56 protein-coding genes (2 of these 56 cut by a window edge) are annotated in these 54,845 nt (G+C 65.8%); 28 read left to right on the forward strand and 28 right to left on the reverse strand.

Translation table 11 applies throughout. The features are described from left to right. The 4 genes from rhlB to N7607_RS04570 form a co-directional block, all read right to left on the reverse strand. On the reverse strand, positions 1 to 372 hold the 5' portion of the coding sequence (gene rhlB / locus N7607_RS04555) for an ATP-dependent RNA helicase RhlB (RefSeq protein WP_279868380.1). 1,053 nt of this gene lie to the left of the window's left edge; only the first 372 of its 1,425 coding nucleotides appear in the window; the start codon lies at positions 370 to 372; its stop codon lies beyond the left edge, outside the window. Between the two features lie 87 nt (positions 373 to 459). Beyond that, positions 460 to 1,611: a membrane dipeptidase gene (locus N7607_RS04560; protein WP_279868379.1), complete on the reverse strand. Its 1,152-nt coding sequence runs from the start codon at positions 1,609 to 1,611 to the stop codon at positions 460 to 462. A gap of 103 nt (positions 1,612 to 1,714) precedes the next feature. Then, positions 1,715 to 2,653, reverse strand: coding sequence for a GGDEF domain-containing protein (locus N7607_RS04565; RefSeq protein WP_279868377.1), 939 nt, complete (start codon positions 2,651 to 2,653; stop codon positions 1,715 to 1,717). A gap of 239 nt (positions 2,654 to 2,892) precedes the next feature. Next, the gene (locus N7607_RS04570) at positions 2,893 to 3,555 is read right to left on the reverse strand and encodes an alpha/beta hydrolase (protein ID WP_279868375.1); all 663 of its coding nucleotides are present in this window, start codon (positions 3,553 to 3,555) and stop codon (positions 2,893 to 2,895) included. Positions 3,556 to 3,945: 390 nt separating this feature from the next. On the opposite strand from N7607_RS04570, the gene N7607_RS04575 reads away from it, so the two are divergent. The 4 genes from N7607_RS04575 (at position 3,946) to N7607_RS04590 (ending at position 8,138) form a co-directional block, all read left to right on the forward strand. Next, the gene (locus tag N7607_RS04575; RefSeq protein WP_137971158.1) at positions 3,946 to 4,974 is read left to right on the forward strand and encodes an amino acid ABC transporter substrate-binding protein; all 1,029 of its coding nucleotides are present in this window, start codon (positions 3,946 to 3,948) and stop codon (positions 4,972 to 4,974) included. Between the two features lie 97 nt (positions 4,975 to 5,071). Beyond that, the gene (locus N7607_RS04580) at positions 5,072 to 6,256 is read left to right on the forward strand and encodes an amino acid ABC transporter permease (protein ID WP_279868373.1); all 1,185 of its coding nucleotides are present in this window, start codon (positions 5,072 to 5,074) and stop codon (positions 6,254 to 6,256) included. 10 nt (positions 6,257 to 6,266) lie between these two features. After that, positions 6,267 to 7,364: an amino acid ABC transporter permease gene (locus N7607_RS04585; RefSeq protein WP_279868371.1), complete on the forward strand. Its 1,098-nt coding sequence runs from the start codon at positions 6,267 to 6,269 to the stop codon at positions 7,362 to 7,364. A gap of 12 nt (positions 7,365 to 7,376) precedes the next feature. Beyond that, the gene (locus N7607_RS04590; protein WP_137971161.1) at positions 7,377 to 8,138 is read left to right on the forward strand and encodes an amino acid ABC transporter ATP-binding protein; all 762 of its coding nucleotides are present in this window, start codon (positions 7,377 to 7,379) and stop codon (positions 8,136 to 8,138) included. 53 nt (positions 8,139 to 8,191) lie between these two features. On the opposite strand, the gene N7607_RS04595 is transcribed toward N7607_RS04590, so the two are convergent. Next, the gene (locus N7607_RS04595; RefSeq protein ID WP_279868370.1) at positions 8,192 to 9,151 is read right to left on the reverse strand and encodes a helix-turn-helix domain-containing protein; all 960 of its coding nucleotides are present in this window, start codon (positions 9,149 to 9,151) and stop codon (positions 8,192 to 8,194) included. Between the two features lie 95 nt (positions 9,152 to 9,246). On the opposite strand from N7607_RS04595, the gene N7607_RS04600 reads away from it, so the two are divergent. From N7607_RS04600 to N7607_RS04610, 3 genes are all read left to right on the forward strand, one after another. Further along, positions 9,247 to 9,717, forward strand: coding sequence for a nuclear transport factor 2 family protein (locus tag N7607_RS04600; protein WP_279868369.1), 471 nt, complete (start codon positions 9,247 to 9,249; stop codon positions 9,715 to 9,717). A 40-nt stretch (positions 9,718 to 9,757) separates the two neighbouring features. After that, the gene (locus N7607_RS04605) at positions 9,758 to 10,057 is read left to right on the forward strand and encodes a GIY-YIG nuclease family protein (protein ID WP_279868347.1); all 300 of its coding nucleotides are present in this window, start codon (positions 9,758 to 9,760) and stop codon (positions 10,055 to 10,057) included. 63 nt (positions 10,058 to 10,120) lie between these two features. Next, positions 10,121 to 11,056: a glutathione S-transferase family protein gene (locus tag N7607_RS04610; protein WP_279868345.1), complete on the forward strand. Its 936-nt coding sequence runs from the start codon at positions 10,121 to 10,123 to the stop codon at positions 11,054 to 11,056. Between the two features lie 17 nt (positions 11,057 to 11,073). Here the strand turns inward: N7607_RS04610 and N7607_RS04615 are convergent, their stop codons facing one another. After that, positions 11,074 to 11,415 (reverse strand): glutaredoxin family protein, encoded by a 342-nt coding sequence (locus N7607_RS04615; protein WP_279868343.1) that lies wholly within the window; start codon positions 11,413 to 11,415, stop codon positions 11,074 to 11,076. Between the two features lies 1 nt (position 11,416). Then, on the reverse strand, positions 11,417 to 12,424 hold the full coding sequence (gene yejK, locus N7607_RS04620) for a nucleoid-associated protein YejK (RefSeq protein WP_279868342.1): 1,008 nt from the start codon (positions 12,422 to 12,424) through the stop codon (positions 11,417 to 11,419). Positions 12,425 to 12,696: 272 nt separating this feature from the next. Here yejK and N7607_RS04625 point away from each other — a divergent pair, with 272 nt between their 5' ends. Then, the gene (locus N7607_RS04625; protein ID WP_279868341.1) at positions 12,697 to 14,298 is read left to right on the forward strand and encodes a M28 family peptidase; all 1,602 of its coding nucleotides are present in this window, start codon (positions 12,697 to 12,699) and stop codon (positions 14,296 to 14,298) included. 51 nt (positions 14,299 to 14,349) lie between these two features. Here N7607_RS04625 and N7607_RS04630 read toward each other — a convergent pair whose 3' ends face one another. Together N7607_RS04630 and yjeH are read right to left on the reverse strand one after the other, a co-directional pair. Next, the gene (locus N7607_RS04630) at positions 14,350 to 15,681 is read right to left on the reverse strand and encodes a TAXI family TRAP transporter solute-binding subunit (protein ID WP_279868338.1); all 1,332 of its coding nucleotides are present in this window, start codon (positions 15,679 to 15,681) and stop codon (positions 14,350 to 14,352) included. 60 nt (positions 15,682 to 15,741) lie between these two features. Continuing rightward, positions 15,742 to 17,007: an L-methionine/branched-chain amino acid transporter gene (gene yjeH / locus N7607_RS04635; RefSeq protein ID WP_279868337.1), complete on the reverse strand. Its 1,266-nt coding sequence runs from the start codon at positions 17,005 to 17,007 to the stop codon at positions 15,742 to 15,744. Between the two features lie 123 nt (positions 17,008 to 17,130). Between yjeH and N7607_RS04640 the strand changes: the two genes are divergently transcribed. Beyond that, a complete protein-coding gene (locus tag N7607_RS04640; protein ID WP_279868336.1) occupies positions 17,131 to 17,550 on the forward strand; it encodes an Lrp/AsnC family transcriptional regulator in 420 nt (139 codons plus the stop codon). A gap of 14 nt (positions 17,551 to 17,564) precedes the next feature. Here N7607_RS04640 and N7607_RS04645 read toward each other — a convergent pair whose 3' ends face one another. Genes N7607_RS04645 through N7607_RS04660 form a run of 4 tightly spaced genes read right to left on the reverse strand, consistent with a single transcriptional unit; the run spans position 17,565 to position 20,646 of the window. Then, positions 17,565 to 18,362: a transporter substrate-binding domain-containing protein gene (locus tag N7607_RS04645; protein ID WP_279868335.1), complete on the reverse strand. Its 798-nt coding sequence runs from the start codon at positions 18,360 to 18,362 to the stop codon at positions 17,565 to 17,567. A 43-nt stretch (positions 18,363 to 18,405) separates the two neighbouring features. Beyond that, positions 18,406 to 19,398 (reverse strand): 23S rRNA (adenine(1618)-N(6))-methyltransferase RlmF, encoded by a 993-nt coding sequence (gene rlmF, locus N7607_RS04650; protein WP_279868333.1) that lies wholly within the window; start codon positions 19,396 to 19,398, stop codon positions 18,406 to 18,408. A 43-nt stretch (positions 19,399 to 19,441) separates the two neighbouring features. After that, positions 19,442 to 19,663, reverse strand: a complete 222-nt coding sequence (locus tag N7607_RS04655) for a TIGR02450 family Trp-rich protein (protein ID WP_279868332.1) — start codon at positions 19,661 to 19,663, stop codon at positions 19,442 to 19,444. Further along, positions 19,660 to 20,646 carry an NAD(P)/FAD-dependent oxidoreductase gene (locus tag N7607_RS04660; protein ID WP_279868331.1) on the reverse strand — a complete coding sequence of 329 codons (987 nt, stop codon included), beginning with the start codon at positions 20,644 to 20,646 and terminating at the stop codon, positions 19,660 to 19,662. The genes N7607_RS04655 and N7607_RS04660 overlap by 4 nt, the downstream gene beginning before the upstream one ends. Before the next feature lie 219 nt (positions 20,647 to 20,865). On the opposite strand from N7607_RS04660, the gene N7607_RS04665 reads away from it, so the two are divergent. The 3 genes from N7607_RS04665 to N7607_RS04675 all read left to right on the forward strand — a co-directional run bounded on the left by N7607_RS04665 (position 20,866) and on the right by N7607_RS04675 (position 24,053). Beyond that, positions 20,866 to 21,771: a TIGR01777 family oxidoreductase gene (locus N7607_RS04665; protein WP_279868329.1), complete on the forward strand. Its 906-nt coding sequence runs from the start codon at positions 20,866 to 20,868 to the stop codon at positions 21,769 to 21,771. Beyond that, positions 21,768 to 22,790, forward strand: a complete 1,023-nt coding sequence (gene hemH / locus N7607_RS04670) for a ferrochelatase (RefSeq protein ID WP_279868327.1) — start codon at positions 21,768 to 21,770, stop codon at positions 22,788 to 22,790. Before N7607_RS04665 ends, hemH begins: the two co-directional genes overlap by 4 nt. A 255-nt stretch (positions 22,791 to 23,045) precedes the next feature. Then, a complete protein-coding gene (locus N7607_RS04675; RefSeq protein WP_279868326.1) occupies positions 23,046 to 24,053 on the forward strand; it encodes an acetoacetate decarboxylase (ADC) in 1,008 nt (335 codons plus the stop codon). 148 nt (positions 24,054 to 24,201) lie between these two features. On the opposite strand, the gene N7607_RS04680 is transcribed toward N7607_RS04675, so the two are convergent. From N7607_RS04680 to N7607_RS04705, 6 genes are all read right to left on the reverse strand, one after another. Further along, entirely contained in the window at positions 24,202 to 25,386 is a 1,185-nt protein-coding gene (locus N7607_RS04680) for an acetyl-CoA C-acyltransferase (RefSeq protein ID WP_279868325.1), read from the reverse strand. Positions 25,387 to 25,419: 33 nt separating this feature from the next. Next, positions 25,420 to 25,854: a thioesterase family protein gene (locus tag N7607_RS04685; protein ID WP_279868323.1), complete on the reverse strand. Its 435-nt coding sequence runs from the start codon at positions 25,852 to 25,854 to the stop codon at positions 25,420 to 25,422. A 212-nt stretch (positions 25,855 to 26,066) separates the two neighbouring features. After that, positions 26,067 to 27,230, reverse strand: a complete 1,164-nt coding sequence (locus N7607_RS04690) for an iron-containing alcohol dehydrogenase (RefSeq protein WP_279868322.1) — start codon at positions 27,228 to 27,230, stop codon at positions 26,067 to 26,069. 17 nt (positions 27,231 to 27,247) lie between these two features. Continuing rightward, positions 27,248 to 28,222, reverse strand: a complete 975-nt coding sequence (locus N7607_RS04695) for a PHB depolymerase family esterase (RefSeq protein WP_279868320.1) — start codon at positions 28,220 to 28,222, stop codon at positions 27,248 to 27,250. A 244-nt stretch (positions 28,223 to 28,466) separates the two neighbouring features. Next, positions 28,467 to 30,257, reverse strand: coding sequence for an acyl-CoA dehydrogenase C-terminal domain-containing protein (locus N7607_RS04700; protein WP_279868319.1), 1,791 nt, complete (start codon positions 30,255 to 30,257; stop codon positions 28,467 to 28,469). After that, a complete protein-coding gene (locus N7607_RS04705) occupies positions 30,254 to 31,492 on the reverse strand; it encodes a 3-hydroxyacyl-CoA dehydrogenase (protein ID WP_279868317.1) in 1,239 nt (412 codons plus the stop codon). The genes N7607_RS04700 and N7607_RS04705 overlap by 4 nt, the downstream gene beginning before the upstream one ends. Before the next feature lie 122 nt (positions 31,493 to 31,614). On the opposite strand from N7607_RS04705, the gene N7607_RS04710 reads away from it, so the two are divergent. The 6 genes from N7607_RS04710 (at position 31,615) to N7607_RS04735 (ending at position 39,830) form a co-directional block, all read left to right on the forward strand. Next, positions 31,615 to 32,514 (forward strand): LysR family transcriptional regulator, encoded by a 900-nt coding sequence (locus N7607_RS04710; RefSeq protein ID WP_279868316.1) that lies wholly within the window; start codon positions 31,615 to 31,617, stop codon positions 32,512 to 32,514. Between the two features lie 152 nt (positions 32,515 to 32,666). Further along, positions 32,667 to 34,289: a methyl-accepting chemotaxis protein gene (locus tag N7607_RS04715; RefSeq protein ID WP_279868315.1), complete on the forward strand. Its 1,623-nt coding sequence runs from the start codon at positions 32,667 to 32,669 to the stop codon at positions 34,287 to 34,289. Positions 34,290 to 34,613: 324 nt separating this feature from the next. After that, the gene (locus N7607_RS04720; RefSeq protein WP_279868314.1) at positions 34,614 to 35,120 is read left to right on the forward strand and encodes a hypothetical protein; all 507 of its coding nucleotides are present in this window, start codon (positions 34,614 to 34,616) and stop codon (positions 35,118 to 35,120) included. Between the two features lie 148 nt (positions 35,121 to 35,268). Further along, on the forward strand, positions 35,269 to 36,576 hold the full coding sequence (locus N7607_RS04725) for a sorbosone dehydrogenase family protein (RefSeq protein ID WP_279868312.1): 1,308 nt from the start codon (positions 35,269 to 35,271) through the stop codon (positions 36,574 to 36,576). A gap of 4 nt (positions 36,577 to 36,580) precedes the next feature. Beyond that, the gene (locus N7607_RS04730) at positions 36,581 to 38,650 is read left to right on the forward strand and encodes a TonB-dependent receptor (protein WP_279868311.1); all 2,070 of its coding nucleotides are present in this window, start codon (positions 36,581 to 36,583) and stop codon (positions 38,648 to 38,650) included. Between the two features lie 109 nt (positions 38,651 to 38,759). Further along, complete coding sequence (locus N7607_RS04735; RefSeq protein WP_279868310.1) at positions 38,760 to 39,830, forward strand: SMP-30/gluconolactonase/LRE family protein; 1,071 nt, start codon at positions 38,760 to 38,762, stop codon at positions 39,828 to 39,830. On the opposite strand, the gene N7607_RS04740 is transcribed toward N7607_RS04735, so the two are convergent. Continuing rightward, positions 39,827 to 41,755 carry a RecQ family ATP-dependent DNA helicase gene (locus tag N7607_RS04740; protein WP_279868308.1) on the reverse strand — a complete coding sequence of 643 codons (1,929 nt, stop codon included), beginning with the start codon at positions 41,753 to 41,755 and terminating at the stop codon, positions 39,827 to 39,829. The two genes, N7607_RS04735 and N7607_RS04740, sit on opposite strands and share 4 nt — an antisense overlap. Before the next feature lie 151 nt (positions 41,756 to 41,906). Between N7607_RS04740 and ppk2 the strand changes: the two genes are divergently transcribed. Next, on the forward strand, positions 41,907 to 42,737 hold the full coding sequence (gene ppk2 / locus N7607_RS04745; protein ID WP_279868306.1) for a polyphosphate kinase 2: 831 nt from the start codon (positions 41,907 to 41,909) through the stop codon (positions 42,735 to 42,737). Positions 42,738 to 42,857: 120 nt separating this feature from the next. On the opposite strand, the gene N7607_RS04750 is transcribed toward ppk2, so the two are convergent. Both N7607_RS04750 and upp read right to left on the reverse strand, forming a co-directional pair. Then, positions 42,858 to 44,120: a uracil-xanthine permease family protein gene (locus tag N7607_RS04750; protein WP_279868304.1), complete on the reverse strand. Its 1,263-nt coding sequence runs from the start codon at positions 44,118 to 44,120 to the stop codon at positions 42,858 to 42,860. A 2-nt stretch (positions 44,121 to 44,122) separates the two neighbouring features. Then, positions 44,123 to 44,761: a uracil phosphoribosyltransferase gene (gene upp / locus N7607_RS04755; RefSeq protein WP_279868302.1), complete on the reverse strand. Its 639-nt coding sequence runs from the start codon at positions 44,759 to 44,761 to the stop codon at positions 44,123 to 44,125. Between the two features lie 187 nt (positions 44,762 to 44,948). Here upp and N7607_RS04760 point away from each other — a divergent pair, with 187 nt between their 5' ends. From N7607_RS04760 to mqo, 4 genes are all read left to right on the forward strand, one after another. After that, positions 44,949 to 45,506, forward strand: a complete 558-nt coding sequence (locus tag N7607_RS04760) for a hypoxanthine-guanine phosphoribosyltransferase (RefSeq protein ID WP_279868299.1) — start codon at positions 44,949 to 44,951, stop codon at positions 45,504 to 45,506. After that, entirely contained in the window at positions 45,507 to 46,001 is a 495-nt protein-coding gene (locus N7607_RS04765) for a WbuC family cupin fold metalloprotein (RefSeq protein ID WP_279868297.1), read from the forward strand. 105 nt (positions 46,002 to 46,106) lie between these two features. After that, entirely contained in the window at positions 46,107 to 46,394 is a 288-nt protein-coding gene (locus N7607_RS04770; RefSeq protein WP_279868295.1) for a PA4642 family protein, read from the forward strand. A gap of 379 nt (positions 46,395 to 46,773) precedes the next feature. After that, entirely contained in the window at positions 46,774 to 48,261 is a 1,488-nt protein-coding gene (gene mqo, locus N7607_RS04775) for a malate dehydrogenase (quinone) (protein WP_279868293.1), read from the forward strand. A 55-nt stretch (positions 48,262 to 48,316) separates the two neighbouring features. On the opposite strand, the gene N7607_RS04780 is transcribed toward mqo, so the two are convergent. Further along, positions 48,317 to 48,553 carry a hypothetical protein gene (locus tag N7607_RS04780; RefSeq protein WP_279868291.1) on the reverse strand — a complete coding sequence of 79 codons (237 nt, stop codon included), beginning with the start codon at positions 48,551 to 48,553 and terminating at the stop codon, positions 48,317 to 48,319. 161 nt (positions 48,554 to 48,714) lie between these two features. On the opposite strand from N7607_RS04780, the gene N7607_RS04785 reads away from it, so the two are divergent. Further along, a complete protein-coding gene (locus N7607_RS04785; protein ID WP_137971200.1) occupies positions 48,715 to 49,302 on the forward strand; it encodes a YajG family lipoprotein in 588 nt (195 codons plus the stop codon). A gap of 68 nt (positions 49,303 to 49,370) precedes the next feature. On the opposite strand, the gene N7607_RS04790 is transcribed toward N7607_RS04785, so the two are convergent. Then, positions 49,371 to 49,577 (reverse strand): hypothetical protein, encoded by a 207-nt coding sequence (locus tag N7607_RS04790; protein ID WP_279868288.1) that lies wholly within the window; start codon positions 49,575 to 49,577, stop codon positions 49,371 to 49,373. Between the two features lie 340 nt (positions 49,578 to 49,917). On the opposite strand from N7607_RS04790, the gene N7607_RS04795 reads away from it, so the two are divergent. Further along, positions 49,918 to 50,205 carry a hypothetical protein gene (locus N7607_RS04795; protein ID WP_279868285.1) on the forward strand — a complete coding sequence of 96 codons (288 nt, stop codon included), beginning with the start codon at positions 49,918 to 49,920 and terminating at the stop codon, positions 50,203 to 50,205. A 61-nt stretch (positions 50,206 to 50,266) separates the two neighbouring features. Here N7607_RS04795 and N7607_RS04800 read toward each other — a convergent pair whose 3' ends face one another. The 4 genes from N7607_RS04800 to N7607_RS04815 form a co-directional block, all read right to left on the reverse strand. Then, the gene (locus N7607_RS04800) at positions 50,267 to 51,433 is read right to left on the reverse strand and encodes a 1-acyl-sn-glycerol-3-phosphate acyltransferase (protein ID WP_279868385.1); all 1,167 of its coding nucleotides are present in this window, start codon (positions 51,431 to 51,433) and stop codon (positions 50,267 to 50,269) included. 187 nt (positions 51,434 to 51,620) lie between these two features. After that, positions 51,621 to 52,142 (reverse strand): hypothetical protein, encoded by a 522-nt coding sequence (locus N7607_RS04805; RefSeq protein WP_279868284.1) that lies wholly within the window; start codon positions 52,140 to 52,142, stop codon positions 51,621 to 51,623. 333 nt (positions 52,143 to 52,475) lie between these two features. Continuing rightward, positions 52,476 to 53,381, reverse strand: coding sequence for a M23 family metallopeptidase (locus N7607_RS04810; protein ID WP_279868282.1), 906 nt, complete (start codon positions 53,379 to 53,381; stop codon positions 52,476 to 52,478). Positions 53,382 to 53,447: 66 nt separating this feature from the next. Further along, positions 53,448 to 53,792 carry a hypothetical protein gene (locus N7607_RS04815; RefSeq protein ID WP_279924015.1) on the reverse strand — a complete coding sequence of 115 codons (345 nt, stop codon included), beginning with the start codon at positions 53,790 to 53,792 and terminating at the stop codon, positions 53,448 to 53,450. Between the two features lie 269 nt (positions 53,793 to 54,061). Between N7607_RS04815 and N7607_RS04820 the strand changes: the two genes are divergently transcribed. The 3 genes in view from N7607_RS04820 to N7607_RS04830 are tightly spaced (at most 42 nt apart) and all read left to right on the forward strand, a layout consistent with a single transcriptional unit that may run on beyond the window. Continuing rightward, positions 54,062 to 54,244, forward strand: a complete 183-nt coding sequence (locus N7607_RS04820) for a CPXCG motif-containing cysteine-rich protein (protein WP_137971223.1) — start codon at positions 54,062 to 54,064, stop codon at positions 54,242 to 54,244. Next, on the forward strand, positions 54,244 to 54,504 hold the full coding sequence (locus tag N7607_RS04825) for a DUF2007 domain-containing protein (protein WP_279868278.1): 261 nt from the start codon (positions 54,244 to 54,246) through the stop codon (positions 54,502 to 54,504). The genes N7607_RS04820 and N7607_RS04825 overlap by 1 nt, the downstream gene beginning before the upstream one ends. Before the next feature lie 42 nt (positions 54,505 to 54,546). After that, positions 54,547 to 54,845, forward strand: partial view of an SOS response-associated peptidase gene (locus tag N7607_RS04830; protein WP_279868277.1) — the 5' portion only. Its footprint extends 319 nt past the window's final position; 299 of the gene's 618 nt are visible here — the first part of the coding sequence; its start codon is at positions 54,547 to 54,549; the stop codon falls past the right edge of the window.

Here is a 54,845-nt window from a genome sequence, read left to right on the forward strand (position 1 = left end):
CTTGCCCTTCAGGGTGTGACCGAGGACCTGGGCCTGGATCGGCGTGCAATAAGGGAAGCCGAGGTCGTGAATGGCGTGCATCAGCTCAGGCGCCAGGCGGAAGTCGTGGAAGCGGGTCTTGCCTTCGGCGGGCTCGACCACGAAGTCTTCCAGCTTCCAGGTGTCCACCGGTTTGGCCGGGCGCTCGCGGCGCGGCTTGTCGGCACGCGGCTTCTTGGCTTCGCGCGGCGCTTTGGCTTCGGCATCCGCCTTCGGTTGCGGATGGCGCGGGGCGCTCGGTTTGGCGGGGACGCTGGGAGTGCTGGCGGGAGTAACGCTGGCGGGCTGTTCGGCTTCGCCCTTGCTGAAGATTTTCTTGAGTGCTTTGAGCACGGCCGTCTCGTATTGGTCAAGGAATGAACGGCCGCCAGTGTAAAGCAAGAAGCCCGCGCGGCGAAGTGCCGCGCGGGCTGCGGCCGGTCAATCGGGCAGGTTGGCCAGGAGCAGGTCGCGCACGTTGCCGCCCATGATCGCGGCGATATCGGCGTCGCTGAAGCCGGCGCGCTGCAGGCCCTCGGTGATCTGCGCCAGGCCGGTGGTATCGAAAGGCGTGTGCACCGTGCCGTTGAAGTCCGAGCCCAGGGCCACGTGGGCGACGCCGACCTTGTCTGCGGCATAGCGGATGGCGCGCACGATGGCACCGACCGAGGTCTCGCAGACGGCGGCGTCCCAGTAGCCGATGCCGATCACCCCGCCTGTGGCGGCGATGCGTTGCAGGTGGTCATCGGTGAGGTTGCGCGGGCCGGGACAGGTGCCGGCCACGCCGGTGTGGGAGACCAGCACCGGGCGCGTGGCGATGGCCAGCACGTCGTCGATCAGCGGCTTGGAGGCGTGGGCCAGGTCGACCAGCATGCGCTTCTCCTCCAGGCGGGCGATTACCTGGCGGCCCAGCGGGGTGAGGCCGCCTTTTTCCAGGCCATGGGCCGAGCCGCCGACCTCGTTGTCGAAGAAGTGGGTCAGGCCGGCGATGCGGAAACCGGCGTAGTACAGGCGGTCTACGTTTTCCAGCCTGCCCTCGATGGGCTGCAGGCCCTCGGTGGCCAGCACCGTGGCCAGGCGCTGCGGATCGCGCTGCCAGGCCTGCAGGTAGGCGGCCAGCTCGCCACGGGTATGGATCAGCACCAGCTTGCCGTCGCTGGCGGCCGCGGCCTGCTTGAGCTTGTCGGCCTGGTACAGGGCGCGGGCCAGCAGGCTGCCCCAGGTCTCCCGCGGCCAGCGCTGGGCCATGGCGAGGATGGTGATGTTGTCGCTGTCGGCGCCATTGCTTTCGTAGTTGATACCGCGTGGGGTCTTGGTGACGGTAGAGAACACCTGCAGGCCGACGCGGCCCTCGAGCAGGCGCGGCAGGTCCGAATGGCCATAGTCGTGGCGCTCCAGCAGGTCGCGCTGCCAGAGCAGGGCATCGTCGTGCAGGTCGGCGACGAACAGGGTCTGGTGCAGCCTTTCCGCGGAATCGCTGGCGGGGTAGGGCGCGGGCGTGGCCACGCTGTTCGCCTGGCGGTCGAGTAGGGTGGGGATGGTGAAGAAGATAACCGGCACGAGGATCAGCAGGACGAGCAGTAGCTTGCGCATGGGGCATCCGATCATTGTTGTTATGCGCCGGACTCTAACAAGACGCGCCAGCGGGTGGCGATGGGCTGGCGGTTTCGCCGGGGGATTTGGCGGGCCAGCCTGCTCAGCCGAACAGGCGATTGCGGCCCTGCTGCTTGGCCTTGTACAGGGCCGCATCGGCCCGCGCGATCAGGCTTTCCAGGCCGTCCTTGTCCTGCATCTGGGCCATGCCGATGGATACGGTAACGCCGGGCAGTATGCCGACCGGCGAATAGAACGAGCTGATCTGCTCCAGGCTTTGGCGCAGGCGCTCGCCGATGGTGCGCGACTCGCTGGCGTCCAGCTCCGGCAGAAGGATGACGAACTCCTCGCCGCCATAGCGCACCATGCTGTCCTTCGGCCGCAGCTGGTTGCGCAGGGTGTGCGCCACCAGGCACAGGGCGTAGTCGCCGGCCAGGTGACCATGCTGGTCGTTGTAGGCCTTGAAGTGGTCGACATCGAGCATGAGCATGCTCATCGGCTGGTTGCTGAAGGCGCAGCGAGTGCTCTCGCGTTCGTACACGTGCTCCAGCCAGCGGCGGTTGAAGCAGCCGGTGAGGATGTCGACGTTGGCGTTCTGTTCGCTGTCGAGAATGATCCGGTTGCCCTTGCGCACCCGGTCGCAGAGCAGTTCCAGCAGGTTCTGCATCAGCTCCGGCGACTGGTCGAACAGCTTCATCAGTGACTCGCGGTGCAGGCGCAGGACCAGCGAGGGCTGGGTGGCGACCACATAGGCCGAGGGGCGGTCGTTGTCGATAAAGCTGATTTCGCCGGCGCAATCGCCCGGAGCCAGGGTGCTGACAGGCTGGTTGTCGAGGGAGCCGAGGTAGACCTTCAGCTCGCCCTCGAGCAGCAGATAGAGGTGCTGGTTGCGATTGAAGGGCGACAGCAGGATCTCGCTGGCCTCCAGTTCGCAGGCGCGAAACTCCTGCAGCAGCTGTTGCAGGCTGCTGGCGGCGACGTTCTGGAACAGTCGCAATTGGCTGATCTGCTGGAGATCCTGCTGCCAGTTGGCATTTTTCATCGCGAGAATGAATAACCTGTCTGGCTGCTGCGGGTGGGCATCGCGAAACACTCCCTGTCCTAGGGCGAACACCTAGCAGCGACCTTATGCTCCGCAATATTACCTATGCAATCCTCGGGCTAGAGCGGTCCGACCAGCGGTCACACGCGATGGACGGGGTTGCCCCGACCGCCGGCCGCTTGACCTTTCCAGTCTAACTTAGCGAATTGCCGGGGCTTCTCGACGAAGCCTTGACGCCACTATCCGACTTTCAGCACCTGTTTCAGCCAGGCGCCGATGTCCTGGATTTCCTCCAGCATCACTTCGTGGCCCATCGGGTATTCCCGCCAGGCAACCGGCACGCCCTGGGCGGCCAGCGCGTCATGGGCGGCGCGGCCCATGAACTTGGGCACCACGTCATCCTGACTGCCGTGCAGACACAGCACCGGCAACTGACGGCGTGACGCTTCCACCTGCATCTCCTCGGGGAAGGTTGGGGCATAGGTGGACAAGGCCAGCAGCCCACCCAGCGGACCCTGCCAGCGCAGGAAGGCGGTGTGATAGACCACCGCGCCGCCTTGGGAGAAACCGGCCAGAACGATCCGCGCCGGGTCGATGCCGCTGTCGCGCTGGGCTTCGATGAGTGCGATCACGGTCTGCGCCGAGGTCTCCATCTGTTCCTTGTCGATGGCCCGCGCCGGGCTCATGGCCAGGATGTCGTACCAACTGGGCATGGACCAGCCACCGTTGATGGTCACCGGCCGAGTCGGCGCCTGGGGCAGCACGAAGCGCGTGGCGGGCAGTTGCTGCTGCAGCATCTTGGCCACCGGCTCGAAGTCGTAACGATCGGCGCCCAGGCCGTGTAACCAGATGACGCAGGAATCGGCCGCGGTTGCGGGCTCCAGTAGCAGGGCTTCTTGCATGATTGCTCCATTATGGTGCGCATGAGCATTTTTGGTGCTTCATGCTTTTCTCGGTTCGTTGAATCACTTAATAAGATGTCGCACAGGGAAAAGTTTGCCTCTTGACCTGCAATCAATACCGTCCGGTCACGAAACTGGTACGCACCTTGCTGTAAGAAGCGGGTCCGGCGGGGGCCGTTCTAGAGCGGAAGCCGGACAAATCTGCTGCGTCTCTTTCCCGTAAGACCTACGGAGATGAAAGGGTCATTCGCCGGTCTGCGGATCGGCATCTAGACTCCCTTCAGGTTCGCACCCCGGTTGATCCTGCCATGGTGGCGGGATCGAACGTGCCTCACAAGGGTACGGCGGCAGGACCGAGACTCGACCAAACAAGAACACTTGGAGGTTTTGATGAAGATGGTGAAATCCACCCTGGCAGTACTGACCACGGCTGCGGTGCTCGGTGTGAGCGGTTTCGCTCATGCAGGTGCGACCCTGGATGCGGTGAAGAAGAAAGGCTACGTGCAGTGCGGTATCAGCGATGGTTTGCCCGGTTTCTCCTACGCCGACGCCAAGGGTAACTACCTGGGGATCGACGTGGACATCTGCCGTGCCGTGGCTGCTGCCGTATTCGGTGATGCCTCCAAAGTGAAATTCAGCCCGCTGACCGCCAAGGAGCGCTTCACCGCGCTGCAATCCGGCGAAGTCGACGTGCTGTCGCGCAACACTACCTGGACCAGCTCGCGTGATGCGGCCATGGGCCTGAACTTCACCGGCGTGACCTACTACGACGGTCAAGGCTTCCTGGTGAACAAGAAGCTCGGCGTTTCCAGCGCCAAGGAACTGGACGGCGCCACCGTGTGCATCCAGGCCGGTACCACCACTGAGCTGAACCTGGCCGACTACTTCCGCGCCAATGGCCTGAAGTACACCCCCATCACCTATGATACCTCCGACGAAAGCGCCAAGTCGCTGGAGTCCGGCCGTTGCGACGTGCTGACCTCCGACCAGTCGCAGCTGTACGCCCAGCGCATCAAGCTGGCCGCGCCGGACGACTACGTCGTGCTGCCGGAAGTGATCTCCAAGGAGCCGCTCGGCCCGTCCGTACGCCAGGGTGACGAAGAGTGGTTCGACATCGTGCGCTGGAGCCTGTACGCACAGCTCAACGCCGAGGAGCTGGGCGTGACTTCCGCCAACGTGGAAGAAATGGCCAAGTCCACCAAGAACCCGGACATCGCTCGCCTGCTGGGCGCAGAGGGTGATTTCGGCAAGGATCTGAAACTGCCGAAGGACTGGGCCGTGCAGATCGTCAAGCAAGTCGGTAACTACGCCGAAATCTTCGATCGCAACGTCGGTGCCGGCAGCGAGCTGAAGATCGAGCGTGGTCTCAATGCCCTGTGGAACAAAGGTGGCATGCAGTACGCACCGCCGGTGCGCTGATCCCCTTTGCCATCGCCCCCTCGTGGGGCGATGGTGTTCCTGAGTTAACGAACTCCGCGCCGCAATCCACGGGCGCGGAGTTTCTATGAGGGCCGTTATGCCAAATCCTGCCAATATTTCGCGCCCGCGCACGTCGGTCTGGACCGACCCGCAGGTGCGCGGCTGGCTATTCCAGATTATTGCCGTGGTCGCCGTCGTGGCCATCGGCTGGTACCTGTTCCACAACACCCAGCACAACCTCGCCCAGCGCGGGATCATCTCCGGCTTCGGCTTCCTGGAGCAGAGCGCCGGCTTCGGCATCCCCCAGCACCTGATCGACTATCAGGAGAGCGACAGCTACGGCCGGGTGTTCGTCATCGGCCTGCTCAACACCCTGCTGGTGGCGGGCATCGGCATCGTGTTCGCCACCATTCTTGGCTTCATCCTCGGCGTGGCGCGGCTGTCGCCCAACTGGATGATCAGCAAGCTGGCCACCATCTATATCGAGACCTTCCGCAACATCCCGCCGCTGCTGCAGATCTTCTTCTGGTACTTCGCCGTATTCCTGCCGCTGCCCGGCCCGCGGCAGAGCCTCAGCCTCGGCGACACCTTCTTCCTCAGCAACCGTGGCCTGAACATGCCGTCGCCGACCATGGCCGAAGGCTTCTGGCCGTTCTTCATCGCCCTGGTGCTGGCGCTGGCGGCAATCTGGTTCATGGCCCGCTGGGCGCGTCAGCGCTTCGAGGCCACCGGCCAGGGCTTCCCGACGCTGATCAGCAGCCTGGTACTGATAGTTGGCCTGCCGGGGCTGGCCATGCTGGCGTTCGGTGATCCCTTCCACTGGACGGTGCCGGAGCTCAAGGGCTTCAACTTCCGCGGTGGCTGGGTGCTGATTCCCGAACTGATGGCGCTGACCCTGGCGTTGACCGTGTATACCGCGGCCTTCATCGCCGAGATCGTGCGTTCCGGGATCAAGGCGGTGAGCCACGGCCAGACCGAGGCGGCGCGCTCGCTCGGCTTGCCGGCCGGCAAGACCCTGCGCCTGGTGATAGTGCCGCAGGCCCTGCGCGTGATCATTCCGCCGCTGACCAGCCAGTATCTGAACATCGTGAAGAACTCGTCGCTGGCGGCCGGTATCGGCTACCCGGACATGGTCTCGCTGTTCGCCGGTACGACCCTGAACCAGACCGGCCAGGCCATCGAGGTCATCGCCATCACCATGAGCGTGTACCTGGCCATCAGCATCAGCATCTCGATCCTGATGAACTGGTACAACAAGCGCATCGCGCTGATCGAGCGGTAAGGAGAAGCGCATGGAAGTCCATCAATTCCGTCCGAGTCTGCCGCCGCCCCGCATGAGCGTGGGTGTGGTCGGCTGGCTGCGGTCCAACCTGTTCTCCAGCTGGTTCAACACCCTGTTGACCCTGCTGGCCATCTACCTGGTCTGGCTGATCGTGCCGCCGCTGCTGAAGTGGGCGGTGTTCCAGGCCGACTGGACCGGCACCACCCGCGCCGACTGCACCGGTGAGGGCGCCTGCTGGGTGTTCATCAAGGAGCGCTTCAGCCAGTTCATGTACGGCTTCTACCCGGAGGAGCTGCGCTGGCGCGTGGATCTGACCGTGTGGCTGGCGGTGATCGGCGCGGCGCCGCTGTTCATCCCGGCGATGCCGCGCAAGGCCAGCTACGGGCTGCTGTTCCTGGTCGTCTACCCGCTGCTGGCCTTCTGGCTGCTGCACGGTGGCTTCCTCGGCCTGACCGAGGTGGAGACCAGCCAGTGGGGCGGCCTGATGCTGACCCTGGTGATCGCCGCCGTCGGCATCGCCGGCGCGCTGCCGCTGGGCATCCTGCTGGCCCTGGGCCGGCGCTCGAAGATGCCGGCGATCCGCGTGATCTGCGTGACCTTCATCGAGTTCTGGCGCGGCGTGCCGCTGATCACCGTGCTGTTCATGTCCTCGGTGATGCTGCCGCTGTTCCTGCCGGAAGGCCTGTCCTTCGACAAGCTGCTGCGCGCCCTGATCGGGGTGATCCTGTTCCAATCCGCCTACATCGCCGAAGTGGTACGTGGCGGCCTGCAGGCCATCCCCAAGGGGCAGTACGAGGCGGCCGCGGCCATGGGCCTGGGCTACTGGCGGATGATGGGGCTGGTGATCCTGCCGCAGGCGCTCAAGCTGGTGATCCCGGGCATCGTCAACACCTTCATCGCCCTGTTCAAGGACACCAGCCTGGTGATCATCATCGGCCTGTTCGACCTGCTCAACAGTATCAAGCAAGCCACCACCGACCCGGCCTGGCTGGGCATGGCGACCGAGGGCTACGTGTTCGCCGCCCTGGTGTTCTGGATCTTCTGTTTCGGCATGTCCCGCTATTCCATGCGCCTGGAGCGCAAGCTGGACACCGGCCACAAGCGTTAGGAGTCATAGACCATGACCGAAGTTAAGAAAGAAGCCGCGGCCGAGCCGATCATTCAGCTGCAGGGCGTGAACAAGTGGTACGGCCAGTTCCACGTACTCAAGGACATCAACCTCAATGTGCAGCAGGGCGAGCGCATCGTCCTATGCGGCCCGTCGGGTTCCGGCAAGTCCACCACCATCCGCTGCATCAACCGCCTGGAGGAGCATCAGCAGGGGCGCATCGTCGTCGATGGCACCGAGCTGACCAGCGACCTCAAGCACATCGAGGCGATCCGCAGCGAAGTGGGCATGGTGTTCCAGCATTTCAACCTGTTCCCGCACCTGACCGTGCTGCAAAACTGCACCCTGGCGCCGATGTGGGTACGCAAGATGCCCAAGCGCAAGGCGGAAGAAATCGCCATGCACTTCCTCGAGCGCGTGCGCATTCCCGAGCAGGCGCACAAGTACCCGGGCCAGCTCTCCGGCGGCCAGCAGCAGCGCGTGGCCATCGCCCGTGCGCTGTGCATGAAGCCGAAGATCATGCTGTTCGACGAGCCGACCTCGGCCCTCGACCCGGAAATGGTCAAGGAAGTGCTGGATACCATGGTTGGCCTGGCCCAGGACGGCATGACCATGCTCTGCGTGACTCACGAGATGGGCTTCGCCCGCACCGTGGCCGATCGGGTGATCTTCATGGACCGCGGCGAGATCGTCGAACAGAACGAGCCCAACGCGTTCTTCGACAACCCGCAGAACGAGCGGACCAAGCTGTTCCTCGGCCAGATCCTGCACTGATCTGCGCAGCCGTAAAAAAGAAAGGAGCCTTCGGGCTCCTTTTTCTTTGCGCGCTATTCAGCGAGCGGTTGGCGCAGGCGCTTGCGGAAGGCGCCGGGCGTCTCGCCACACAGCTGTTTGAACAGCTTGGCGAAGGTGGCGCGATCGGCGTAGCCGACCTGGGCGGCGACATGCTCCAGCGAGCGCGCCGGGTTGCGCAGGGCGCTCTGCGCGGCGCTGATGCGCAGGCGTTGCAGATAGTCGTTGGGTGTCAGCCCGGTGGCCGCCTTGAAGCGGCGCAGCAGGGTACGCGTGGAGCAATTGGCGCGTTCGGCCAACAGCGGCAGGTCGATGGCGTGGGCGTGGTGCTGCTGCAGCCAGCGCAGCAGCGGGGCGATCAGCGGGTCGTCCTGCCCGGCGAGTGGCAGCAGCGGGGCGAAGCGCGATTGCTGGCCGCGCTCGCGCTCTACCACCAGGGCGCCGGCTACGCGCTGCGCCAGCCAGTCGCCGCCGTGCACGGCGATCAGGTGCAGGCACAGGTCGAGACCGGCCTGGGCGCCGCCAGAGCAGAAGCGGTTGTCGTGCTCGGTGAACAGCTGGTCGATCTGCAGGCGCACCCTGGGGAAGCGCTGGCGGAAGTTATCCGCCAGCGCCCAGTGGGTCGTGGCGCGGCGGCCGTCCAGCTGGCCTGCGGCGGCCAGCAGGCAGGCGCTGCTGCACAGGCTGGCCAGCTGCTGGTGCTGCGGTCGGGCGGCCAGCCAGACGAGCAGGGCTGCGTTGTGTTCCAGCGTTCGATCGAGCGCGCTGCCGGTAGCGGGAATCAGCAGCAGGTCGGCGCGCTCGGCCAGGCTCAGGTCGCCATCCACCCGCAGCTGCGCGTAACCCAGCTGCACCGGTTGGCCATCGGCGCTAACCCGCTGCAGCGCGAACAGCGCATCGCCGGCCAACTGGTTGGCCAGGCGAAAGGCGTCGTCGGCCATGCTCAGGCTGGAGAGCACGGTCTGCGGGCAGGTATAGAGGGCGATACGGATCATGTGGCGATTATTGACACAAAGTTGTCTTTATCGCCAATCGCCGGTCGTCTTCTGCGCGGCCATACTCTGCCCATCACCAATTGGAGCAGCAGCCCATGGCCCACCCCAATGCCGAACTGATCGACCGTTTCTACCAGGCCTTCCAGCGCCAGGATGCCGAGGCCATGGCCGCCTGCTACGCCGACACTATCGAGTTCTCCGACCCGGTGTTCCGCGATCTGCAGGGCACGGACGCCGCCGATATGTGGCGCATGCTCTGCGCCCGCGCCAAGCAGTTCTCCCTGACCTACGAGGTGCTCGAGGCGGACGAGCAGCAGGGGCGCGCGCGCTGGGTGGCGACCTACCTGTTCAGCCAGACCGGGCGCATGGTGGAGAACCACATCGAGGCCAGTTTCCGCTTCGCGGGCGGCAAGATCGTCGAGCACCGCGACCGCTTCGATCTGTGGCGCTGGGCGCGCCAGGCCCTGGGTGCCAAGGGCGTGCTGCTCGGCTGGCTGGCACCGGTGCAGGACGCCATCCGCAAACAAGCCATGGGTGGGTTGCGCGCCTGGCAGGCCGGGCGCTGACTGGCGTAAGCTCGGCGGCCTTGTATTGCGCTGCCGAGCCATGACCGATACACCTCCTGCCAAGCCCTGGTCCGTCTACTTGGTGCGTGCCGAGAACGGCGCGCTGTACTGCGGCATCAGCGACGATCCGCAGCGGCGCTTCGCGCAGCACCGCAGCGGCAAGGGCGCGCGCTTCTTCCACTCCAGCCCGGCGCAGGCGCTGGTGTATATCGAGAGCTGTGCGGACAAGAGCGCCGCGCTGCGCCGTGAGCGGGCGATCAAGGCGCTGGCCAAGACCGCCAAGGAGCGCCTGGTGGCTGCCTTCATCATGGAAGAAGCTGATAGCCCGCTATCAGTCTGAATGGGTAGGCCGGTGCCGGCCGTGGAGTTAAGCTGGCCCATCCACACTGACGCGGAGCCCGTCATGCACGAGTTGATCCTGCACCACTACCCGACCTCGCCGTTCGCTGAAAAGGGCCGCCTGCTGTTGGGCTTCAAGCAGTTGTCCTGGCGCTCGGTGATGATCCCGGCGGTGATGCCCAAGCCCGACCTGCTGGCCCTGACCGGCGGTTACCGCAAGACGCCGGTGCTGCAGATCGGCGCGGACATCTATTGCGACACCGCACTGATCGCCCGCCGCCTGGAGGCCGAGAAGAGCGTCCCGGCGCTGTTCCCGGAAGGCCAGGAATTCGTCGTCGCCAGCTTCGCCCAGTGGGTCGATTCGGTGGTGTTCCAGCATGCGGTGAGCCTGGTGTTCCAGCCCGAATCCGTGGCGCTGCGCTTCGCCAAGCTGCCGCCGGAGGCGGTCAAGGCCTTTATCGCCGATCGCGCCGGTCTGTTCAGCGGTGGTAGCGCCACGCGCCTGCCGGCGGAAATCGCCAAGCACAACTGGCCGGGCATCATGGCCCGCGTCGAGCAGCAGTTGGCGCGCGAGGAGGGCGACTTCCTGTTCGGCGAGCCGTCGCTGGCCGACTTCTCCCTGGCCCACTGCCTGTGGTTCCTCAAGGGCACCCCGGTCACCGCGCCGCTGGTCGACGCCTATCCCAATGTCAGTGCCTGGCTGGGCCGCGTGCTCGGCTTCGGCCATGGCGCCTCCAGCGCGCTCACTGCAGAAGAGGCTATAGAGATCGCTCGCGCGGCGACCCCGGCGGCCCTGCCGGATGAGCAATTCGCCGAGCCCAACGGTTTCCAGGCCGGCCAGCGGGTGAAGATCGCGGCTACTGACTATGGCGTCGATCCGGTGGAGGGCGAGCTGCTGTTCGCCGGCGCCGAGGAGCTGATCCTGCGCCGCGAGGACGAGCGCGCGGGCGTGGTGCATGTGCACTTCCCGCGCCTGGGCTTCCGCATCGAGGCGCTGTAGCCGATATCAAGGCGGCGCTAGCGGAGCGCCGCCTTGATGCCTTCCGGGTTGTAACCGCGGATCACGGTGTCACCGATGGTCAGCAGCGGAATGCCCTGGCCGTTGAGTGCATCGTAGGCGCGGCGGCCCTCGCTGGATTTTTCGATATCGAACTCGGTGTAGCGAATGCCCTGTTCGGCGAGGAAGCTGCGGGTTTTGGCGCAGTAGCCGCACCAGGCGGTGGCATAGAGCACCACTGGCGCGTTCGCGTTGCTTGCGGCCGACTGTGGCGCCGGCTTCAGGCCGGTGAAGGTCTCGATGCGCTCCCAGTTCTGCCAGGCGGCGAGAAGCGCCAGCAGGATGAAAATCCGTTTGCCCATGTCAGTCCTTGCGACGCTTGAGTTGATCCTTCAGCTGGGTCGGCACCTGGCGAATGATCAGCATGTCGCGCGCCTCGTCGTATTCGATCTTCGAACCCAGCAGGTGGGCCTCGAAGCTGATCGACAGGCCCTCGGCGCGGCCGGTGAAGCGGCGGAACTGGCTGAGGGTGCGCTTGTCCGCCGGAAATTCCGGGGCCATGCCGTAATCCTTGTTGCGGATGTGCTCGAAGAAGGCGCGCGGGCGGTCCTCGTCGATCAGCCCGGAGAGCTCGTCGAGGGTGATCGGCTCGCCGATCTTGGCCTGGCTGGTGGCGTAGTCGACCAGCGTCTCGGTCTTGGCGCGGGCCTGCTCCTCGGCCATGTCCTCGCTCTCGACGAAGTCGCTGAAGGCCTTGAGCAGGGTGCGGGTCTCGCTCGGCGCATCCACGCCTTCCTGGCAGCCGATGAAGTCGCGGAAGTAGTCCGAGACCTTCTTGCCGTTCTTGCCCTTGATGAACGAGATGTACTGCTTGGAGTTGGCGTTGTTGCGCCACTCGGAGATGTTGATGCGCGCCGCCAGGTGCAGCTGGCTGAGGTCCAGATGCTTGGCCGGTGCCACGTCCAGCGCTTCGGTCACCGTCACGCCTTCGCTGTGGTGCAGCAGGGCGATGGCCAGGTAGTCGGTCATGCCCTGCTGGTAGTGCGCCAGCAGCACGTGGCCGCCGGTGGACAGGTTGGATTCCTCCATCAGCTTCTGCAGCTGCTCCACGGCCTGGCGGCTGAAGGCGGTGAAGTCCTGCTCGCCGTCCAGGTAGGCCTTCAGCCAGCCGCTGAACGGGTAGGCGCCGGATTCCTCGTGGAACAGGCCCCAGGCCTTGCCCTGCTTGGCGTTGTAGCTCTCGTTGAGATCGGCCAGCAGATTCTCCATGGCCTGCGACGCGGCGAGCTCGGAGTCGCGTGCGTGCAGCACGGCCGGCGAGCCGTCGGGCTTCTTGTCGATCAGGTGGACGATGCAGTGGCGGATCGGCATGGGTATCGGTCTTCGGTGGTTCGGAACAGGGCGAGGAGTCTACCCGACAACGGCCCGTGGCGGGTCTCTGCCCGGTCGGGTGATGGCTTAGTGCCGGCATCTTCGGTGATCCACCGCAATATTTCGGATAAAAGTCGCTACCCGCTTCGCTTCTTGAGAAATGTACGTCTACTGTTTTTTCGTCCACACGACGCAGTAAAGGGACGGCCCGCGGTGGCGCCACAAGCGCCGCCGCATCCATTTGCTCCAAACACGGATTGGAGAAAGACCCCATGCATTACAAGAAAAAGCTGCTGTTTGCTTCTCTCCTGGCCTCCGCGGCCGCCCCGGCGCTCGCCGCCGGACCTCAGGATCTCTCGCAAGTCTTCGACAAACTCTGGAGCCCGACTCGCCTCGGCCCGCTGGAGTGCCGCGCCGGCCTTCTCAATAGCTCACCTCTGCTGCTGCCACGCTGCATGCAGGCGCAGAACACCAATCAGCATCTGCAGATGCTGCACGACGTGGCCCTGGCCAACGGCGGCAACCGTGCCGCCGGCCTGCCGGGTTACGACGGCTCGCTGAACTACGTGAAGGAAACCCTGGAGCGCGCCGGTTACCGGGTCACGCTGCAGGCCTTCCCGTTCAGCGCCTTCTACCCGCAAGGCCCGGGCACGCTGCAGGCCGTGGCGCCGAGCCCGGAGACCTTCGAGTGGGAGGTGGACTTCACCTACCTGTCGCAGACCGATGCCGGTGACATCACCAGCACCGTGGTGCCGGTGGACATCGCCCTCGGCGCCGGCAACACCTCCAGCAGCGGCTGCGAGGAGGCCGATTTCACCGGCTTCCCGGCCGGCTCCATCGCCCTGCTGCAACGCGGCAGCTGCAACTTCGCGATCAAGGCCGAGAACGCCGCCAACGCCGGCGCGGTCGGTGTGGTGGTGTTCAACCAGGGTGACACCGAGGACCGCAAGGGCCTGATCAACGCCACCCTGGGCGATGCCTATGCCGGTGGCATTCCGGTGCTGTTCACCACCTATGACGTGGGTGTGGGTCTGGCCCAGACGGCTGACCTGCAGGTACGCATGGTCACCGACGTGGTGCGCGAGCGCACCCAGACCCAAAACCTGGTGGCCGAATCGAAGCATGGCAACCCGAACAACGTGGTGATGGCCGGTGCGCACCTGGACTCGGTATTCGAGGGTGCTGGCATCAACGACAACGGTTCGGGCAGCGCCGCGCTGCTGGAGCTGGCCGTGCAGCTCCGCAAGGTGAGGCCGACCAACAAGCTGCGCTTCGCCTGGTGGGGCGCCGAGGAGTCGGGGCTGGTGGGTTCGACCTACTACGTGACCCAGCTGCCGCCGGAAGAGAAGGCGAAGATCAAGGCCTACCTGAACTTCGACATGATCGCCTCGCCGAACTTCGGCTACTTCATCTATGACGGCGACGGTTCCGCCTTCGGCCTGGAAGGCCCACCCGGTTCCGCGGCCATCGAGAAGCTGTTCGAGGAGTACTACAAGCTGCGTGGCCTGCCGTTCGAGGGTGACGAGATCACCTTCCGTTCCGACTACGCGCAGTTCTTCACCGACGGCATCGCCTTCGGCGGCCTGTTCACCGGCGCCGAGGAGCTGAAGACCGAGGAGCAGGCCGCGCGTTACGGCGGTACTGCCGGCATCGCCCTCGATCCGTGCTACCACGCGGCCTGCGACAACCTGGGCAACATCGACATGCGTGCGCTGGAGATCAACGGCGACGCCATGGCCTTCGTCACCAGCTGGCTGTCGCATTCCACCAAGGCAATCGATGATGAGATCGCGGCGGGCACGGCAGGCAAGAGCCTGAAGCGCGCCGCCCAGGCCTACGACATCACCCACTGGGGCAAGCACTGGATCAAGTGATCCACGCCTGTTGACGAAAGCCCCGCCACGGTTCGCCTTGGCGGGGCTTTTTCATTGCACCGCTGCTGACGCCTGGCGGCGCTGCACCGCATGCAGGCGTTCGATCATGTAGCGCAGGTGCATGTGCAGCTCGTACAGCTCGCTGGAGTAGGACAGCGGCACCTCGACCCGCGCCAGCTCGTCCTCCAGCTTCTCCAGGCGCTCGATCTCGGCGCCGATATCGCCGTTCAGGCTGCCCTTGTACAACTGCTGGTCGATTTCGCGCAGGTGCTTGTACCAGCGGTAGATGCGCGCCCGGATGCGCCACTGGTAGATCGGGCCGATGGCCTTGAACAGCGGGAACAGCAGCACCAGCAGCGGAATGGCCAGGATGATGTAGCGGTCGGCCAGCGAGGCGATGCGGAACGGCAGGTAGCGCTGCAGGATCGGCAGGCCCTTGTCGTAGTAATAGTCGGCCTCGCTCAGGGTCCGCAGCGACAGCGGCGGGCGCGCCGGATAGCTGCCGGCCGGGTCGAGCAGGCTGCCGTTCTTCAGCACGGTCTTGGTTGCCTCCAGAATCAGCGGGGTCAGCGAGGGATGGAAACTCTCGCCGGCCACCAGGGTGGCCACCGGGCCGAGGGTGACGATGTCGCGCTCCGGGGTGTTGCGCGCCATGTCCAGCATGCCTTCGCCGACTTCCAGGCGGCTCAGGTAGGGCAGGCGCGCCAGGTAGGCCTCGGTGCGGCGCAGGCTGACCAGGCGCAGCTCGGGCTCGGCGGCCAGACGCTGGATCAGCGGGTTCTCCGCCGGGCCGACGAAGAAGGCGGCGTCCAGCTCACCCTTCACCAGCGCATCGGCGGCGCGACTGCCGCCCAGTTGTTGCCACTGTTCGGGGTAGGCGCCCGGCTCGATGCGGTTGGCGGCGAACAGGGCGGCGGCTACCGCCTGGGTGCCGCTGTCTTCCGAGCCGATGGCCAGGCGCAGTTTCATCAGGTCGGCTAGGCGCTCGAACTTCACCTTGCGCCCGGTGAACAGCCACAGCGGCTCGCGGTACATCACGCCAAGGCCGGCCAGCTTGTCCCGCGCCTCGGTATCCAGGGTCAGCTCCTGGCCGCTCTGCACCAGGGCCAGTTCGACCGAGCCTTCGCCCAGCTTGGCCAGGTTGTCACGCGAGCCCTGGCTCTGCACCAGCTCCAGCTCGAAACCCTGCTGCTCCAGCTCGGCCCGCAGGCGTTCGGCGAAGGCGTGGTAGCCGCCACCGGGAGCGCCGGTAGCCATGCGCGCATGCATGGGTGGCGGCGGGGCGACGAAGTAGAACAGCGCACCAACCAGGCCGGCCAGAACCGGCACTATCCACAGGTTGGCGAGGATGAGGATTTTCAGGTCGCGGAGAATGCGGCGCATGGTCGGTCCTTGTGGCTATCCCTGGCAGAGGATAGCCGGCCGGGGCCGCTCGCTCACCGTTCAGCCGCGCGAGGCGAGAACCGCTCCGCGTCGATCGTGCCAGTAGCCCAGCGCTGCCAGCAGCACCAGCAGACCCAGGGCATACAGCGCCTCCACGCCCAGGGCCACCAGCACCAGGCCGCAGAGCAGGGTGCTGAAGCCGGCGACCCAGCGCCAGAAGCCGCGCAGCAGGACCCAGCCGGCAGCCATGCTGAGCAGGTAGACGACGACGAAGTTGCCGTTGGCGTAGCGGATCAGATCGTCCACCGACAGCTGCATCACGGCGGCCAGAGTGGCGCACAGGCAGCAGATCAGCACCACCACCAGCAGGGCGCGGGCCGGTACACCGTGGCGGTTGAGGGGCGCGAGCGCGGAGGGCAGCTTGCCTTCGTCGGCCAGGCTCCAGATCAGCCGGGCGAAGCCCTGCACATAGACGTTCATCGAGGCGAAGCAGGCCAGGTAGCCAACCGCGGCTACCAGCCAGCGCGCCTCGTCGCCGAGCAGCATGTGCATCAGCCGCGGCAGCGAGGCGGCGTCGCTGTGCACGTCGCCGTACACGCCGAAACTCAGTACCGCCACCGAGAAGCCCCAGTACACCAGGCCGGCCAGCAGCACACCGAGCAACAGGGCCAGGGGGAAGTCGCGCTGCGGGTGCTTGAACTCCTCGCCCAGGTGGGTGAAGGCCTCGATGCCGACGAAGCACCAGAACATCACGCCCAGCGCTGTAGGGATCAGGTGCCAGGAATCGTCGATTTCCGGCAGCAGAGGCTGGCTGGCCAGTGGCAGATCGCCGACCCACCAGACCAGGCCGACCGTGCCGAGAATCGCCAGGGCGATCAGCCCCTGCACCAGGCCGCTGGCCCGGGCCGGACGCTGGCCGAGCAGGAACATGGCGCCGAGGGTGACGAACTGGATCAGCAGCGCCTCGCCTTTGCCGATCGGCAGCACCGCTTGCCAGAAGCCGGTGGCGATATTCAGCGCGGCCGGCAGGCCGACCGGCAGTACGGCGAGGAACAGGAAGGCGATCAGCCTTTCCATGCGCGCGCCGAAGGCCCGTCCGATCAGGTGCGGCGCGCCGCCGGCGTGGGGGAAGCGCTTGCCCAGCTGGGCGAAGGTGAAAGCCACCGGCAACACCAGGGCGATCAGAATCAGCCAGGCCCAGAGCGAGGCACTGCCGGCGGCGGTGGCGGCCAGCGCGGGCACCACGAAGATGCCGGTGCCCAGCAGCGAGGTACTGAGCAGGGCGATACCTTGCAGCAGGCCCAATTCCTTGTTCAGCCGGCTCATGATGTATGCTCGCTCCTTCCTTTCGATCCCGCCATGTTAAGCGCGCCGCCTCGAGCAGGTCGCCGCCGTTCACCGGCAAACTGGCGGAATCCACCGTCAAACTGCCTGCCGTCGAGAACCACCGTGGACAAGTTCGATCGCCAGATCATCGCCCTGCTGCGCCAGGATGCGCGTACCTCCGTCAGCCAGATCGCCCGCGAAATCAGCCTGTCGCGTTCGGCGGTCGGCGAGCGCATTCGCCAGCTGGAGCAGAGCGGGGTGATCCGCGGCTACCACGCCCAGGTGGCCGATCCTGTCGGTGGTGGGGTCAAGGCCTTCCTCGAACTGTTCTATACGGACGGCCGCTGCCAGGATTACGTCGAGCGCATGCGCGTCTACCCGGAGATCCGCCAGTGCTGCGGCATCAGCGGCGAGACCGACATGCTGGTGCAGGTCGAGGCGGCCAGCATGGCGCGCCTGGCCGAGATTCGCGGGGTGATCGAGAGCTTCCCCGGCATGCAGCGGGTGAAGACGCACATGGTGGTCAACGAGTGGGCAATGTAACGAGGGGCTGAGACCTATCGGGTCGACGCCTGGGTCGCCTCTTCCTCGGTGAGCATGTACTTGCCCGCCTGCAGGTCGCGGAAGTAGCGGTCGTAGCGGCCGCTGTCGCGGAATACCTGCAGGCGCTGGTTGAAGCGCAGCAGCAGGTCTTCGCTACCGGCCAGGCTTTTCGGCAGCATCAGGTAGCTGCGGTTGACCAGCAGCGGCACCGGGTGGTGGGTGATACGGGCGCGCTCGGCGGGGGTGAAGTGACGGGCCAGGGCGGCGTAGCCGACGTTCACCTCCTGCGGGTACAGCACGATGCGTTCCTTGAGCAGCTTCTCGAAGTTCTGCTGGTCGCTGGAGACGCGCTCCATCTTCACCTTGCCCTGCGCCAGGAAGGCGTCGAACTTCGGCCCGTAGCTGTATTCCAGGCCGCCGCCCAGGGTCATGCCGGCGAGGTCGTCGAAGCTGCGCCAATCGAAGGGCAGCGACTTGAGATGGAAGAACACGAATTGCTCGTCGAGCAGCGGCGCGCTGAACAGGAAGTCCGCCTCGCGCTCGTCCTTGTGCATCCACACGCCGGTGGCGTCGAACTTGCCCGCGGCGGCCGCCGAATACGCACGCGGCCAGGGCAGGAAGCGGAAGCTGACGGTGTAGCCCTCCTCGGCGAACAGGTCGCTGATGATGTGGGCGATCACGCCGCTGTGGCGTAAGTCCTGGGACAGGTAGGGCGGCCAGTCGCCGACGCTGATCTGCAGCTCGCGCGGTTCCGCCTGGGTGCTCAGGCACCAGGACAGGCAGCAGATCGTCAGCAGGGTTTTCCAGCGCATGGGCACTCCCGGGCTCCCTGAGGCTGTTACCCCTTCAGCATAGTCAGTTCGCGCCGCCGGCGATGCTACCGTTCAGCCAGGCGCGGCGCGCCTCAACCTCGTGAAAGGTCCAGGCGACGAAGCGGCTCTGCTTGTTGCCCTGGGCCATGTCCAACTGGCGCACTTCCAGTGCGCCGGCCTTCTTCAGCGCGGCTTCCAGTCCGGGCAGGTTGCTGGCCTTGGATACCAGGCTGCTGAACCACAGCACCTGGCCGGCCACGGCCGCGCTCTCGTGCGCCATGCGCCGCAGGAAGGCCGCCTCGCCACCCTCGCACCACAGCTCGTTGCTCTGCCCGCCGAAGTTCAGCACCGGCAGCTTGCGCTTGGGGTCGAGCTTGCCGAGGTTCTTCCACTTGCGCGTGCTGCCGCTCACCGCCTCGGCGGCGCAGGCGTGGAAGGGCGGGTTGCACAGGGTCAGGGTGAAGCGCTCGTCGCCGCTCAGCAGGCCCTGGAAGATATGCTGCGGCTCGCTCTGCTGGCGCAGTTCGATGCCCTCGGCCAGGCCGTTGGCCTGGACGATCACACGGGCGGCGGCCAGGGCCACCGGGTCGATGTCCGAGCCGAGGAAGCGCCAGCCGTAGTCGCTGTGGCCGAGCAGCGGGTAGATGCAGTTGGCCCCGGTGCCGACGTCCAGCACCCGTATCGCCTTGCCGCGCGGAATGACGCCGTCGTTGCTCTCGGCCAGCAGGTCGGCCAGGCCGTGCAGGTAGTCGGCACGGCCGGGAACCGGCGGGCACAGGTAACCCGGCGGAATGTCCCAGTGGGCGATGCCGTACAGCTGGCGCATCAGCGCGCGGTTGAACACCTTCACCGCCTCGGGGTCGGCGAAGTCGATGCTCTGCTTGCCGTAGGGGTTGAGGATGACGAAGCGGCCCAGCTCCGGGCTGGCCTCGATCAGCTTGGGAAAGTCGTAGCGCCCCTGATGGCGGTTGCGCGGATGTAACTGGCCTTTGACGACGGCTTTGGGTTGGCGGGGCGGATGAGCTTTTTGGCGCATGGTGGAGGTTTCGACGGGCGGGGGCGGCATTGTCCCACAGGGGCTACTTCCAGCCCATCCGCCAGTGCTCGCCGTCTTCCAGCTGGCGCCAGTCGATGCGCGCGCTGCGCCGGGTCAGCACGGCCTGCAGCTCCACGGCCAGTACGTTGCCTTCCTCGTCGCGGTGCAGTTCGGTCACGAGGAAATGCTTCTCGCGCTGGCGTGGCTGGCGCGCCGTCCACTTCGACAGCAGCAGCTTGCGCGGGTTGATGTGGCCGGGCCTCACTGGCGATGTTCCAGCAGCCGTCGCGCCACCTCCTGGCCGCTGAGCCAGGCGCCTTCCACCCGGCCGGACAGGCACCAGTCGCCGCAGGCATACAGGCCCAGGTCGGCGTCGGCCAGGGCGCCCCACTCGTGGGCGCTGGCCGGGCGCGCGTAGAGCCAGCGATGGGCCAGGGTGAAGGCCGGGGCGGGCAGGGCACAGCCGATCAGCTCGGCGAAGGCGCCATGCAGTTGCTCGATCACCGCCTCCTTGGGCAGGTCCAGGTGCTGCTTGCTCCAGGCGCTGCTGGCGTGCAGCACCCAGGTGTCGACGCTGCCGTCGCGGCCCGGTTTGCTGCGGCTGCGGGCCAGCCAGTCCAGTGCGCCCCCCTGCACGAAGCAGGCCTCGACGCGGGTATCCAGCGGCTGCTCGAAGCCCAGGGCCACGGCCCAGGTCGGTTCCATGATCACGCTGGCGGCGGCGCCGGCCAGCTTGGGTGCGGCGGCCAGCAGGTTGGTGGCCTGCGGCGCCGGGGTGGCGATGATCACGCTGCTGTAGGGGCCGTGGCTGTTGCCGTCGGCGTCCTGCAGGCTCCAGTGCTGCTCGCCGCGGAACACCTCGGTGATGCGGCAGGCGAAGTGCACCGGCAGGGCGCCGAGCAGCGCGCGGCTGACGGCGCTCATACGCGGCGTACCGACCCAGCGCACCTGCTCGTCCGGCGAGGGCAGCAGGCCGTTCTGGTTGTAGTGGTAGAGCTGTGGGTCCCACTCGGCGACCCAGCCGCGCGCCTGCCACTGCTGCACCACTTCGACGAAGCGGCGGTCGCGGGCGGTGAAGTACTGGGCGCCGAGGTCCAGCGAGCCGACGTCGCTGCGCTTGCTGGCCATGCGTCCGCCGCTGCCGCGGCTCTTGTCGAACAGCTCGACCTCCAGCCCTGCCGCATGCAGGGCCTGGGCGGCGGAGAGGCCCGCCAGGCCGGTACCGATAATCGCGATGGGTGCGTTCATTGTGAGCCTCGTTTCCCGGGCCGGTCGCTTCTCGGAGCGATTGACTGCCGGCTACATGTTGGACACGGCTGGACGAACATTGGTTGTACCCGTCTCACGCAATCCGTTGCGTGAGCCTGCTGAAACTGGGACGGCGGGCGCGGCGAAAAAAGGCACGTTGCGCCGTCATGATTCAGACTAGGGCGTGACAGGTGGTTAACGCCATGCGAGGAGGATGCCATGCACATATTGCTGACCGGCGGTACAGGTCTGATCGGACGTGCCCTGTGTCGCCAGTGGTTGCAGCAGGGGCACCAGCTGACCGTGTGGAGCCGCACGCCGGACAGGGTCGCCGCCCTGTGCGGAGCTGCCGTGCGTGGCATTGGCCGGCTGGAGAATTACGGCGACAGTCCGCTGGACGCGGTGATCAACCTGGCCGGCGCGCCCATCGCCGACCGACCCTGGATCCACAGGCGCAAGGCGCTGCTGTGGGCCAGCCGCGTGACGCTGACCGAGCAGTTGCTGGCCTGGCTGGAGAGCCGGGACGACAAGCCACGAGTGCTGATCTCCGGTTCCGCCGTCGGCTGGTATGGCGACGGCGGCGAGCGCGAGTTGCACGAGGACAGTCCGCCGGTGGTCGAGGATTTCGCTGCCCAATTGTGCGGCGCCTGGGAGGAGACGGCGCAGCGCGCCGAGGAGCAGGGCATTCGCGTGGTGCTGCTGCGTACCGGGCTGGTCCTGGCCGGCGACGGTGGCTTCCTCAAGCGCATGCTGCCGCCGTTTCGCCTGGGCCTGGGTGGGCCGATCGGCAATGGTCGACAGTGGATGCCGTGGATCCATCTGCAGGATGAAATCGGCCTGATCGATTTTCTCTTGCAGCGGGAAGACGCCCGCGGTCCCTATAATGCCTGCGCGCCGCAGCCGGCCAGGAACAAGGCCTTCGCCCGTGCCCTTGGCCGTGCGCTGGGCCGCCCGGCATTGCTGCCGCTGCCCGGGCCGTTGCTCCGGCTGGGCCTGGGCGAGATGTCCGGGCTGCTGCTCGGCGGGCAGAAGGCGCTGCCGCAGCGCGCTCTGGCCGCCGGCTACGAATTCCGTTTCACCGATCTCGACTCGGCCCTGGCCGATCTGTTCAAGGACACCGCATGACCGATCACGCCCTGCTGTTGATCAACCTGGGTTCGCCGGCCTCCACGGAGGTTGCCGACGTGCGTCGCTATCTCAACCAGTTCCTCATGGACCCCTATGTGGTCGATCTGCCCTGGCCGCTGCGTCGGCTGCTGGTGTCGCTGATCCTGATCAAGCGCCCGGAGCAATCGGCCCATGCCTACGCGTCGATCTGGTGGGAGGGCGGCTCGCCGCTGATCGTGCTCAGCCGCCGCCTGCAGCAGGCCATGCAGCCGCACTGGCCGCACGGCCCGGTGGAGCTGGCCATGCGCTACGGCGAGCCGTCCATCGAGACGGTGCTCAAGCGCCTGGTGGCCCAGGGCGTGCGCAAGGTGACCCTGGCGCCGCTCTACCCGCAGTTCGCCGACAGCACCACCACCACCGCGCTGGAGGAAGTGCGCCGGGTGGTGCGTGAGCAGAAGCTGTCGCTGCAGTTCGCCGAGCTGCCGCCGTTCTATGACCAGCCCGAGTACCTAGACGCCCTGGTGGCCAGCGCCAGGCCGCACCTGCAGCAGGATTTCGACCATCTGCTGCTGAGCTTCCATGGCCTGCCCGAGCGCCATCTGCACAAGCTCGACCCGAGCGGCCACTGCCTGAGGGGCGCCGACTGCTGCCGTACCGCTTCGCCCCAGGTACTCGCCCACTGCTATCGCGCCCAGTGCCTGCGCAGCGCCGAGCTGTTCGCCGAGCGCGCCGGGCTGCCGGCGGGTAAGTGGTCGGTGTCGTTCCAGTCGCGCCTGGGCCGCGCCAAGTGGATCGAGCCGTACACCGAGACGCGTCTGGACGAACTGGCCAAGGCCGGGGTGAAGAAGCTGCTGGTGATGTGCCCGGCCTTCGTCGCCGACTGCATCGAGACCCTGGAAGAGATCGGCGATCGCGGCCGCGAGCAGTTTCAGGAGGCGGGCGGCGAACAGCTGGTGCTGGTGCCGTGCCTGAACGATCACCCGCAGTGGGTGGAGGCGCTGAAGGTGCTGTGCGAGAGGGCGCCGCAAGGGGTGTGAACGAGACGGGGCTGCGGCCCCGTCTGCGTTTGCGCCGGTTGGTGTGATCGCTCGGCCCAGGCGCTTTACTCGGTCCGAAACAAATGGATTCAACCGGTAGCGGCGGCGGCTGATCAACAGCGCATGTCGCGCTTGACCTTAAAGTTAAGTTTAAAGTTAGGGTTTTCCGTGCCCCGCCTCTCGAGGTCCTGACCCAGAGGCGCAACCAGGGTTCAGCAGACAAGAACCCCATCACCACACGGAGAACCAACAGACATGAAATTCCCCAGGGTTGCAGTAGCGGCAGGAGTCTTCCTGAATGCCATCGCGATTTCTTCATGGGCGGCGAATGCACCGGTCAGCCAACAGGCCGAGACTGCAATCACCGTTATCGCCGGCCACAACATCCCGGTGCCGGCGGGCGGGTTGTACGACCGCTACCACTCCAACCCGCCGCTCTCCGTCATCGCGGCCGAAGCGCCGGATATCGACCTGAGCTGGTTCAAGGAGCTGAAGAAGACCAAGGTCGACATGGGCTTCGAGTCCTATTCGCCCAACTTCTACTACAAGAACAGCAAGGTGACGGCGGTCTTCACCGCCGACCTGGACAAGCTGAAGTCGCTGATGCCCGCGCAGGTGCTGGAGCAGGTGCAGCCGCTGCAGGTGTGGCCGGGCAGGGGCCTGGTCGCGTTGACCGGTTATGTCTATGAATACTGCGACAACGACAGCTACAACGAGATCTCGCTGTCCATCGTCACCAGCAAGCCCGGAGACGCCAACCTGGGGCCGGTTTCCCTGGTCGATCAGTCGATGTCCAAGGACTTCTGGGGCTATGTGCTCAAGCTTCCGGTGGACACCGAGCTGGCCAGGGTCAGGGGCGTGGTCGGCTACAACCTGCCCAAGTGGCTGACCGGGATCCACTTCAAGGAAAACGACCAATCGGTGGTCTTCGAGATCATCGACAGCCAGACGGGGAAAGTCGACGTCACCCTGGAGACGGACAAGCTGGGAGAGCTTTCCGATGAGGCCGATCTGGTCACCAACAGCTTCACCAACATCGGCCACAACGGCGAGCTGACCTACGGCTATGCGGTGTCACGCCAGCTGAGCCACGCCTCCAGCACCGATGAAGACTCGGTGAAGCTGGAACTCAGCGATGGCAGCCTGTCGACCTACATCGAGGCCCTGGGTCTGGGCGAGATGGTGAAGTACGAATATGTGCCGAACTTCCAGAGCGCGCTGTATGCCCCCGCGCCACTGCAATCGCTGTTGGAAAGCGACTGACTCTGCAGAGCAGGGCAAATAGAAACAGCAAGTAGCCCGGATGCAATCCAGAGACGGAGTTGCCCAGGTCCCGGATTGCATCCGGGCTACAACCGGCAAAAGAAAAACGGGGGCCGCAGCTCCCGTCTCGATCAGCAAGCCGTGAGGCTTACAGCACCTCGAACAGCCCGGCAGCACCCATGCCGCCGCCGACGCACATGGTGATCACCACGTACTTCACGCCGCGACGCTTACCTTCCAGCAGGGCGTGGCCGACCATGCGCGCGCCGCTCATGCCGTAGGGGTGGCCGATGGAGATGGCGCCGCCGTTGACGTTGAGCTTGGCTGGGTCGATGCCGAGTTTCTGCGCGCTGTACAGCACCTGGCAGGCGAAGGCTTCGTTGAGCTCCCACAGGCCGATGTCGTCGACGGTGAGGCCGTGTTGCTTGAGCAGTTTCGGCACGGCGAACACCGGGCCGATGCCCATCTCTTCCGGGGCCAGGCCGGCCACAGCGATGCCGCGGTACAGGCCCAGCGGCTGGATGCCGCGCTGGGCGGCCAGGGCGCCGCTCATCAGCACGCTGGCGCTGGCGCCGTCGGACAGCTGGCTGGCGTTGCCGGCGGTGATGCAACCGCCTTCGATGACCGGCTTGAGCTTGGTCAGGTCGTCCAGCACGGTCTGCGGGCGGTTGCCTTCGTCCAGGCTCAGGGTGACCTCTTCGAAGCTGATCGCGCCGGTTTCCTTGTCCACCAGTTTCTTGCGCGCGGTGACCGGGACGATCTCGTCGGCGAACAGGCCGGCGGCCTGGGCGGCTGCGGTGCGCTGCTGCGACTGCAGGGAGTAGGCGTCCTGCGCCTCGCGGCTGATGCCGTAGCGCTTGGCCACCAGCTCGGCGGTCTGCAGCATCGGCATGTAGGCGTGCTCCGCCATCTTCACCACGGCCGGGTCGTAGTCGGTGGCGGTCCACTTCATGTGGGTGTTCTGCACCAGGCTGATCTGCTCCTGGCCGGCGCCGACGGTGACGGCCATGCCGTCGACCATGATCTGCTTGGCGGCGATGGAGATGGCCATCAGGCCCGAGGCGCACTGGCGGTCGATGGTCTGGCCGCTGACCGACAGCGGCAGGCCGGCGGCCAGCAGCGACAGGCGACCGAGGTTGGTGGAGGCGGTGCCGCCCTGCATGGCGGTGCCCATCACCACGTCCTCGATCTCGGCGGCCTCGATGCCGGCGCGCTCGACGGCGGCGCGCAGGGCGACGGCGGCCATGGACGGCGACTTGAGGTCGTTGAAGGCGCCGCGGAAGGCCTTGGCGATCGGTGTGCGGGCGGTGGAGACGATGACGGCGTCTTGCATGGCGGAATCCTCTGTTGTGGTCTTCGTTGGTTCTTAGTCGCGCAGCAGGCGGGCGAGCGCCGTACGCAGGGTTTCGGGAATCGGCACCGGCCGGTTGCCGGCGCGGTCGACGAAGACGTGAACGAAGCGCCCGGCGGCGCAGGCCTCGTCTTCGCCGGCCTTGAAGATGGCCAGCTCGTACTGCACCGAGCTGTTGCCCAGCTTGCCGACGCGCAGGCCGACCTCGATGCGTTCGGGGAAGGCGATGGAGGCGAAGTAGTCGCACGACGAGCTGACCACGAAGCCGATGACCTCGCCCTCGTGGATATCCAGGCCGCCGACCTCGATCAGGTAGGTGTTCACCGCGCTGTCGAAGAAGCCGTAGTAGACGACGTTGTTGACGTGGCCGTAGACGTCGTTGTCGTGCCAGCGCGTGGTGATCGGCTGGAAGTGGGCGTAGTCGCCGCGCAGGTGCTGCGGTGGATTCATGCTCGGTCCTCGTGCTTGTGCATCACCCTAAGGCCTGGGCGGTGCGCGGGAAACTTTGATTCGTGGGCTGTATTGCGGGCTATAGCTCCCCTCTCCCTTTGGGAGAGGGGGAGGGGCGGCCCGCGTAGGGTGAGGGATTCACAAGCTACTCCGAGTTGTCCATTGCACCCTCACCCTAGCCCTCTCCCACAGGGAGAGGGGACAGAAGCCACTCAGTAAGCCGCCTGGTAGATCGCCAGCGCATCGGCCTCGCTGACCTCGCGCGGGTTGTTCACCAGCAGGCGCTGCTGCAGCATCGCGTCGCTGGCCAGGGTCGGCAGCATGGCTTCCGGCACGCCGGCGTCGCGCAGGCGGCTGGGCAGGCCGCAGCGCTCATTGAGTGCCGCCAGTTCGTTGATGAACTCGGCAGCGCACTGCTCCGCGCTGCCACCCTTGAAGCGCTCGCCGAGCAGCAGCGGCGCCAGCTCGGCGTACAGCGGCGTGGCGTTGGGTGCGTTGAAGCGCAGCACGTGCGGCAGCACCAGGGCGTTGGACAGGCCATGGGGAATATGGAAGTGCCCGCCCAGCGGGTAGGCCAGGGCGTGCACCGCCGCCACTGGCGCATTGGCAAAGGCCTGGCCGGCCAGGCAGGCGCCCAGCAGCATGGCCTGGCGCGCCTCGCGGTTGCTGCCGTTGTGCACCGCCTGGTCGAGGTTGGCAGCGAGCAGGCGCAGGGCCTCGCGGGCCAGCAGGTCGGACAGCGGGTTCTTCTTCAGCTTGGTGGTGTAGGCCTCGATGGCGTGGACCATGGCGTCGATGCCGGTGGCGGCGGTCACCGCGGGCGGCAGGCCGAGGGTCAGGTCGGCGTCGAGCAGCGCCAGGTCCGGCAGCAGCAGCGGCGAGACCACGCCCATCTTGGTGGTTTCGCCGGTGGTGACGATGGAGATCGGCGTCACCTCCGAGCCGGTGCCGGCGGTGGTCGGCACCTGGATCAGCGGCAGGCGCTGGCCACGCGCGTTGCCCACGCCGTAGATGTCTTTCAGCGCCTGTTGGCAGTTGGGGTGGGCGAGCAGGGCGACCAGCTTGGCCACGTCCATCGAGCTGCCGCCGCCGAAGCCGACCACCAGATCGGCGCCCAGCGCACGGGCGCGCTCCACGGCATTGAGCACGATGGCCTCGGGCGGATCGGCGATCACCTGGTCGAACACTTCCACGGCCACGCCGGCCTGGGCGAAGCCGGGCAGCACGCCGTCGAGCAGGCCGAAGCGGGTGATGCCGGGGTCGGTGACCAGCATCACGCGCTGGGCGCCGCGCTCCTGGCACAGGCTGGCGAGGCGCACGCTGGAACCGGATTCGCAGAGGATCTGCGCGGTGGTGGCGAAGCTGAAGGGTTGCATGACAAGTCCTCCGAAGGTCAGGGCTGCGCCGGCACGGACTGCTGGCGGGCGAAGAAGTCCCAGATGGCCCGTGGGCCGTCGAAACCGGAAAGGGTGGGGCCGAGCAGGCGCGGGGCGCGGAAGCCGGCCTGGGGCAGCAGGTGGCCACCGCCGATCACTCCGTACAGGGCGACCTCGGCGCGGCCCTCGGCCTGCCACTGGTCGAGGCTGACTCGCTGCGCCGGGTCGGCCGGGTTGCTCCAGGCCGTGCTGCTGCGCACGGCATCGCGCGGGTAGCCGGCCAGATTGGCGAAATACAGCGCCGACTCGTAGGCCGAGCGCACGGTGCCACGGTCGCCGAACCCGAACAGGCTGACCGGGCCGCCGTTGTAGGGGTTGATCGGGTCGCGGGTGCCGTTCATCAGCAGCACCGGCACGGCCTGGCCTGACGGCGCGCAATCCAGGTTGGCGTCGGTCGGCAGGTTGGCCGCCACGGCGGCGACGCCCGCCAGCAGCTGCGGGCGCTCCAGCGCCGCACGCAGGCCTAGCTGGCCGCCGTTGGAATAGCCGACCAGGAAGGCGCGCTGCGGGTCGGCGCCATGCTCGGCGGCGAAGCGCTGCACCAGGGCGGCGAGCAGGCCGAGATCGTCGATGTTGCGGGTGCGCGCCGGGTAGTCGGCGGCGCGGCGGCAGTCGTTCCAGTTGTTCTTGAAGCCCTGTGGGTAGACCACGATGAAGCCGTGCTCGTCGGCTAGGCGCTCGAACGCATAGGCGCTGTAGGTACGCATGTCATCGATGCTCTGCAGCGAACCGTGCAGCACGAACAGCAACGGCGCCTTGGCCGGCAGTTTGGCTGGGAGGTAATAGGCGAAGTCGCGCGAGCGGCCGCCGACGTCAATCTGGGCGTGCTGCAGGCTGGCGCCCAAAACCGGCTCGGCGGGCCTGGGCGCATGGAGAAAATAGCCATACAGAGCGCCAAGGGTAGCGGCGCTCAGCAGGAGTAGGGTCAGCACTATTCTTGTTCTTTTCATCTGTGCCTCATGGTCAGTGAGGGTCAGCAGTAGGGTGGATGACGCTCTGCTCATCCACCACTGATCTCGTTCGAAGGATCGCCCCCCAGTGGGTCGCCTCCCGGTGGGGCGTCACCCGGTGAATCGCCACCCGGTGGATCGGTGAAGCGTGATCCACCCTACGTGTACCGCGGTGTCTGCGTAGGGCGGGTGAAACCCGCGCGGGTTGCAGCCGCCCTACGGTACGTCAGAACGCGAAGCTCTCCTCGGCCATCGCCATCAGGCAGTCCGCGCCGCCCAGCAGGGCCTCGCGGTGGCTGCTGGCGCGGGGCAGCACGCGGCGCAGGTAGAAGTCCGCGCTGTGCAGCTTGGCCTGGTAGAACGCCGCCTCGCCAGTGCCGGCGTCCAGCGCCTGCTGGGCGATGCTGGCGGCCTGCAGCCAAAAGCCGGCCAGCAACACATAGGCCGAGTACTGCAGGAAGTCCACCGAGGCCGCGCCGATTTCCTGGGCATCGGCCTGGCTGTTGGCGATCACCTGGGCGGCCAGCTCGCGCCACTGCTGCAGGCGCTGCTCGACCAGGCGCGCGGACTCGGCCAGGGCCGGTTGCGCGGCGGCGTCGCGGGCGTGGGCGGCCAGCTCGTCGATCAGTGCGCCCAACTCGGCGCCGCCGTCGCCCAGCAGCTTGCGGCGGATCAGGTCGAGGGCCTGGATGCCGTTGGTGCCTTCATAGAGCTGGGTGATGCGGCTGTCGCGCATCAGCTGTTCCATGCCCCACTCGCGGATGAAGCCGTGGCCACCGTAGACCTGCACCGCGTGGCTGGCGACTTCCTGGCCCATGTCGGTGAAGAAGGCTTTGACGATTGGGATCAGCAGCGCCGCGCGCTTGCCGGCGGCCTTGCGCGCGGCGGCATCGCTGGCGCCGTGCTCCAGGTCGAGCTGGCGCGCGGTGTAGGCGGCGAGCATGCGGCAGCCTTCGACCAGACTCTTCTGGGTCAGCAGCATGCGCCGCACGTCCGGGTGCACGATGATCGGGTCGGCCGCCTTCTCGGGCGCGGCGGCACCGGTCAGGCCACGCGACTGCAGGCGCTCGCGGGCATAGCGCAGGGCGCCCTGGAAGGCCGCCTCGCCGATGCCCAGGCCCTGCAGGCCAACCTGAAAGCGCGCGTCGTTCATCATGGTGAACATGCAGGCCAGGCCCTGGTTGGCCTCGCCGACCAGCCAGCCGGTGGCGCCGTCGAAGTTCATCACGCAGGTGGAGGCGCCCTTGATGCCCATCTTGTGCTCGATGGCACCGCAGCTCAGGGCGTTCTTCGCGCCCAAACCGCCATCCTCTGTGGCGATAAACTTGGGTACCAGCAGCAGGCTGATGCCCTTCACGCCTACAGGTGCATCCGGCAGGCGCGCCAGTACCAGGTGCACGATGTTCTCGGAGAAATCCTGCTCGCCGCCGCTGATGAAGATCTTGTTGCCGGTGACCTTGTAGCTACCGTCGGCCTGGGGCTCGGCGCGGGTGCGCAGCAGCGCCAGGTCGGTGCCGGCCTGGGGCTCGGTCAGGCACATGGTGCCGGTCCACTGGCCGCTGACCATCTTGCCCAGGTAGTCACGCTTGAGTTCGTCGCTGCCGTGCTTGTCCAGCGCCAGCACCGCGCCCTCGGTGAGGCCGGAATAGATGCGGAAGGACAGCGAGGCGCCCATCAGCATCTCGTGGAAGGCGAAGGCCACCAGCTGCGGGAAACCCTGGCCGCCGAAGTCGGTCGGCCCGGTCATGCTTGCCCAGCCGTTGTCCACGTACTGCTGGTAGGCCGCGCGGAAGCCTTTGGGCGTGGTGACCTTGCCGTTCTCCAGGCGGCAGCCTTCCTCGTCGCTGTTGCGGTTGAGCGGGGCGATCTCGTTGCCGGTGAAGGCCGCGGCCTCTTCCAGCACGCCGTCAATCAGCTCGCGGTCCAGGCCGTTGCCCAGGCGCTCGCAATGGCCGGCGACATCGAACAGTTCATGCAGGACGAAGCGCATGTCGCGCAGGGGGGCTTGGTAGCTCATGCGCGGCCCTCCTGTACGTCGGCGAAGCGCTTGCCGTCCGCCACCAGGCGGTCGATCAGTCCGGCCGGCTGCCAGTGCGCGCCGAAGCGCTCGGCCAGCTGCAGCAGGCGCTCGCGGATGGCGGCTACGCCCTGAGCGTCGGCCCAGGCCATCGGCCCGCCCTTGTCGGCGGGGAAGCCGTAGCCGTTGAGGTAGACCAGGTCGATGTCGTGGGCGTTGGCGGCGATGTTCTCCTCGAGGATTTTCGCGCCTTCATTGACCAGGGCCAGCAGGCAGCGCTCGAGGATTTCCTCCGGGCCGACGCTGCGGCGCTGGTAGCCGAGGCGCTCGGCCTCGCGCTGCACCAGGGCGTCCACTTCCGGATCGTGTTCGGCCAGGCGGCTGCCCGGCGCGTAGGTGTAGTAGCCCTTGCCGGACTTCTGGCCGAAGCGGCCGAGCTCGCACAGACGGTTGTCCACCTGCACCTGGGCCACGTCCTGGCCCTTGCCGGCCAGTTCGCGAGCGCGCCATTCGAGGTCGATGCCGACCACGTCGTACATGCGGAACGGGCCCATGGCGAAGCCGAAGCCCTGCAGGGCGCTGTCGACCTGGTGCGGGTAGGCGCCTTCGAGGAGCATGCTGCGCGCCTCGAACACGTAGGTGTGGAGCATGCGGTTGCCGATGAAACCGTCGCAGTTGCCGGCCACCACACTGATCTTGCCGATGCGCTGGCCGAGGGCCACGGCAGCGTCCAGCACGGCTGGCGCGGTGTAGGCGCCACGCACGATCTCCAGCAGCTTCATGATGTGCGCCGGGCTGAAGAAGTGCAGGCCGAGCACGTCCTGCGGGCGCTTGGTGACGGCGGCGATGGCGTCGATGTCCAGTGCCGAGGTGTTGCTGGCGAGGATGGCGCCGGGCTTCACGATGCGGTCGAGGGTGCGGAAGATTTCCTGCTTGAGTTCGAGGTTCTCGTACACCGCCTCGATCACCAGATCGACCTCGGCCAGGTCGGCGTAGTCGTTCACCGCCTGGATGCGCGACAGGCGCAGGCTCGCCTCGCCGGTGCTGATGCGGCCCTTGGCGACGTTCTGCGCCCAGGTGTCCTCGGCCATCTTGAGGCCGGCCTCGACCATCTGCGGGTTGTTGTCCAGCCACAGCACCGGGATACCGGCGCTGGCCAGGCTGATGACGATGCCGCGGCCCATGGTGCCGGCGCCGATCACGGCGGCCTGTTCGATCTTGTAGTTGTTGCTCATAGCCCTACCTCGGTCACTTCATGTCCGGCCGCCGTGGCGACCTGCCAAAACACAACTGACGAACCTTAAGTACGGCGGTACTATTTGGGAAATTTTGACTTGTGATAAGTTGAATTCCTCTCGTGAATATATTGACCTTCGACCTCAACCTCCTGCGCGTGCTCGATGCCCTGCTGCGCGAGCGCAACGTGTCGCGCGCGGCCGAGCGTCTGGCGCTCAGCCAGCCGGCAGTGAGCAATGCGCTGAACCGCCTGCGCGCGTTGCTCGACGACCCGCTGCTGGTGCGGGTAGGCCGCGCCATGCAGCCCACCCCGCGGGCGCTGGAGCTGGAGGCGCCGATTCGTGCCGCGCTGCGGCAGATCGAGGAGAGCCTGGGCGAGGGCAGCCGCTTCGACCCGGCGCGCAGCCGCCAGCGCTTCAGCATCGCCCTCACCGACTACGCCGAGATGCTGCTGATGCCGCGTCTGCTGGCGCATCTGGCCGAGCAGGCGCCCGGCATTCGCATCGACGTGCGTCACCTGAGCCCGCGCCTGCCGGCCGAGGCGCTGGAGAAGGGCGAGCTGGACCTCGCGGTCGGCCGCTTCGAGGCGCTGCCGCCGCGCTTCGCCGGCCGCCGCTGGATGAGCGAGACCCTGCAGCTGGTGGCCCGTCGCGACCATCCGCAGCTGCGGGAAGGCCTCGACCTGGATACCTTCCTGCGCCTGCGCCACCTGTGGGTGCATGGCGGCCAGACCCGCGGCATGGTCGAGCAATGGCTGGGCGAGCAGGGCCTTGCCCGGGAGATCGTCTACACCACGCCCAACTACCTGCAGGCCGCGCACATCGCCGCCAGTGGTGATCTGGTAGCGGTGCTGCCGGCGCGCCTGGCGCGCTACTTCGCGGACCTGCTGCCGCTACAGCTGTTCGACCTGCCGTTCGAGCTGGGGCCCTTCCACCTGGAGATCGTCAGCCTCGACCTGCGCCGCCGCGATGTGGCCCTGCAGTGGCTGATCGAGCAGCTCCGCGTGCTCGGCGAGAGCTGAGTTCACCTAGGGAAATCGCTGATAGAGCCACCCGCGCGGCGGTCGATAGCCTTTCTGGAAGAACATGGTCAGCGAGACCAGAAGCCCTGGGACGGGCGATCCAGTCAGGTGTTGCCCGCTGCGGGCGGCTTTGCGATTCCGGGAGAAAACACATGTTGAACCAACTGAGCGTGCGCAGCCGTCTGCTGTTGCTGGCGTTGCTGCCGCTGGCCGTGCTGCTGGGGGTGATGCTGCTGGCGGCATCCAATGCGGGCCGCCTCAACCAGAGCTTCGAGGCGCTGTTCGTCGATCGCATGCAGCCGATCAGCCAGCTCAAGGAAGTCTCCGACGGCTACGCGGTGAACATGGTCGATGCCCTGCACAAATACCGCGCCGGCCTGCTCGACGAGTCGGCCCTGCGGCAGAGCGTGGGCGAGGCCCGGCAGCGCGTGGACCAGGCCTGGCGTACCTATACCTCGACGCGCCTGACCGCCGAGGAAAGCAGTCGGGTGGAACGTACCCGGCCGCTGATGGCCCGGGCCGACCTGCTGGTGAGCGAGCTGCTCGGCACGTCCGGCGACAGTCTGCGCGGCGAGTCGGCGGACAGTTTCAACCGCCGCCTGTACACCACCTTCGACCCGCTCAGCGCCGAGCTGGACGGCCTGGTGCGTCTGCAGCTGAGCGAGGGCGACAAGCTGCATCAGGAGGAGGGCGAGGCCTACGGTTCGATGAAGAGCAGCTTTATCGCCATCGGCGTGGTGGCGTTGATCCTGGTGATGCTGTTCGGCCTGCTGGTCAGCCGCTCCATCATCCGCCCGCTGGAGGCGTTATGCGCGGTGATCGGCCAGGTGCAGAGCAGCTCTGACCTAACCCTGCGCGCCGCCGACCAGGGCGACCACGAGCTGGCGCGTACCGCGCGTGCGTTCAACGCCATGCTGGTGCACTTCCAGCAGCTGATTCGCCACCTGGGCGACTCCTCGACCCAACTGGCCGCCGCCTCCGAAGAAATGAGCGCGATCAGCGCCCAGGTCAGCGACGTGGCCTCCAACCAGGGCCAGCAGACCACCATGGTCGCCACCGCCGTGCATCAGATGAGCGCGGCGATCCAGGAGGTGGCGCAGAACGCCCTGGGCATGTCGCATATCGCCAACGATGCGCGCCGCGAGGCCCAGCAGGGCACGGCGCTGGTGCAGGCCAACCTGGAGTCGATCCAGCGCCTGTCGCAGTCGGTGCAGCAGGGCGCCGAGGTGATCAACCGACTGCACAGCCAGAGCGACGAGATCGGCAGCGTGCTGGGGGTGATCCAGAGCATCGCCGAGCAGACCAATCTGCTGGCGCTCAACGCCGCCATCGAGGCGGCGCGGGCCGGTGAGGCCGGCCGCGGTTTCGCCGTAGTGGCCGACGAGGTGCGCAGCCTGGCCAGCAACACGCAGAAGGCCACTGAGTCGATCCGCAGCATGATCGATGCCCTGCAGGACGGCGCGCGCCAGGCGGTAGGCGCCATGCAGCAGTCCAGCGAGCGGGCGGCGGCCAGCGTCAGCCATGCGCGCGAGTCCGGCGAGGTGCTGCTGCACATCGCCAACGCCATCGACGGCATCGCCGACGGCAACGTGCAGATCTCCACCGCCACCGAGCAGCAGACCGCCGTGGCCAACGAGATCAGCCAGAACATCACCCAACTCAACGACAGCATTCAGGAAGTGGTCAGCGGCGCCCAGCAGAGCGCCATCGCCAGCCGCGACCTGGCCCAGCTGGCCAGCGGGCAGCAGGGGCAAGTGCAGCGTTTCCGCGCCTGAATCGGCCATTCGGTCCGTCGCCGCCCGGCGATGGACCGCTCTATCTCGACCGTTCGTCGATTTTTGCCGCTGCGTCAGCCCTAACAAGCGAGGCGAGAAGGCTCTAGCGCGGAGTTGGCCCAGGCGTAGCGGCGCATCCTGATGCAACGCCTCTGCCATGGGGGCTGACGGCCTTCGGGCCGTTTGCCGGGCTGGCGGCACGACCGAAAACCGCGGAAAAAGTGCTAGACCATCTGCGTCCGCGCCTTATGCCCCATCCGCCTAAAGCCGGCGCTCGCAAGGCCATAGACTGAGACTCCCAGGCCGAAATCCAGGGAGAACCCTATGGCTATCGCCATCAGTCCGATTGGCAACACTCTCTACGAGCCGCGCGCCCTGCGTCCGCTCGATGACAGTAACGGCGCACCGAACGTGCGTAATCGTTTCGATACCGAGCTCAACCCCACCAGCGCCGAGCGCCTGCAGGACCGTCTGGAGCTGGCGCGGGAAAGAGCCGCCGAGCGTTCCGCGCGTCAGCAGGAGCTGGCCGAGGAGCGGCGGCAGCTGCTGCGTGAAGAGCTCGCCGAGCAGGCACGGCTGGCCGCGGACGAAGCTGCCAGCAACCTGCAGGACCGGCTGCGTCAGCAGCAGGTGGAGCGGGTGCTGGAGGCCCAGCGGGCCGATCAGCTGCAGCAGCCCGCCGAGCAGGATGATCCGCTGACGCCGCAGAACCTGACCCAGCAGCGGGCCGAGGTCAACCAGCTGACCTTCGGTCCGCAGCAGACGGTGACCACGCGGACCGCCATCGAGGCGATCACCACGTACCAGGAAACCCGGGACCTGATCGCCTAACGCTCCGTGCGGCTGGCTGAGAAACGATCTGTGGTGATTTGGCCGCCGGTGGCGGCCGCGTGCTGGTAGTGTTGTGCCGAAGCGAGAGGCGGAATCCCCGCGGCAGGCGCTGGTCAACGCCTGAGCACAACCAGAAAGGAAGTACACCATGCACGCTCGTTCACTCCTGCCCGGCCTGCTGGCTGGGGCGTTGCTCGTCGGCTGTAGCGATGGTTCGAACCTGGCGATCGAGCAGGGCTACGGCCCGCAGCCGCAGTTGCCGGCGCCGCGCGAAGGGCTGTTGCCCACCGTCAATATCGCCCCGGCCGTGGGCTGGCCCGACGGCGGCAAACCCGCTGCCGCCGTCGGCACCCAGGTCAATGCCTTCGCCGGTGGCCTGGACCACCCGCGCTGGCTGTATGTGCTGCCCAACGGCGATGTGCTGGTGGCGGAGAGCAACGCGCCGGCGCGCGAGCCCAGCGGCCTGAAAGACTGGATCGCCGGCAAGGTGATGGCGAAGGCCGGCGCCGGGGTGCCCAGCGCGGATCGCATCAGCCTGCTGCGCGATGCCGACCACGATGGCGTGGCCGAGCTGCGCACGGTGTTCCTCGAACAGCTGCACTCGCCGTTCGGCATGGTGCTGGTGGGCGATCGGCTGTATGTGGCCAATGCCGATGCGCTGGTGCGTTTTCCCTACCAGGCAGGCCAGACCCGCATCGAGGCCGATGGCGTCAAGGTCACCGACCTGCCGGCCGGGATCAATCACCACTGGACCAAGAACGTCATCGCCAGCCGCGACGGCAGCAAGCTGTACGTCACCGTCGGCTCCAACAGCAATGTCGGCGAGAATGGCATGGAGATGGAGAAGGGCCGTGCGGCGATCTGGGAAGTCGACCCGGCCAGCGGCCACAAGCGCCTGTTCGCCAGCGGCCTGCGCAACCCCAACGGCCTGGCCTGGGAGCCGGTGAGCGGCAAGCTGTGGACCTCGGTCAACGAGCGCGACGAGATCGGCGATGACCTGGTGCCGGACTACATCACCTCGGTGCGCGACGGCGGCTTCTACGGTTGGCCCTACAGCTACTTCGGCCAGCATGTCGATGCCCGGGTGCAGCCTCAGAAGCCCGAGCTGGTGGCCCAGGCCATCGTCCCCGACTACGCCCTCGGCGCGCACACCGCCTCGCTGGGCATCGCCTTTGCCGATCGGGCGCAGCTGCCACCCTTCAAGGAGGGCCTGTTCATCGGCCAGCACGGCTCGTGGAACCGCAAGCCGCACAGTGGCTACAAGGTGATCTTCGTGCCCTTCAAGGACGGCATGCCCAGTGGCATGCCACAGGATGTGCTGAGCGGCTTCCTCGACGGCGAGGCCCAGGCCATGGGCCGCCCGGCGGGCGTGGTGGTCGACGGCCAGGGCGCGCTGCTGGTGGCGGACGATGTGGGCAACCTGATCTGGCGCGTCAGCGCCAAGGCGAGTGAGTAGGCGGGTGTCGCGGCGCCTTCCCGCCCTGTTCGCGCTGCTGCTGCCCGGCCCGTTGTTGGCCGGCGAGGCTGTGCTGCTCGATCCCTCGGTGATCAGTGGCTCGCGCAGCGCCGAGCGCAGCTTCGACCTGCCGTTCTCGGTCGATAGCCTGGATCGGCGCACCATCAGCGAAGGGCAGCCGGGCATCAACGCCTCCGAGGTGCTGCAGCGGGTGCCGGGGCTGGTGGTGCAGAACCGGCAGAATTACGCCCAGGACCTGCAGGTGTCGTCGCGTGGTTTCGGCTCCCGCGCCACCTTCGGGGTGCGCGGCATCAAGCTGCTCGTCGACGGCATCCCGGCCAGCACGCCGGACGGCCAGGGCCAGCTGGCCACCTTCGACCTCGACAACGCCGAGCGCATCGAGGTGCTGCGCGGGCCGATGGCGACTATGTACGGCAGCAACGCGGGCGGTGTGATCCAGCTGTTCTCCCGCGATGGCGAGGGACCGCCGCAGGTGTCCGCCGGTACCGCCTGGGGCAGCGACCAGCTGAGCCGACAGCGGCTGAGCGCCGAGGGCGGCAACCAGTGGGGCGGCTTCCTCGTTGACAGCTCGCGGCTGGATACCGACGGTTACCGCGACCACAGCGCGGCTCGGCGCGAGCAGACCTTCGCCAAGCTCAGCCTGCATCCGGACGACGACACGCGTTTGGCCCTTAGCTTCAGCGACTTCAACCAGCAGAGCGACGATCCGCTGGGGCTGACCTGGGATGCCTACCAGGCCGACCCGCGCGCGGCGCCGGCGGTGGCCGAACTGTTCGATACGCGCAAGAGCATCGATCAGCAGCAGCTGGGCCTGAACCTCGAGCGCCAGTTCGGCGCGGCCAGCCTGCAGGCCACGCTGTATGCGGGAGCGCGGCGGGTGGTGCAGTACCAGTCGATCCCCGTCGCCGTGCAGAGCAACCCGAAACACGCCGGCGGGGTGATCGACTTCGACCGCGAATTCCATGGTGGCAGCCTGCGCTGGCTGCAACCGGTGGCGGCCCTGCCCGGCGAGTTCGAGTGGGTGCTGGGACTCGATTACGACCAGAGCGAGGACGACCGCCAGGGCTACGAGAATTTTCTCGGCAGCCAGCTGGGCGTGAAGGGCCAGCTGCGCCGCGACGAACTGGATCGGGTCACCAGCCTCGATCCCTACCTGCAGGCCAACTGGCGCCTGGGCGACTGGACCCTGCAGGCGGGCCTGCGGCACAACCGCGTGGAGGTGGAGGTCGATGATCGCTACCGCAGCAACGGCGACGACAGCGGCAGCCGCACCTACCAGCAGACCACGCCCGCCTTCGGCGTGCTGTATGCCTTCACGCCCGAGCTGAACGGCTATGTCAGCGTCGGCCGGGGCTTCGAGACACCGACCCTGAGCGAGCTGGCCTACTCGCCCGCTGCCGGCGGCTTCAACCTGCAGCTCGATGCGGCGACCAGCATCCAGTACGAACTGGGCATCAAGGCCCTGCTGGGCGAAGGGGCGCGGCTGAATGCCGCCCTGTTCCAGATCGAGACCGAGGATGAGCTGGTGGTGGCCGGCTCATCCTCCGGTCGCACCACCTACCAGAATGCCGCGCAGACCCTGCGTCGTGGCATCGAGCTGGGCCTGGAACAGCAGTGGGGCGAGCAGTGGCAGGCCAGCCTGGCCTACACCTACCTGCAGGCGACCTACGACCAGGACTTCAGCAGCGCCGGGCGGCAGATCGAGGCGGGCAATCGACTGCCCGGCGTGCCGACCACCACCCTGTACGGCGAGCTGCTCTGGCGCACCAGCGACACGCTCTCCACGGCCGTCGAGGGCCTGTACCGCAGCAAGGTGTATGTCGAGGACAGCAACCAGCAACGCCCGGCGCCGGGCTATGCGGTGTTCAACTGGCGCGTGCGCCATGAGCTGAGCCTGCAGCAATGGACCTTCGGCCAGACCCTGCGCCTGGATAACCTGCTGGATCGCGACTACATCGGCTCGGTCATCGTGGCCGAGGGCAATGGTCGCTATTACGAGCCGGCGCCGGGGCGCAACTGGTACCTCGGCGCCGATCTCGCCTTCAACTTCTGACCGCTCGACTGGAATGGCTGCAAGGCCAGTGCTTTGGCACGGCGGGAATGTCCCCGTGCAGAGCACCGTGGATTAGGCTGCAGGCACAACAACAAGAAGGATTCCACTCATGCGCAAGGCGTTGCTGTTCATGGTACTCGCCGGTGTCAGCCATCTGCTGTTCTGGCCCACGGCGTTGCAGCCGGTGGCCTGGCAACCCGGCCCGCTACCCAAGGCCGAAGGCGTATGGGCGCCCAACGCGCGCCTGGACGGCGCGGTGCTGGAACAGTCCGGCCTCGACGGCCCGGACACCGTGGTGGTGGATGGCCTGGGCCGGCGCTACAGCGGCATCGGCGACGGGCGCATCCTGCGCTGGCAGGCGGGTGCGGCTGCGCAGACCTTCGTCACCCTGGCCGGGCGCCCGGTGGGCATGAACTTCGGCCCGGACGGCAGCCTGTACGCGGCGGACGAGGCCAACGCCAAGGTCTGGCGGGTGTCGCCAGAGGGGCGTTCGGAGGTCGTGGTACAGAGCGATGCCCAGCAGCGCTTCACCTTCCTCAACGATGTGTTCGTCGCCCGCGACGGCCGTCTGTTCTTCACCGAGGCCTCCAGCCGCTGGGGCCTGGCCGACAACAAGCGCGCGTTGCTGGAGCACGGCGGCGACGGTGGCGTGTTCGTGCGCTATCCGGACGGCCGCATCGAGCGGGTGATGGATGGCCTGCAGTTCGCCAACGGCGTGGTGTTGAGCCCGGACGAGTCCTACCTGCTGGTGGCCGAGACCGGCGCCTATCGCATCACCCGCCTGTGGATAGGCGGGGCGCGGGCCGGCCAGCGCGAGGTGCTGGTGGACAACCTGCCGGGCTTCCCTGGCGACCTGTCCATCGCCCCGGACGGCAGCTACTGGTGCTCGTTCTTCTCGCCGCGCAAGGCCGTGCTCGATGCGCTGGGGCCCTGGCCGTTCCTGCGCAAGGTCGCTTCGCGCCTGCCGCCGGCGCTGCTGGCGCGGCCCAGCCGCTATCCCCACGTGTTCCGTTTCGATGGCGAGGGCCGGGTGCTGGAGAGCCTGCAGGCCTCGCCGGACAGCACGCTGCCCAGCTTCAGCAGCGTGGTACAGGTGGGTGATGAACTGCTGCTCGGCACGCCCGGCGGGGTGGGCGAGATCGATGCGGATGGCGCCTATCGGGTCGGCCTGTCGCCCTAGGCGTGACGCTCGACCCAGTCGCGCACCTCGGCGTAGGGATAGTCCTCCAGCGCGGCGAACCCGGCGATCTGCCGGGCCTTGAGTTTGGTGAACAGCGGCACGCTGATGCCGCAGAGATAGCGCGTCAGGCATTCGCTGCTCGGCGCTTCACCGCTGTATTCCCGATGCCGCTGGCCGAAGCTGGCACACAGCGCGTGCAGGTCGTGCTCGGCCAGCGGGCGCAGCGTCGGTGGTGCCGGCAGGCGGGCGACCTGGCCGTGGCATACCGAGCAATGGCCGCAGCGTTGCGGCGCATTGGTATCGCCGAAGTAGGCGGCCAGGCGCTGGCTCAGGCACTGGTCGGTGGCGAACAGGTCGAGCATGGCGTGGATGCGGCGGATCTCGCTGGCTTCCTGCTGCTTGAAGTAGGCGTGCAGTTCGGCGCTCAGCTGCTGCGGGTCGAAGTTAGGGGCGAGCAGGGCGTAGACCTCGGTCATCTGCTTGCTTTCCAGCTCGATCCAGCCGCGCTCCTGGAAGAAGTCCAGGGCCTTGACCACCCGGCCGCGCTCGGCCTGGTGCTGGTTGTACAGGGCGCCGAAGTCCACCGTGCACCAGGTCCGCGCCCGGCTGGAGCTGGTGACTATGGCCTCGACGAACTGGCGCCGCTCGCCCTCGAATTTGCCCAGCAGCGCCTCCGGCTCGACCAGGTACTTGAAGCGGTACTCGGCGAAGTAGGCGTAGCGCGGGGCGATGATGCCGCGCAGCTCCAGCTGCACCAGCAGGGTCTTGAGTGGCAGCTGGCGGATATTGCTGTGCTCGGAGAGCTGGTTGAGCATCAGCTCCCACTGGCCGTCCGGCGCGCTGGCCAGCAGCTCGTCGAGCACGCGGCGGATGCCGCCCAGCTCCGGCGTGTCGCCGTAGACGAAGTTCTCCAGCACGTTGAGGCTGTCGCGGTTGGCCAGCACCAGGCAGTCGGACGGCTGGCCGTCGCGCCCGGCGCGGCCGATCTCCTGGCTGTAGTTCTCGATGGACTTGGGCAGGTCGAAGTGCACCACGTTGCGGATGTCGGCCTTGTCGATGCCCATGCCGAAAGCGATGGTGGCGACGATGCAGTTGATCCGCCCGTCCATGAACTGGCGCTGGATCGCCTCGCGCGCTTCATGCGGCATGCCGGCGTGGTAGGCGCTGGCGGCGATGTTGCGCTGGCCGAGCTGCTCGGCCACCTGTTCGGCGGTCTTTTGTTGAGTGACGTAGACGATGCTCGGCTGGCCGGCCTTGGCGCCCAGCCATTCGACCAGGCGGAGCGGCTTGTCGCGCCCGGCCACTGGCTCCACCAGCAGGTTGAGGTTGGCGCGATAGAACCCGGTGGTGACCACATCATCCGCGGCGATGGCGAATTTCTTCTGCATGTCGGCGATCACCGGCGGGGTGGCCGTGGCGGTGAGCAGCAGCACCTGGGGGATGCCGAACTGACGCTGGTAGTCGGGCAGCTTGAGGTAGTCGGGACGGAAGTTGTGGCCCCACTCGGAGATGCAGTGCGCCTCGTCGACCACCAGCAGGGAGATCGGCACCTGGCTGATGAAATTGCGGAAGCGCTCGTTCTTCAGGCGCTCGACCGAGATCATCAGGATCTTCAGTTCGCCGCTCTTGGCGCGGGCCATGGTCTCGGCGCTCCGCTCGCGGCTCTGCGCCGAATCGATGCTCGCCGCGCTGATGCCATGGGCGTGGAGGAAGGCCAGCTGGTCCTGCATCAGCGCCAGCAGCGGCGACACCACCAGGGTCAGGTGCGGCAGGTGCAGGGCCGGCAGCTGGTAGCACAGCGACTTGCCCGAGCCGGTGGGGAAGATCGCCGCCGCCGAACGCCCGCCGAGCACGGCGTTGACCACGCGCTCCTGGCCGGGGCGCAGCTGGGAGAAGCCGAAGACGCGGGAAAGTGTGTCGAGCATGGCGGGCATTCGCTGGCGGCTTTGAGTGGCTGCAGACCATAGCGCGCGCCGACATGGGCTACCAGCGGCCGTGGTGTTTGCTCGGCACGTGGCAAGCCTGCGTATGGCGATCTAGGCTCGTCGCAGGCAGTTCACCAATAGCGGGTTCGACATGAGCAAACAGAAGAAGGCAGCACAGGAAAAGGCCGAGGTATCCGCCAAGGCAACGGACGCAAAACTCTCGCGCAAGGACTACGAGGAGCAGCTGCACAAGCTGCACGTCGAGCTGGTCAAGCTGCAGCAGTGGGTGGTGGCCAGTGGCGCCAAGGTGGTGATTGTCTTCGAGGGGCGTGATGGCGCCGGCAAGGGCGGCACCATCAAGGCGCTGACCGAGCGGGTCAGCCCGCGGGTGTTCCGCGTGGTGGCGCTGCCAGCGCCCACCGAACGGGAGAAGAGCCAGATGTACGTGCAGCGCTATCTCACCCACATGCCGGCGGCGGGGGAGGTCGTGATCTTCGACCGCAGCTGGTACAACCGTGCCGGGGTGGAGCGGGTGATGGGCTTCTGCAGCGAGAGCCAGGTGCAGAAGTTCCTCGCCCAGGCGCCCATGTTCGAGCGCACCATGGTCGAGTCGGGGATCATCCTGCTCAAGTATTGGCTGGAGGTCAGCCCGCAGGAGCAGGAGAAGCGCCTGCGTGCGCGCATCGACGATGGGCGCAAGACCTGGAAGCTGTCGCCGATGGACATCAAGTCGTTCAACCGCTGGGACGATTACACCCAGGCCCGCGACGAGATGTTCGAGTCCACCGACACGCCCTGGGCGCCCTGGTTCGTGGCGCGTTCGGAAGACAAGAAGCGGGTGAGGCTGAACCTGATCAGCCACCTGCTGGGGCAGATTCCCTACCAGCCGGTGGAACAGCCCAAGGTCAAGCTGCCCAAGCGCAAGATCGGCAAGTACAAGGCGGCCAACTACCCGTTCAAGTTCATCGCCGAGCCGTTCTGATGGCTCGATTGGGTAGTGACACGCGGTAGGTGGGCGGGTGAAACCCGCGTTGTGCTTGCGCGGTTACACCCGCATCTCTGAGATGCATGAAAAAGCCCCGCCGGAGCGGGGCGTTTTCATTCAGATCTCCGGATCGATCGGCGGGTGCTTGTGCCAGGCGCTGCCGCCGGGCAGCAACAGGTTCAGCGCCAGGGCGCTGATGGCGCACAGGGAGATGCCGGAGAGGGCGAACTCCTTGCCGCCGATGACCATGCCGCCGATGCCGAACACCAGGGTCACCGAGACGATGATCAGGTTGCGCGCCTCGGACAGGTCCACCTGGTGGCGGATCAGGGTGTTCAGGCCGACCACCGCGATGGAGCCGAACAGCAGGCAGAGGATGCCGCCCATCACCGGTACCGGGATGGCCTGCAGCGCCGCGCCGAACTTGCCGATGAAGGCCAGGGTGATGGCGAAGATCGCCGCCCAGGTCATCACCTTGGGGTTGAAACTCTTGGTCAGCATCACCGCGCCGGTGACTTCGGCGTAGGTGGTGTTGGGCGGGCCACCGAACAGGCCGGCGGCCGAGGTGGCCAGGCCGTCGCCGAGCAGGGTGCGGTGCAGGCCGGGCTTGCGCACGAAGTCCTTGCCGGTGACGGTGCCGACGGCGATCACCCCGCCGATGTGCTCGATGGCCGGCGCCAGGGCCACCGGCACCATGTACAGGATGGCGCCCAGGTGGAACTCGGGGGCGACGAAGTTGGGCATGGCCAGCCAGGGCGCGGCGGCGATGCCGGCGGTGTCGATCACGCCGAAGAAGGCGGCCAGGGCGCAGCCGACAAAGATGCCGGCGAGGATCGGCACCAGGCGGAACAGCCCGCGACCGAGCACGGCCACCAGCAGGGTGGTGACCAGTGCCGGCATGGAGATGAACATGGCGGTCTGGTAGGGCACCAGTTCGGCCGCGCCGTCGCCGGTCTTGCCCATGGCCATGTTCACCGCGACCGGCGACAGGGCCAGGCCGATGGCGATGATCACCGGGCCGATCACTACCGGCGGCAGGATGCGGTCGATAAAGCCCGGGCCCTTCAGCTTCACGGCCAGGCCGAGGAAGGTGTAGACGAAGCCGGCGGCGACCACGCCGCCGAGCACCGCCGGCAGGCCGAACTCACCCTTGGCGGCAATGATCGGCGCGATGAAGGCGAAGGACGAGGCGAGGAACACTGGCACCTGGCGCCCAGTGGCCAGCTGGAACAGCAAGGTGCCGATGCCGGCGGTGAACAGCGCCACGTTCGGGTCCATGCCGGTGATCAGCGGCATCAGCACCAGTGCGCCGAAGGCCACGAAGAGCATCTGCGCGCCCGACAGAATCTGCCGTGGCAGCGGGTCGTTGTACTCGCTCATGCTCAGGCGTCCTTCTGCTTGGTGCCGAAGATCTTGTCGCCGGCATCGCCCAGGCCGGGAATGATGTAGCCGTGCTCGTTGAGGCACTGGTCGATGGAGGCGGTATAGATGGTCACGTCCGGGTGAGCGTCCTCGACCTTCTTGATGCCCTCGGGGGCGGCGACCAGCACCATGGCGCGGATTTCCTTGCAGCCGGCCTTCTTCAGCAGGTCGATGGTGGCGACCATGGAACCGCCGGTGGCGAGCATCGGGTCGACGATCAGCGCCAGGCGCTCGTCGATCTCCGGCGCCAGCTTCTCCAGGTAGGTGTGCGCCTGCAGGGTTTCCTCGTTACGGGCGATGCCCACGGCGCTGACCTTGGCACCCGGCACCAGGCTGAGCACGCCCTCGAGCATGCCGATGCCGGCGCGCAGGATCGGTACCACGGTGATCTTCTTGCCGGCAATCTTCTCCACCTGCACCGGCCCGGCCCAGCCCTGGATCTCGTAGTTCTCCAGCGGCAGGTCGTTGGTCGCCTCGTAGGTCAGCAGGGCGCCCACTTCCTGGGCCAGTTCGCGGAAGTTCTTGGTGCTGATGTCGGCGCGGCGCATCAGGCCGATCTTGTGGCGGATCAGCGGATGGCGGATCTCACGAATGGGCATGCGGAGTTCTCCGGGGCGGAAAGGAAATTCTGGCTAGAGTGTAATACCAGCTGGAGGCCGCGCAGTTTACTGGTTTGTCTGAGCTGATGGTCAGGAAATGTACGCCCGGACTTGCCCTCGGGCGCCCATCTGAGTACCTTTGCCGGCCATTTTTTGATCAGTCCCTTTCACCTTTCCGGAGCGCGTCATGTCCGCCGATCTCGCCCACATCCGCCAAGTCATGGCCGAAGCCGATTGTCTGTTCACCGAGGCCCAGGTCGAGGCTGCCATCGAGCAGCTCGGCGCGACCATCAGCGCCGAGCTGGCCGAGAGCAATCCGGTGGTGTTCTGCGTGATGAACGGCGGGCTGATCTTCGCCGGCAAGCTGCTGCCCAAGCTGAACTTCCCGCTGGAACTGTCGTACCTGCACGCCACCCGCTACCGCAGCGAGACCACCGGCGGCGAGCTGTTCTGGAAGGCCAAGCCGGAAATCTCCTTCATCGACCGCGAAGTGCTGATCATCGACGACATCCTCGACGAGGGGCACACCCTCTCGGCCATCATCGAGTTCTGCAAGCACGCCGGCGCCAGCGCCGTGCACACCGCCGTGCTGATCGACAAGACCCACGACCGCAAGGCCCGCCCGGACCTCAAGGCCGATTACGTCGGCCTGCCCTGCGAGGACCGCTTCATCTTCGGCTACGGCATGGACTACAAGGGCTACTGGCGCAACGCCGCGGGCATCTTCGCGGTAAAAGGCCTGTAAGTGCGGGCGCCGGTGTTTCTCGACCGCGCCCTGTTCGCCGAACTGGCGGGCAAGGCCGCAGAGGCCCCGCGCCGGCGCGCCCACCACAACCTGCACGACATGAGCGAGCCCTGCCACCGAATGGCGGTGGGGCTGCAGCCCGATACCTATATTCCTCCCCATCGGCATCTCTCCGCCGACAAGGCCGAGGCCCTGCTGGTGCTGCAGGGGCGCATCGGCCTGCTGCTGTTCGCCGAAGACGGCAGCGTGCAGCAGACCCGCCTGCTCGAAGCCGGCGGTGACTGCCAGGGTGTCGACCTCGCCCCGGGCCAGTTCCACGCCCTGGTGGTACTGAGCGCCGACAGCATCCTCTTCGAATGCAAGGCCGGCCCCTATCGCCCGCTGGTCGCGGCCGAGCAGGCCGCCTGGGCGCCGCGCGAGGGCGAGGCTGGGGTAGCCGCTTACCTGGCCTGGATGCGTGCGCAGTTCCCGCCGGCCGGCGACTCGCCGGTCTAGACGCGGTCCGCGGGCCGTCTGGCTGCAGCCTTTAGTCGCGTTGAGCGGCGCACGGGGCGAGGGTAAACTGCCGGCCCCCGTGATGTCCGCTAGCTGGAGTGCGTGATGCGTAAAGACAAGAAACAGGTGATTGGCGAAGAGATCAGCGACGACTCGATCAAGCTGTTCCTCGACGTCGAGCCGGCGGATGACACCCCGCCGTCCCTGCACAAGCTGGTCAAGGCCTACCGCGGTCTGCGCATCGACGACTTCGAGAAGTTCCTGACCTTCTTCAAGCAGGCCGGCTACGACCTGGATGCCAAAGATGCCCAGGGTCAGGATTTCATCGCCCTGATCCAGGACCAGCGCCTGGCCGAGCCCTACGTGGAAGCCGTTAAAGCGGCAAAAGTCTGAGAGCCGTAGAAAAAATGACCGTCCGCCGGGGTTCGTGCATTTTTTGCGACTGAGCCCGCGGCAATAGTGGTATTGTGCGCGCCGTAAATCTCCCGAGCCGGCGCGGCAGCTGGTCTGGCGCGTGTCTTGCGCGCCCCGCTGAAGGGTCGTTGCAGAGCCTTCGAGCTCTGTCGGGAAGTGAAGAATTGAACGCGCGGATCGCCCACAGGCGGTGCGCGCCGGACGAGGTTGCTCGGGATCGGTCAGGCCAAATCATCGGCCACGGTGCGAGCCCTCCGAAGCTCCAGACACCCGTCTGGCTGCCAGTGATTAGACGTCGGTGCGCGGCTCAAAAGGCCGATGTCAGCGGCTTGGTACTGCAGATCTTGGAGAAGCGTTAATGACGCAAGTCAATCACGAAACTGTGGATGTGCTGCTGGTCGGGGCCGGCATCATGAGCGCCACCCTGGCGGTGCTGCTCAAGGAGCTGGACCCCAACCTCAAGCTGGAGATCGCCGAACTGCGCTCCTCCGGCGCCATCGAGAGCTCCAACCCGTGGAACAACGCGGGTACCGGCCACGCCGGCCTCTGTGAGCTGAACTACACGCCGCAGGCGGCGGATGGTTCGGTGGACATCAAGAAGGCGGTGCAGATCAACACCCAGTTCGAGGTTTCCAAGCAGTTCTGGTCGTACCTGTGCGGCAAGAGCGCGTTCGGCTCGCCGAAGAACTTCATCAATCCGGTGCCGCATCTGAGCTTCGTGCGCGGCGAGAAGGATGTCGGCTTCCTCAAGACCCGCCATGCCGCGCTGACCCAGCATCACGCGTTCGCCAGCATGGAATACACCGAAGACAAGGCCGCCATGGCCGAGTGGATGCCGCTGATGATGCAGGGCCGCGATGCCAACGAGCGCATCGCCGCGACCCGCGCGCTGAACGGCACCGACGTCAACTTCGGCGCCCTGACCAACCAGCTGCTGCAGTACCTTGCGCAGCAGGGCGGCACCACCGTCAGCTACAGCCAGAAGGTCACCGGCCTTGCGCGCACCGCCGAAGGCTGGAGCGCCGAGGTCAAGAACACCAAGAGCGGCGAGCAGCGCGAGATCAAGGCCAAGTTCGTCTTCCTCGGCGCTGGCGGCGGTGCACTGCCGCTGCTGCAGATGTCCGGCATTCCGGAAGGCAAGGGCTTCGGCGGCTTCCCGGTGAGCGGCCAGTGGCTGCGTTGCGACAACCCGGAAGTGGTCAAGCAGCACCAGGCCAAGGTCTACAGCCAGGCCGAAGTGGGCGCACCGCCCATGTCCGTGCCGCACCTAGACACCCGCGTGGTGGACGGCAAGACCTCGCTGCTGTTCGGCCCCTACGCCGGCTTCACCACCAAGTTCCTCAAGTACGGTTCGTTCCTCGATCTGCCGCTGTCGGTACGCCCGAGCAACATCGGCCCGATGCTGGCCGTGGCGCGCGACAACTTCGACCTGACTCGCTACCTGATCAAGGAAGTGCTGCAGTCGCCGGAACAGCGCCTGGAATCCCTGCGCAAGTTCTATCCGAACCTGAACCCGGCCGACTGGCGCCTGGAAATCGCCGGCCAGCGCGTGCAGATCATCAAGAAGGACCCCAAGAAAGGCGGCATTCTGCAGTTCGGCACCGAGCTGGTGGCGGCCGAGGACGGCACCATCGCCGCGCTGCTGGGCGCCTCGCCGGGTGCTTCGGTCACCGTATCGATCATGCTCAACCTGATCGAGCGCTGCTTCGCCGCGCAAGCCGGTAGCGATGCCTGGGCCGCCAAGCTCAAGGAAATCTTCCCGGCCCGCGAGAAGGTGCTGGAAGAAGACGCCGCGCTGTACCGTTCGGTCAGCGAGCAGAGCGACAAGGCCCTGCAGCTCGCCTGAGTCTGCAGCGCCAACGAAAAAGCCGCCCTCGGGCGGCTTTTTTCATGCCTGGAGCTCAGGCAGCGAGGGCGGGGCGCGGGCGCATGCCGGTGTGGCGCGGCGTGAGCATCGCCTCCAGCGGTAGCACCTGGCCCAGCCACTGGTTGCGCAGTTCGCGCACTTCCACCCAGCCCGCCTCGGCAGGCAGTTCGCGCGCCTGGCGCAGCGCGCGGCAGGTGCCCGTGGCATCCAGCAGGGCGAACCGGCGCATCCTGGCGCGCGGGGTAAGCAGGGACCATAGACTCATCATCATCGATTCTCCTTCGGGTGCCGGAGTCTTATCGCATGCGGCGGTGACAGGGCGATGACAGGAACCGCACGGCCTCGGCGAGGGTCTGAAACACAGCTGTCGGCCCAGCGGAGCGGTGGGTATACTGCCGGCCATTTTCCGCAGCCACCTTCTGGAGATCGCTCATGAAGAAACACCTGTTGTTCGGTCTGCTAGGCGCTCTCGGCGTCGCCCTCGTCGGCTGCGCCCACAGCCCGCAGCAGCTGCGTCCGCAGCCCAAGCTCAACGCCGCGCTGGTGGCCGTCGGCCAGGGCCAGCCGGTCGTGGTGCGCGTTGCGGACGGTCGCCCGTCGCCGGTACTCGGCACCCGCGGCGGCCTGTACCCGGAAACCAGCGCCATCAGCGTGCAAGGCCAGGACATCCTGCCGCGCCTGCAGGCCGAGGCCGAAGCGGCGGTGCGCCTGCTCGGCTTCACGCCGAGCCAGAACGCCTACAACGCGCCCCAACTGACCCTGACCCTGGCCGAACTGAAATATCAGTCGCCGAAAGAAGGCATGTACGTCACCGAGGCCGACATCAGCGCCACCTTCCGCGCCGATGTGCAGAACAGCGCCCGTCGCTACAGCGGCCGCTACGGCGCCTCGCTGAACCAGCGCTTCGGCATGGCGCCGAACCAGGAAACCAACACCAAGCTGATCAGCGACGTCCTCAGTGACGCCCTGACCCGCACCTTCAAGGACCCGACCATCGGCCAGATGCTCGGCCAGCAGTAAGGCGCATCCTGCGCAACGAAAAAGCCCGGCATCGCCGGGCTTTTTCATGATCGGGTCAGGCCTCCTGCTCAGGCCGCTTCGGCATAGAGCTCGGGCAGGCTGAAACCGGTGCGCTCGTCGATGTCCGGCAGGTCGTAGTGCTCGTGACCACCCAGGGCGCAGTACACCAGCCAGTGGTAGTCCTGCACGTTGAAGGAGAGTTCATCTACCACGGCTTCCACCTCCTCCAGAGAGTCGATGAGATAGTCGCGGTCAACAGGTTGCGGGTTGAGCATGGCGGGTCCTCCGCTGTTATGGATTTCGCTCCGTCACCACTGTGACTGGATAGTCACGGATGGAGAAACAAACCCTAGGCCAGTTGGATGAACGTTTTCAGACAATTTGGTGATAAGGATCAACGTTCGTCGGAACGTAGTTCATAACCAGGCGGGTTCCAGTAGACTGCCGCCCGCCAAATGCGGGCCCTGCAGCCTTGCCGACCAAGGCGCCGCCTGTTTCTGGTGCCCCGACGAGCGGCCCCGAGGGGCATGCCAGAGCTGGACGGGCCTCCTTTGCCCGCTTCTGGTGCCAGCATTTCCTGTCGATGGTGCATTTTCTCCTATTGAGGTGATTCGCGTGTCCCTGCAGTACCTCTGGACCCTGTTCTCGACCTATCCCGGGCAAGTGCTCAACGGCCTGGCGCTGTTCTTTGCCGTCGCCGGCAGCTGGCTGCTGCTGGCCACCCGCCTGCGGGAGCAGCGTGCGGTTGCCCGCCTGGCCACCGGCAGCGAGCTGGACGAGATCGACGAGGAGGCCACGCTGCTGGACGAGCCGACCCAGCGTATCAACCGCTTCTTCTACGGTTTTGGTGGCGCCACTCTGATCGTGGCACTGGTGCTGTCGTGGACTAGCACAGGCTTCTGAAGCCTTTCGCGTAAAAAAAAACGGCAGCCTGATGGCTGCCGTTTTGCTTTCGGGCACTCGCTTACAGCGGCAACCCGGCCTTGATGCGGTACTGGTTGCGTACCGGGGTGGCGTACTGGCGGATCAGCCAGGGGCGCTGCTCGACGGGGCAGGCGTCCAAGCGGCGCTGCCATTCGGCGCGGGCCTTAGCCAGCTCGGCAGCAGGGAACAGTTGCTCGGCCGCGGGCACCTGCAACTCAGCATCGCGCTCGTCCCACTCGGCGTAGGCCAGGTGGTGCACCGGGAACAGCCGGTAGCCGCCGAGAATGTGTTGATCCATCAGCGCCGCCAACTGCTTGGCATCTTCGAAGCCTTCGCGCACCGGCTCGCCAAACTGCACATGGACGCGGCCCTTGTAGCCGGTGATGCCCAAGGCAATGCTGGCATCGTCCTCGCCAGGCGCCTTCTCGTAGCTGCCGGTACTGGCGCGCAATTGCAGCTCGCGGGCCTTGGCCTGGTCGCAGGGGTCGTACTCGTAACTGATCGACACCGGCACCAGATTCAGTGAGCCGAGCACTTCGGCGAACGGCTCGTCCTTGCGGCTCATGTGGAACATCTTGAGGATCGCCGAATCGGTACGGTCGTCGCCGTCCTTGGCTCGGCCCTCGGCCTGGGCGATCCAGATCGACTGGCCTTCCTCGCGGATCGAGTGATTGATGTACGCCGACAGCAGCTGGAAGGCCGCCAGCTTCTCGCGCCGCCCGGTCACGCTGCGGTGCACGATGAAACTCTTGTTCAGGCGCATCAGGTCGCTGACGAAGGGGCGCTGCAGCAGGTTGTCGCCGATGGCGATGCGTGGGGTCGGCAGCTCGGCATGGAACACCGCGTAGTTGACGAAGGCCGGGTCCATCACGATGTCGCGGTGGTTGGCCAGGAACAGATAGGGCGTGCCCGCCTGCAGCCGCTCCAGCCCGGCGAAGCTGATGCCATCGGTGGCGCGCTCCACGGTGCGGTCGATATACGGTTCGATGCGTGCCTGCAGGGCATCCACCGAATTGATGCCGGCCGTCTCGCAACGCAGGCGATAGGCTATGAGCGGCTTGAGTAGCCAGCCGAATGGCCCGGCCAGGCGCGGGAAGCGAAAGCGGGTCAGGGCGCCGAGAAAGGTGTCGTCGCTCAACAGACGCGCCAGTACGGCGGGGACTTCGTGGTCGGCGTAGGGTCGGATGGAATCGAATTCGCCCATCATGTTTCTCATTATTCGGCTGCTTGGAATGCCCGTGCGCGGGCCTGCAATAGACCGGCGATTATACCGGCAAGTCACATGGGGCCGGCGAAAGCCCCGAATGCTGGGCTCGCTAGGCGTGACTCAGTCGCCGATTGACTACCGAATGTCTACGCAATGACTACGAGACCCTGTGATGCTTCACACAGAGCTAACCGACAGGCGCGGACTCTGGCAGAGGGCGGGCAATAAGTAATGCTATGCGGTTGGCGATGACGAAAGAGATGTAGAGCGCTAAGAAGTACCAGCCGTAAATCCAAAGATCAGCCCAGATCGCTAGGCCAATGCTTTTCTGCATTACAGCCAGTTGCCCTGCAAAGGAGCTAGCTGCGGTGGATGCCTGAAGATAACCCAGAACTATATCGCCCAACGGTACCCAAAGTGCTGAATAGCAGAAGGCACGCTTGAATCTGAGCTTTCGAACTATTACTCCGGATAGTGCCCCGATTACAACGCTAAACGCAAAAGCGCGAAGAGCAATGGCAATCATCATGCCTCCCTCACCGCCACGCGTTTCTAGAGCAAACTTCCCGACTGGTGACTTTAGGATGAGCATGAATAGGTCGGTCATAGGCAGCACGCTGGGTAGGATGAAGCCGATTTTTGCCACCACGGCCAATGCCACACCTAGCAGTACCGCGAAGAGGAAGGAGAAGAAGCTTTTCAACTGCATGACATTCCCTGTTCGTGTTCAGCTCGTTGAACTGATGGATTCCTAGGTAGCTAAGCGACGGTTACACCGGCGCGGAGCGAGTGTACATTACGTAGGGCTATGGTCTGTGTCCATCGTTCGCATGGCCGAAAGAGAGAGCGGATTAAGGAACCGTGTTTTGCGCATAGATCATCGTGCTGATTTTATTGGCATGCCCAAGAATGTCTTTGAGAGTACGAAGGTCACCACCTGTCATAACAAAGTGAAAGGCGAAAATGTAGCGCAGGGTGTGGGTGAGCTGTTCCGGCGTCTTGAGCCTGCCTGACTACCCAGCTGCACGTGACGAGTGCGTGATCAGGGAGATATCCCCCCTTCTATTTTCATGCCTTCTATCGGCACAAAAGCAATTCCATTTCGGTCTGTAAAGTTAAAGGGTATGGACACTGCTTTTAAACCAGTGTTCTTGCGTATTACGAAGTGCAGGTGAGGGCCGGTTGAGTATCCGGATGAGCCGGAGCGGGCTAGAGTGTCCCCAACTTTGACATTGTCACCAGGCTTGACTTTGATGCTGCCCATTAGTAGGTGTGCGTATGTGGCGTATGTGCCATCCTCGTGCAAAATGCTTACGTAGTTGGCTTTGTTGAGGAAATATTCGGTTCTGCCGCTCATGTGGTAATCATCTTTTGTCCAGATGACGATCCCGTCCCTAGCGGCGCTGATATCAGTGCCGACGGGCATGGAAATATCGACGGCATAGTTGTTTTGTATGTCTGTGTGTGAGAAGGCACCGTTAAATGACTGTGTTATTTCGTACAGCATTTTTGATGGTGTGGGTGAAGAGTACAGGTAGTTGGTTTCCATGGAGGCTGGGTCACCCAGCTGCCAAGCATAGCGATACGGCGGCATCACCGCGCTATTTTCATAAAGGACCTCCTGCTTTGCGCTGGGTACGATATATGTTTTCGAACCGGTTTCGAAAGCTGAAGAGACTACTCGAAATTCAACAGGCGCATGATAGGGATTGTCCGCAATCAAGTAATGTCTGTTGTCGCACTTTTGTGCGTATATTTTAGGTCTCTGTTGCGTTTCTTTGGGTTTGATATGCGTCAGACTTTCTGCCTGTTGTGTTTCCTCAGGTCGTTTGTCACTGAATACCCATCGGCCGTTTTTATCTTTGTATTTGTAAAGCTCTTGGCCGAAAGAATTGCAGGAGAGTGCTGTTGTGATCAAGAGTATGGAGATATACAGCTTGTGTTGCATAACTTTCCTTGTATGCATCTGGCTTGCTGCTTTTGACTGTTCAGAGAGCGAAGATCGAACGCGTTGTTAGGTACTTAACTGAATTTTCTTTAGTCTTTCGACTGCTTCGGTGGAGCCAATGCGGCCAGCTTTTTTGTAAACATCAAGCTCTGCATCTGAGTCTGGGCAGATCTTGCCGAGTATCTCGTATTCGATTACTAGGTGCGGCTCAATTCGCTTTTCATGCTTTTCGAAAAGAGCTTTTTCTTCTGTGTCGGATTCGTGTCCGTCAAGCGCATAGTTTGAGTAGAAATTTCTATATTTTTGACGGAATTCGGTAAATGAAATTTTGCCTAGGGCGCATTGCCGCACAAGGTCGTCATGTTCCGCGATTTTTTGTAGAAGTTCTGACTCGGACTCGAACATGATCATCTGGTGTGCCTAACATTCCTATATGGCTCTAGCTCCTTGAAAAACCATGGCAGCAAGCGAGGAGAGCGGTAGTGCGGCAGACAAACAGCAATACAGCAGTTGGTCAAGATAGCCATAAGGTAAGCAGCACTGTCTAGTGCCTACCAAGTCCATAAGTAGTCGGGCTTTGGTGAGCCTATGAGCGATCAGCCATTCGGCAAGCTACTGTTCTTCAAGAGGCTGGGCGGAAGGCGGCAACACCCACAGAGGCAGATCACCCGGAGGCCGCAATGCTGGAATCACAGCTGTACCAGTGCCCCTATTGCTGGGAACAGGCCGAGGCCTTGCTCGATCTCTCCGCGGGTGACCAGGAGTATGTCGAGGACTGCCCGGTGTGTTGCCGGCCGATTGTTTTCGACCTGCGCACCGATGGTGAGGAGTGGTCGCTGGATGTGCGTCGGGAGGACGATTGATGCAGCGCATCTACGAGCCGCAGGATCTGCTGGAGGCCGAGTTGCTGGTCGGGGTGCTGGCCAGCGAGGGGGTGGAGGCGCATCTGGCCGGGCGGCATTTGCTCGGTGCGGTGGGGGAGCTGCCGGCGCTGGGCCTACTGGGTCTGCTGGTGGAGGACGACGATGCCGAGCACGCGCGTCGACTGATCGCCGCGTACAATGCCGCCGCGCCACTGCCGGGTGAAGATCCCGAGGGTTTTCCCGGCGTGCTGCTCTGCTGATTGTTCTGTCGCCTTTTTCTGTTGCTGGAAACACCGCTACCCATGAGTGGACGCTACGCCCTGTTCCGTTGGCCCCAGGCCCTGTCGAGCCTGCTGGGTTTTCCCGAAGGCTTTCCGCAGCGCTGGAATCTGTCGCCCGGCGCCCAGGTGCTGTTCATCCATCAGCCTGAAGGCGAGCTGCAGGCGGCGGCGGGGCGCTGGGGGCTGACCCCGGCCTGGCTCGACGACTTCAGCAAGGCGCCGGCCCATGCCCGTGCCGAGACGCTGGCCGAGCAGCCGATGTTCCGCGAGGCCTTCCGTCAGCGCCGTTGCTTGCTGCCGGCCAACGGCTTCTATGAATG

The organism is Pseudomonas sp. GD04019, assembly GCF_029837695.1.
GTDB lineage: Bacteria > Pseudomonadota > Gammaproteobacteria > Pseudomonadales > Pseudomonadaceae > Aquipseudomonas.

Coding starts and splice junctions, on each gene's coding strand:
- N7607_RS04585 (WP_279868371.1), top strand. CDS start 6,267: ATGGAAGTCCATCAATTCCGTCCGAGTCTGCCGCCGCCCCGCATGAGC.
- N7607_RS04725 (WP_279868312.1), top strand. CDS start 35,269: ATGCACGCTCGTTCACTCCTGCCCGGCCTGCTGGCTGGGGCGTTGCTC.
- N7607_RS04675 (WP_279868326.1), top strand. CDS start 23,046: ATGAAATTCCCCAGGGTTGCAGTAGCGGCAGGAGTCTTCCTGAATGCC.
- upp (WP_279868302.1), bottom strand. CDS start 44,761: ATGCCCATTCGTGAGATCCGCCATCCGCTGATCCGCCACAAGATCGGC.
- N7607_RS04625 (WP_279868341.1), top strand. CDS start 12,697: ATGCATTACAAGAAAAAGCTGCTGTTTGCTTCTCTCCTGGCCTCCGCG.
- N7607_RS04815 (WP_279924015.1), bottom strand. CDS start 53,792: ATGATCATGTTCGAGTCCGAGTCAGAACTTCTACAAAAAATCGCGGAA.
- N7607_RS04680 (WP_279868325.1), bottom strand. CDS start 25,386: ATGCAAGACGCCGTCATCGTCTCCACCGCCCGCACACCGATCGCCAAG.
- N7607_RS04660 (WP_279868331.1), bottom strand. CDS start 20,646: ATGAACGCACCCATCGCGATTATCGGTACCGGCCTGGCGGGCCTCTCC.
- N7607_RS04780 (WP_279868291.1), bottom strand. CDS start 48,553: ATGATGATGAGTCTATGGTCCCTGCTTACCCCGCGCGCCAGGATGCGC.
- yjeH (WP_279868337.1), bottom strand. CDS start 17,007: ATGAGCCGGCTGAACAAGGAATTGGGCCTGCTGCAAGGTATCGCCCTG.
- N7607_RS04770 (WP_279868295.1), top strand. CDS start 46,107: ATGCGTAAAGACAAGAAACAGGTGATTGGCGAAGAGATCAGCGACGAC.
- yejK (WP_279868342.1), bottom strand. CDS start 12,424: ATGCCGATCCGCCACTGCATCGTCCACCTGATCGACAAGAAGCCCGAC.
- N7607_RS04590 (WP_137971161.1), top strand. CDS start 7,377: ATGACCGAAGTTAAGAAAGAAGCCGCGGCCGAGCCGATCATTCAGCTG.
- N7607_RS04565 (WP_279868377.1), bottom strand. CDS start 2,653: ATGAAAAATGCCAACTGGCAGCAGGATCTCCAGCAGATCAGCCAATTG.
- N7607_RS04560 (WP_279868379.1), bottom strand. CDS start 1,611: ATGCGCAAGCTACTGCTCGTCCTGCTGATCCTCGTGCCGGTTATCTTC.
- N7607_RS04580 (WP_279868373.1), top strand. CDS start 5,072: ATGCCAAATCCTGCCAATATTTCGCGCCCGCGCACGTCGGTCTGGACC.
- rlmF (WP_279868333.1), bottom strand. CDS start 19,398: ATGCGCCAAAAAGCTCATCCGCCCCGCCAACCCAAAGCCGTCGTCAAA.
- N7607_RS04800 (WP_279868385.1), bottom strand. CDS start 51,433: ATGATGGGCGAATTCGATTCCATCCGACCCTACGCCGACCACGAAGTC.
- N7607_RS04665 (WP_279868329.1), top strand. CDS start 20,866: ATGCACATATTGCTGACCGGCGGTACAGGTCTGATCGGACGTGCCCTG.
- N7607_RS04610 (WP_279868345.1), top strand. CDS start 10,121: ATGCACGAGTTGATCCTGCACCACTACCCGACCTCGCCGTTCGCTGAA.
- N7607_RS04715 (WP_279868315.1), top strand. CDS start 32,667: ATGTTGAACCAACTGAGCGTGCGCAGCCGTCTGCTGTTGCTGGCGTTG.
- N7607_RS04785 (WP_137971200.1), top strand. CDS start 48,715: ATGAAGAAACACCTGTTGTTCGGTCTGCTAGGCGCTCTCGGCGTCGCC.
- N7607_RS04595 (WP_279868370.1), bottom strand. CDS start 9,151: ATGATCCGTATCGCCCTCTATACCTGCCCGCAGACCGTGCTCTCCAGC.
- N7607_RS04740 (WP_279868308.1), bottom strand. CDS start 41,755: ATGCTCGACACACTTTCCCGCGTCTTCGGCTTCTCCCAGCTGCGCCCC.
- N7607_RS04600 (WP_279868369.1), top strand. CDS start 9,247: ATGGCCCACCCCAATGCCGAACTGATCGACCGTTTCTACCAGGCCTTC.
- N7607_RS04645 (WP_279868335.1), bottom strand. CDS start 18,362: ATGCGCTGGAAAACCCTGCTGACGATCTGCTGCCTGTCCTGGTGCCTG.
- N7607_RS04825 (WP_279868278.1), top strand. CDS start 54,244: ATGCAGCGCATCTACGAGCCGCAGGATCTGCTGGAGGCCGAGTTGCTG.
- N7607_RS04735 (WP_279868310.1), top strand. CDS start 38,760: ATGCGCAAGGCGTTGCTGTTCATGGTACTCGCCGGTGTCAGCCATCTG.
- N7607_RS04700 (WP_279868319.1), bottom strand. CDS start 30,257: ATGAGCTACCAAGCCCCCCTGCGCGACATGCGCTTCGTCCTGCATGAA.
- N7607_RS04810 (WP_279868282.1), bottom strand. CDS start 53,381: ATGCAACACAAGCTGTATATCTCCATACTCTTGATCACAACAGCACTC.
- N7607_RS04805 (WP_279868284.1), bottom strand. CDS start 52,142: ATGCAGTTGAAAAGCTTCTTCTCCTTCCTCTTCGCGGTACTGCTAGGT.
- mqo (WP_279868293.1), top strand. CDS start 46,774: ATGACGCAAGTCAATCACGAAACTGTGGATGTGCTGCTGGTCGGGGCC.
- N7607_RS04760 (WP_279868299.1), top strand. CDS start 44,949: ATGTCCGCCGATCTCGCCCACATCCGCCAAGTCATGGCCGAAGCCGAT.
- hemH (WP_279868327.1), top strand. CDS start 21,768: ATGACCGATCACGCCCTGCTGTTGATCAACCTGGGTTCGCCGGCCTCC.
- ppk2 (WP_279868306.1), top strand. CDS start 41,907: ATGAGCAAACAGAAGAAGGCAGCACAGGAAAAGGCCGAGGTATCCGCC.
- N7607_RS04630 (WP_279868338.1), bottom strand. CDS start 15,681: ATGCGCCGCATTCTCCGCGACCTGAAAATCCTCATCCTCGCCAACCTG.
- N7607_RS04575 (WP_137971158.1), top strand. CDS start 3,946: ATGAAGATGGTGAAATCCACCCTGGCAGTACTGACCACGGCTGCGGTG.
- N7607_RS04605 (WP_279868347.1), top strand. CDS start 9,758: ATGACCGATACACCTCCTGCCAAGCCCTGGTCCGTCTACTTGGTGCGT.
- N7607_RS04750 (WP_279868304.1), bottom strand. CDS start 44,120: ATGAGCGAGTACAACGACCCGCTGCCACGGCAGATTCTGTCGGGCGCG.
- N7607_RS04720 (WP_279868314.1), top strand. CDS start 34,614: ATGGCTATCGCCATCAGTCCGATTGGCAACACTCTCTACGAGCCGCGC.
- N7607_RS04685 (WP_279868323.1), bottom strand. CDS start 25,854: ATGAATCCACCGCAGCACCTGCGCGGCGACTACGCCCACTTCCAGCCG.
- N7607_RS04570 (WP_279868375.1), bottom strand. CDS start 3,555: ATGCAAGAAGCCCTGCTACTGGAGCCCGCAACCGCGGCCGATTCCTGC.
- N7607_RS04690 (WP_279868322.1), bottom strand. CDS start 27,230: ATGCAACCCTTCAGCTTCGCCACCACCGCGCAGATCCTCTGCGAATCC.
- N7607_RS04705 (WP_279868317.1), bottom strand. CDS start 31,492: ATGAGCAACAACTACAAGATCGAACAGGCCGCCGTGATCGGCGCCGGC.
- N7607_RS04820 (WP_137971223.1), top strand. CDS start 54,062: ATGCTGGAATCACAGCTGTACCAGTGCCCCTATTGCTGGGAACAGGCC.
- N7607_RS04615 (WP_279868343.1), bottom strand. CDS start 11,415: ATGGGCAAACGGATTTTCATCCTGCTGGCGCTTCTCGCCGCCTGGCAG.
- N7607_RS04790 (WP_279868288.1), bottom strand. CDS start 49,577: ATGCTCAACCCGCAACCTGTTGACCGCGACTATCTCATCGACTCTCTG.